Source organism: Steroidobacter cummioxidans (assembly GCF_003104955.1).
Window position 1 is genome coordinate 1 of sequence record NZ_LSRW01000102.1, and the last position, 52,359, is coordinate 52,359.

Annotated in this window: 45 protein-coding genes and 2 pseudogenes; 12 read left to right on the plus strand and 35 right to left on the minus strand. The window is 61.5% G+C overall.

Annotation, left to right across the window (positions count from 1 at the left end):
* From D0550_RS34760 to D0550_RS32210, 6 genes and pseudogenes are all read right to left on the minus strand, one after another.
* On the minus strand, positions 1–297 hold a 297-nt coding region (locus D0550_RS34760; protein WP_153067450.1), incomplete at its 3' end, for a TonB-dependent receptor.
* A gap of 1,297 nt (positions 298–1,594) precedes the next feature.
* A pseudogene (locus tag D0550_RS37025) lies at positions 1,595–2,131 on the minus strand (TonB-dependent receptor plug domain-containing protein); the annotation flags it as partial.
* 126 nt (positions 2,132–2,257) lie between these two features.
* The gene (locus D0550_RS37320) at positions 2,258–3,610 is read right to left on the minus strand and encodes a hypothetical protein (protein WP_170134697.1); all 1,353 of its coding nucleotides are present in this window, start codon (positions 3,608–3,610) and stop codon (positions 2,258–2,260) included.
* Positions 3,607–4,953, minus strand: coding sequence for a DUF1552 domain-containing protein (locus tag D0550_RS32200; RefSeq protein WP_116813287.1), 1,347 nt, complete (start codon positions 4,951–4,953; stop codon positions 3,607–3,609). The genes D0550_RS37320 and D0550_RS32200 overlap by 4 nt, the downstream gene beginning before the upstream one ends.
* A gap of 14 nt (positions 4,954–4,967) precedes the next feature.
* Positions 4,968–6,629: a DUF1592 domain-containing protein gene (locus tag D0550_RS32205; protein WP_116813288.1), complete on the minus strand. Its 1,662-nt coding sequence runs from the start codon at positions 6,627–6,629 to the stop codon at positions 4,968–4,970.
* Positions 6,630–6,637: 8 nt separating this feature from the next.
* Positions 6,638–7,771 carry a hypothetical protein gene (locus D0550_RS32210; protein WP_116813289.1) on the minus strand — a complete coding sequence of 378 codons (1,134 nt, stop codon included), beginning with the start codon at positions 7,769–7,771 and terminating at the stop codon, positions 6,638–6,640.
* A gap of 276 nt (positions 7,772–8,047) precedes the next feature.
* Here D0550_RS32210 and D0550_RS32215 point away from each other — a divergent pair, with 276 nt between their 5' ends.
* Positions 8,048–8,449, plus strand: coding sequence for a CHRD domain-containing protein (locus tag D0550_RS32215; RefSeq protein WP_116813290.1), 402 nt, complete (start codon positions 8,048–8,050; stop codon positions 8,447–8,449).
* Positions 8,450–8,512: 63 nt separating this feature from the next.
* On the opposite strand, the gene D0550_RS32220 is transcribed toward D0550_RS32215, so the two are convergent.
* From D0550_RS32220 to D0550_RS32240, 5 genes are all read right to left on the minus strand, one after another.
* Positions 8,513–10,351, minus strand: a complete 1,839-nt coding sequence (locus D0550_RS32220) for an amidohydrolase (RefSeq protein ID WP_116813291.1) — start codon at positions 10,349–10,351, stop codon at positions 8,513–8,515.
* Positions 10,352–10,368: 17 nt separating this feature from the next.
* Positions 10,369–12,084 carry an amidohydrolase gene (locus tag D0550_RS32225; protein ID WP_116813292.1) on the minus strand — a complete coding sequence of 572 codons (1,716 nt, stop codon included), beginning with the start codon at positions 12,082–12,084 and terminating at the stop codon, positions 10,369–10,371.
* Complete coding sequence (locus tag D0550_RS32230) at positions 12,081–13,487, minus strand: amino acid permease (RefSeq protein ID WP_116813293.1); 1,407 nt, start codon at positions 13,485–13,487, stop codon at positions 12,081–12,083. Before D0550_RS32230 ends, D0550_RS32225 begins: the two co-directional genes overlap by 4 nt.
* Before the next feature lie 8 nt (positions 13,488–13,495).
* Complete coding sequence (gabT, locus tag D0550_RS32235; protein ID WP_116813294.1) at positions 13,496–14,809, minus strand: 4-aminobutyrate--2-oxoglutarate transaminase; 1,314 nt, start codon at positions 14,807–14,809, stop codon at positions 13,496–13,498.
* Positions 14,810–15,468: 659 nt separating this feature from the next.
* Complete coding sequence (locus D0550_RS32240) at positions 15,469–16,317, minus strand: NAD-dependent epimerase/dehydratase family protein (protein ID WP_116813325.1); 849 nt, start codon at positions 16,315–16,317, stop codon at positions 15,469–15,471.
* 85 nt (positions 16,318–16,402) lie between these two features.
* On the opposite strand from D0550_RS32240, the gene D0550_RS32245 reads away from it, so the two are divergent.
* Both D0550_RS32245 and D0550_RS32250 read left to right on the plus strand, forming a co-directional pair.
* Positions 16,403–17,170, plus strand: coding sequence for a helix-turn-helix domain-containing protein (locus D0550_RS32245; protein ID WP_116813295.1), 768 nt, complete (start codon positions 16,403–16,405; stop codon positions 17,168–17,170).
* A 252-nt stretch (positions 17,171–17,422) separates the two neighbouring features.
* Entirely contained in the window at positions 17,423–18,427 is a 1,005-nt protein-coding gene (locus D0550_RS32250; RefSeq protein ID WP_116813296.1) for an AraC family transcriptional regulator, read from the plus strand.
* A 91-nt stretch (positions 18,428–18,518) separates the two neighbouring features.
* Here the strand turns inward: D0550_RS32250 and D0550_RS32255 are convergent, their stop codons facing one another.
* The 3 genes from D0550_RS32255 to D0550_RS32265 form a co-directional block, all read right to left on the minus strand.
* On the minus strand, positions 18,519–19,349 hold the full coding sequence (locus D0550_RS32255) for an oxidoreductase (protein ID WP_116813297.1): 831 nt from the start codon (positions 19,347–19,349) through the stop codon (positions 18,519–18,521).
* Positions 19,350–19,502: 153 nt separating this feature from the next.
* Positions 19,503–20,924 (minus strand): Gfo/Idh/MocA family oxidoreductase, encoded by a 1,422-nt coding sequence (locus D0550_RS32260; protein WP_206606677.1) that lies wholly within the window; start codon positions 20,922–20,924, stop codon positions 19,503–19,505.
* Complete coding sequence (locus D0550_RS32265) at positions 20,921–21,730, minus strand: 3-keto-disaccharide hydrolase (RefSeq protein ID WP_116813326.1); 810 nt, start codon at positions 21,728–21,730, stop codon at positions 20,921–20,923. The genes D0550_RS32260 and D0550_RS32265 overlap by 4 nt, the downstream gene beginning before the upstream one ends.
* 786 nt (positions 21,731–22,516) lie before the next feature.
* Between D0550_RS32265 and D0550_RS32275 the strand changes: the two genes are divergently transcribed.
* The 3 genes from D0550_RS32275 to D0550_RS32285 are packed head-to-tail and all read left to right on the plus strand — an operon-like array spanning position 22,517 to position 24,526.
* Entirely contained in the window at positions 22,517–23,290 is a 774-nt protein-coding gene (locus tag D0550_RS32275) for an SDR family oxidoreductase (protein WP_116813300.1), read from the plus strand.
* Between the two features lie 37 nt (positions 23,291–23,327).
* Complete coding sequence (locus tag D0550_RS32280) at positions 23,328–23,576, plus strand: hypothetical protein (RefSeq protein WP_116813301.1); 249 nt, start codon at positions 23,328–23,330, stop codon at positions 23,574–23,576.
* 44 nt (positions 23,577–23,620) lie between these two features.
* The gene (locus D0550_RS32285; RefSeq protein WP_116813302.1) at positions 23,621–24,526 is read left to right on the plus strand and encodes a LysR family transcriptional regulator; all 906 of its coding nucleotides are present in this window, start codon (positions 23,621–23,623) and stop codon (positions 24,524–24,526) included.
* Positions 24,527–24,591: 65 nt separating this feature from the next.
* On the opposite strand, the gene D0550_RS32290 is transcribed toward D0550_RS32285, so the two are convergent.
* Both D0550_RS32290 and D0550_RS32295 read right to left on the minus strand, forming a co-directional pair.
* Positions 24,592–24,993 (minus strand): RidA family protein, encoded by a 402-nt coding sequence (locus D0550_RS32290; RefSeq protein ID WP_116813303.1) that lies wholly within the window; start codon positions 24,991–24,993, stop codon positions 24,592–24,594.
* Positions 24,994–25,045: 52 nt separating this feature from the next.
* The gene (locus D0550_RS32295) at positions 25,046–25,786 is read right to left on the minus strand and encodes an SDR family NAD(P)-dependent oxidoreductase (protein WP_116813304.1); all 741 of its coding nucleotides are present in this window, start codon (positions 25,784–25,786) and stop codon (positions 25,046–25,048) included.
* A 263-nt stretch (positions 25,787–26,049) separates the two neighbouring features.
* Here D0550_RS32295 and D0550_RS32300 point away from each other — a divergent pair.
* Both D0550_RS32300 and D0550_RS32305 read left to right on the plus strand, forming a co-directional pair.
* Positions 26,050–26,486: pseudogene (locus tag D0550_RS32300) on the plus strand (NAD-binding protein); the annotation flags it as partial.
* Between the two features lie 130 nt (positions 26,487–26,616).
* On the plus strand, positions 26,617–27,513 hold the full coding sequence (locus tag D0550_RS32305) for a LysR family transcriptional regulator (RefSeq protein ID WP_116813327.1): 897 nt from the start codon (positions 26,617–26,619) through the stop codon (positions 27,511–27,513).
* Positions 27,514–27,542: 29 nt separating this feature from the next.
* Here D0550_RS32305 and D0550_RS35775 read toward each other — a convergent pair whose 3' ends face one another.
* The 7 genes from D0550_RS35775 to D0550_RS32340 form a co-directional block, all read right to left on the minus strand.
* On the minus strand, positions 27,543–28,343 hold the full coding sequence (locus D0550_RS35775; RefSeq protein ID WP_206606679.1) for a nuclear transport factor 2 family protein: 801 nt from the start codon (positions 28,341–28,343) through the stop codon (positions 27,543–27,545).
* A gap of 128 nt (positions 28,344–28,471) precedes the next feature.
* On the minus strand, positions 28,472–28,918 hold the full coding sequence (locus D0550_RS32320) for an OsmC family protein (RefSeq protein ID WP_116813305.1): 447 nt from the start codon (positions 28,916–28,918) through the stop codon (positions 28,472–28,474).
* Complete coding sequence (locus D0550_RS36620) at positions 28,918–29,040, minus strand: hypothetical protein (protein WP_275129307.1); 123 nt, start codon at positions 29,038–29,040, stop codon at positions 28,918–28,920. Before D0550_RS36620 ends, D0550_RS32320 begins: the two co-directional genes overlap by 1 nt.
* 18 nt (positions 29,041–29,058) lie before the next feature.
* Complete coding sequence (locus D0550_RS32325) at positions 29,059–29,889, minus strand: alpha/beta fold hydrolase (protein ID WP_116813306.1); 831 nt, start codon at positions 29,887–29,889, stop codon at positions 29,059–29,061.
* Between the two features lie 92 nt (positions 29,890–29,981).
* Positions 29,982–30,629, minus strand: a complete 648-nt coding sequence (locus tag D0550_RS32330; protein ID WP_116813307.1) for a hydrolase — start codon at positions 30,627–30,629, stop codon at positions 29,982–29,984.
* A gap of 109 nt (positions 30,630–30,738) precedes the next feature.
* Entirely contained in the window at positions 30,739–31,641 is a 903-nt protein-coding gene (locus D0550_RS32335) for a pirin family protein (RefSeq protein ID WP_116813308.1), read from the minus strand.
* 64 nt (positions 31,642–31,705) lie between these two features.
* Positions 31,706–32,353, minus strand: a complete 648-nt coding sequence (locus D0550_RS32340; RefSeq protein ID WP_241520987.1) for a hydrolase — start codon at positions 32,351–32,353, stop codon at positions 31,706–31,708.
* A gap of 422 nt (positions 32,354–32,775) precedes the next feature.
* Between D0550_RS32340 and D0550_RS32345 the strand changes: the two genes are divergently transcribed.
* The 3 genes from D0550_RS32345 to D0550_RS32355 all read left to right on the plus strand — a co-directional run bounded on the left by D0550_RS32345 (position 32,776) and on the right by D0550_RS32355 (position 37,003).
* The gene (locus D0550_RS32345; protein WP_116813329.1) at positions 32,776–34,557 is read left to right on the plus strand and encodes an amidohydrolase; all 1,782 of its coding nucleotides are present in this window, start codon (positions 32,776–32,778) and stop codon (positions 34,555–34,557) included.
* A 25-nt stretch (positions 34,558–34,582) separates the two neighbouring features.
* A complete protein-coding gene (locus D0550_RS32350) occupies positions 34,583–35,962 on the plus strand; it encodes an alginate export family protein (protein WP_161966191.1) in 1,380 nt (459 codons plus the stop codon).
* 66 nt (positions 35,963–36,028) lie between these two features.
* On the plus strand, positions 36,029–37,003 hold the full coding sequence (locus D0550_RS32355) for a helix-turn-helix domain-containing protein (protein ID WP_206606681.1): 975 nt from the start codon (positions 36,029–36,031) through the stop codon (positions 37,001–37,003).
* A gap of 25 nt (positions 37,004–37,028) precedes the next feature.
* On the opposite strand, the gene D0550_RS32360 is transcribed toward D0550_RS32355, so the two are convergent.
* Complete coding sequence (locus D0550_RS32360) at positions 37,029–37,286, minus strand: hypothetical protein (RefSeq protein WP_116813311.1); 258 nt, start codon at positions 37,284–37,286, stop codon at positions 37,029–37,031.
* A 199-nt stretch (positions 37,287–37,485) separates the two neighbouring features.
* Here D0550_RS32360 and D0550_RS32365 point away from each other — a divergent pair, with 199 nt between their 5' ends.
* Positions 37,486–38,358 carry a helix-turn-helix domain-containing protein gene (locus D0550_RS32365; protein WP_116813312.1) on the plus strand — a complete coding sequence of 291 codons (873 nt, stop codon included), beginning with the start codon at positions 37,486–37,488 and terminating at the stop codon, positions 38,356–38,358.
* A 270-nt stretch (positions 38,359–38,628) separates the two neighbouring features.
* Here the strand turns inward: D0550_RS32365 and D0550_RS32375 are convergent, their stop codons facing one another.
* From D0550_RS32375 to D0550_RS32425, 11 genes are all read right to left on the minus strand, one after another.
* A complete protein-coding gene (locus tag D0550_RS32375) occupies positions 38,629–40,617 on the minus strand; it encodes a S9 family peptidase (RefSeq protein ID WP_116813314.1) in 1,989 nt (662 codons plus the stop codon).
* A gap of 17 nt (positions 40,618–40,634) precedes the next feature.
* Positions 40,635–41,198: an RNA polymerase sigma factor gene (locus D0550_RS32380; protein ID WP_161966192.1), complete on the minus strand. Its 564-nt coding sequence runs from the start codon at positions 41,196–41,198 to the stop codon at positions 40,635–40,637.
* Between the two features lie 136 nt (positions 41,199–41,334).
* Entirely contained in the window at positions 41,335–42,696 is a 1,362-nt protein-coding gene (locus tag D0550_RS32385; RefSeq protein ID WP_116813316.1) for a sodium-dependent transporter, read from the minus strand.
* A 27-nt stretch (positions 42,697–42,723) separates the two neighbouring features.
* Entirely contained in the window at positions 42,724–43,590 is an 867-nt protein-coding gene (gene purU / locus D0550_RS32390; RefSeq protein ID WP_116813317.1) for a formyltetrahydrofolate deformylase, read from the minus strand.
* A complete protein-coding gene (locus tag D0550_RS32395) occupies positions 43,583–44,077 on the minus strand; it encodes a sarcosine oxidase subunit gamma family protein (protein ID WP_116813318.1) in 495 nt (164 codons plus the stop codon). Before D0550_RS32395 ends, purU begins: the two co-directional genes overlap by 8 nt.
* Complete coding sequence (locus D0550_RS32400) at positions 44,070–47,045, minus strand: sarcosine oxidase subunit alpha family protein (protein ID WP_116813319.1); 2,976 nt, start codon at positions 47,043–47,045, stop codon at positions 44,070–44,072. The genes D0550_RS32395 and D0550_RS32400 overlap by 8 nt, the downstream gene beginning before the upstream one ends.
* Positions 47,042–47,383, minus strand: coding sequence for a sarcosine oxidase subunit delta (locus tag D0550_RS32405; protein WP_116813320.1), 342 nt, complete (start codon positions 47,381–47,383; stop codon positions 47,042–47,044). The genes D0550_RS32400 and D0550_RS32405 overlap by 4 nt, the downstream gene beginning before the upstream one ends.
* A complete protein-coding gene (locus tag D0550_RS32410; protein ID WP_116813321.1) occupies positions 47,383–48,627 on the minus strand; it encodes a sarcosine oxidase subunit beta family protein in 1,245 nt (414 codons plus the stop codon). Before D0550_RS32410 ends, D0550_RS32405 begins: the two co-directional genes overlap by 1 nt.
* Before the next feature lie 94 nt (positions 48,628–48,721).
* A complete protein-coding gene (locus D0550_RS32415) occupies positions 48,722–49,732 on the minus strand; it encodes an alpha/beta hydrolase (protein WP_153067452.1) in 1,011 nt (336 codons plus the stop codon).
* Between the two features lie 46 nt (positions 49,733–49,778).
* Positions 49,779–51,392, minus strand: a complete 1,614-nt coding sequence (locus D0550_RS32420) for a CocE/NonD family hydrolase (RefSeq protein WP_161966193.1) — start codon at positions 51,390–51,392, stop codon at positions 49,779–49,781.
* A gap of 164 nt (positions 51,393–51,556) precedes the next feature.
* A partial coding sequence (locus tag D0550_RS32425) for a DUF885 domain-containing protein (RefSeq protein WP_153067453.1) occupies positions 51,557–52,359 on the minus strand: 803 nt, incomplete at its 5' end.

The following is a 52,359-nucleotide window of genomic DNA, read 5'->3' on the forward strand; positions in this document are numbered from 1 at the left end:
CACCACGCCCACGGTCATGCTGTCCGCCTTCTCCGGCGTCAGGCTCAGGTTGCCCCGCTGCGTGCGGCCGTGAGTCGGCGTGGTGTTGGTCACCGGATCGAACGTCGACGTGAGACCGATGTTCAACTCCTGGAACAACTCGTTGATGTTCGGAGCACGGATGTCACGCGAAATGGTGCCGCGGAATTTCACATCCTGAATCGGCGCATACGTCATGCCGACCTTCCAAGTCTCGACGCTGCCCGAGATCTCGTAGTCGGTGGCAACGAAAAAAACGCGGCGGACAAAAAAATCCAAAGCTGTCGAACGAAAACCGCATGTTGCTGGCCAGCGGCACCAGCGTTTCGATGGCCGCCTCCACGACGTGAAAGCCGGCGTCCAGCGGAATCAGATTGCCCGAGCGCCAGCCGCCGACCTGCGACACCGGATCGGAAGTCACGGTGGCATCTTCCTGGCGATACTCGGCACTCAACGCCACCGACACCGGACCTGCCCAGTTCGAGAACGGTTCACCCGTGATCGCCGCGGCGTACACCGTTTGCTTGGTCGTTTGATTCGCGTGCGCCGTGCCGAACAGATAAGCGTGCGCTTCAGCGCTGTTCACGCCGATGCCCATCGGATTCCACGGCACACAGCCGTTGCCCGGATCGGTCAGCGTCGAGCGGCAGACGGGATTGCCCGTCACCGGATCCCGAACGGCGTCGAGGGCCAACGCATACTTGGCGTTGTCCTCGACGTTGTAGGTGTTGTGCGAGCTCGAGGTCTCGCCCACCTGGGCGTAGGCGTTCCACGACCAGGAAGTGCTCAGCATATCGAGCTTGCCTTCCGCGCCCAGGACGAAGCGATTCGCGGCACGCGTCGTGCCGACGGGAATATCGCCCATGTCCGCGTTCATGGTGCCGATGCGGATCGTGGCCAGTCCCAACGAGGTCATCTGCGCCTGCACCGAGGCAGGTATGAAGGGATTGCCGGATCGCACCGTCGGACCCGCGCCGACTTGATAGTGCGGGAACGCGATGCCCCAGGTCTCGGACACACCACGCGACACCTGCGCAAAGATATTCAGGTTATCGGTGACGTCGAAGGAAACGCGGCTGAAAATGTTCTGTCGTTTCTCCGAGGGCGCCAGGCTGTACGAGTCGTAGGTGAGCGTATCGCGATAGTCGCCGCCGGACATGAAGTTGTCGCGCGGCACGTTGATGCCATAGTTGAATTGATAAGGCACGCCGCCCTGGCCGAAGGCCGTGCCGCGCAACGGCCCGGACGTGATGATGCCGCCCGGCGTCGCACCGGACAGGAACACATTGTCGGCGAGCAGGAACTCGGGCTGGCCGTTGGTGCCGTTGTAAGCAGGATTGACGTAGTAGTTGTGCGCGGTTTTGGCCCAGCCGCGCTTGCCGACGCCGTGCACGCCGTCGTCGTCCATCATCTCGCCGCTCAACAACACGTGGCCGCGGCCACCCGCGAACGGGAAACCGGCGGCCAGCTCGACTCGCCAGTTACGGCCGTCGTCAAAGTTGGTCGAGGCCGCCGAAGCTTCGCCCTTGATGCCGGTGTACTTACGGTCGAGCACGAAGTTCACGACACCGGCCACGGCGTCCGATCCGTACACCGCCGATGCGCCGCCGGTCACCGTCTCGACGCGCGCAATCAGCTGCTGCGGGAAATTGTTGGTATCGACGATGCCCGTGGCCGTCGCAGGCACCGAGCGCTGTCCGTCCAGCAACACCAGCGTGCGGTTGCCACCGAGATTTCTAAGCGCCACACCGGCGATGCCGGCGGTGTTCGAACTGGGCGTTCTGGCGCCGCCCGCGACCGTCAAGCTGCCACCGAAAGCCGGCATGGTATTGAGCGTCTGGGTGACGCTGGCGTCTGCGGCCATGTTGAGAGAGTCCGCATCCACCACCGCCAGTGGCGTCGGCGCCTCGTAGCCGTCGACTCGAACGATGCGTGAACCGGTGACTACCAGTTCTTCAGGTCGTCCCGAGTCCTGCGTCGCGCCCGCGGCCGGAGCGCCTTCGGCTTGCGCCATCAATTCGCCGCTCGCTTCCTGGGCGTGCACGCTCCACTGTTGGGTTGTCAACGCCAACGCCACGGCCAACTTCAGCTTGTACGATGCCTTGAGACTCATTGGATTCCCCTATCTGGTTTGCCTCGATTGCCGTCGCCGGAATTTTCGGCGCGCAGCAACCCAGTCCCGGAGCGTTGCGGCTCCGGAGTTGTTAGATGCCCTGTTCGAGACGATTGGTCGGTGCGGCTAGTTGACTAGCGCCGCCGAGCGCCAGAAGAAACTCGATCCGGCCCGGTCCCCTCCTTCGGAGTCGCCGCCGGTGGTGAGCGATAGATCGACCTTGCCATCCACGTCGCCATAGACCACCACATAGCGATTGTTGCCTTCCAAATCCCCGGCCTTCTTGTCGCCCGCGAAGGTATACAGAGGTGCTCCCTTGTAAGCCCACTGCCGCGCTCCGTTGTCCGCGCGGGTTTCTATCTCCCAGAATCCTGACGGCTTGGCGTTCGCGTCGGCGACAAATGGCTGCCACGTTTCCAGGCACTCATCGACGCAACCGCGCGTGCCGACGTGCTTCGCGTCCGCATATGGATAGCTGTAACCGTCGCGACTGAGGCGACCGCCGTATTGCAGCCGATACCCGAGCTGCGTGTAGAGCGTGCGGCCCTCCTTCGTCATCATGATCGGACCGCGAGCGGTGACGAATCGAATGTCGACGGACGGCGGCATGTAGTTGGCGTACGCCAGTGCCGCATGTACGTCCTTGCCGCCCGCCAATCCATTCAGATCGGTCGGCGAGTAGTCGCCGCGATAGGTGTAGAGCAAATATCCCTTGTATGCCCACTGCCTGCGCCCATCGGCGCGACGTGTGACCAATTGGAAGTCGCCCATGGGCACCGCGAGACCCGGTGCGTCGACCGGCGACCACGAACTCGTGTCTTCCGCTTTCGGTGGCTTGCCCATCGCGTAGATGACCATGCCTGTGTTCGAAACCACGAACACATAGCCGTTGGCGACAGAATGACTACGCAATGTGATGCCCGCCGGAATCGCCATGCTCTTGTCCGGTGCGAAGGCCGCGCGCTGCCAATCGGAGTCGGGCGAATAAAGAGTGCTACCCGGATCGAACAGCGCTGGATCTCGCGCACGGCTGCCCCCGAGCGGCGAGCCGTCCGATTTGGTGTCCGGCGGATTCTCTCCAGAAAAGCGATGCAACGGCTTGCCTTGGTAGGCCCACTGCTTCGTTCCGTCATCGCGTGTAACGATCGACCAATCTCCCGAGGGAGCCGCCGAAGCAGCCGCGAGGAGCGGCGGAAACCTGGTCGCGCACTCGCCCGTACAGGAGGATTTGCCGCTGGCTTCGTCCGCCTTGTACGTGTAGAGCGGCTTGCCGGTATCGTCGCCGAGACGTTGCCACAGGAACTGGCCGCTCGAGCTCACCACGTCGATGATCGTCAAATCGGCCGGCACCGAGGGCGGCGGCGCCCAGGCTTCCATCGGACGACTGTCGAGCGCGTCGCGCGACATCAGGAAATAAGCGGCGGCAGCGGCAACCACGACGCCCGCTCCCACCAGCACCACCGACTTCGTATTGGTCACGCGAACACCTCGGAGATCGGGCTGGTCACCCGATTCGAACCCACACCCCAGCTGCTGGTCTGCACGCCCATCGCCTGCTGAATCGTCAGGCCGACGCGCGTCACCTGATCGCCGGGTCGACCGATGTGCATGCCGGTCTTGATGCGTCCACCGCCGTTGCCGAAGGTGAGGATGGGATAGTTGCGAACCGAGTGCAGACGCGGCGCGCCGTGGTCGGTGAACGCGAACACCACCATGCTATCGAGCAACGTGCGATCCCCTTCTTTGATGCCGTCCAGCTTGGTGACGAACTGCGCCAGCGCGCTCATGTACTGATCGGTGAACCAGCGGCACACCGGCTGGTAGCCCAACTTCGTATCGATCTGCTCCTCGTGCGTATGCGTGTGATGCGCGGTCGCATCGCCACCCTTACGCAGTCCGGACTGCGGACGTGAGATCGCGAGGTTGGTCACGTTCGTCTGCCCGCACGCCAGCGCATGCGCAAGCAGCCCGCCGAACAGATTGGCGCGCTCGATGGCATCCGTTGCGAGCGTCACCGCGGGCTCGTGGTCCGTCGGCAGCGGCTTCGGAATGGAGCAGGACGGCAACGGCTCGGGCTTCTGCAGCTGAATCTGCAGCTTCTGTTCCAGCTCGCGCAGCGAAGTGAAATAGTTGTCGAGCTTGTCGCGATCGGCCGCGCCCAGCCGTTTCATCAACGACTGCCGCTCCTCGGCGATGCCGGAGAGCACGCTCTTCTTCAGCATTACATCCGGATCGGGTGTGAACTCGGCTGCGTTGGGATCTTTGAACTCCGCGCCGAAGATGCGGCCGTACAATGCCACCGGCGAAATCTCCGCTGGTTGCACGCCACTGTCGGCACGCGCACTCCAGCAATCGCGCGGGCTGCCGGCACAGGCGACTTCGATCGAGCGGAAGCGTGAACCGCTGCCGATGACCTGGCTGATCAGCGCATCGATGCTGCCGAGATACTCTCGCGAGTTCGCGACCTTGCCGGTCATCAAGCCCTGCAGGCCGGTGAAATGCACGTTGTTCGACTGACCGTCGAGAAACACCTGGCCGCCGGTGAAGAAGTTGAGTTTCTTCTGCAGCGGCTTCAACGGCGCCATCTGCGGCGGCAACGTGTAGTTGGTGCCGCTCACCTTCGGCGTCCAATCGTCCTCGCCGAGCCCCAACGGCCAATACCAGGTGGCGAAGCGGGCCGGCAGCGCAGAGCCGGTGGACGCGAACGCGGTGCCGTTGGTGTTCAGCACGCAATCGAGAATCGGCAGCCCTACGGTGACTGCGCTGCCTGCCAACATGCCGCGAAGGAGACGGCGACGAGTGATCTGGCGACCGGACTTCATGGTGCGTCTGCTCCTTAACGTGTTGCTGTGACGAGTTGAGCGGCAGAGGGCGGGACTCGGAACAACGCATCGCTGAGCGCCACTTCACGCAGCAGCTCGACGAAGTTGTATTTCTGCTTGCCGAACTCGGCCTGGATGCGCTTCAACTCCGCATCACCTCGGCCAGGCGTCCGGCCCGAGGCATAAGCGACAGCTCGGGTCGCGACGCAGGTGGTCAGCGCCGGATCGCCATGCAGGGCTTTGGTAAGACCGACGGGTCCATCGAACTTCGTGCCGTTCAGCTCGCCACTGGTATCGATGCGCGCGCCATTCTCGGTCGTGCGATAGCCAGCGGCGGTGTCGAAATTTTCCAACGCGAGGCCGATGGGATCGGTGATCTTGTGACATCCCGAACACGCCGCATCGGTGGCATGTGCGCCGAGACGTTCACGAGCGGTCTTGTGGACGGGATGATTCGTGTCCTGGACGACGGCGAAACTCACATCCGCCGGCGGCGACGGTACCGCCTGACACAGCAGATATTCACGCAACGCCTTGCCACGATCGGTCGGCGATGAGCGGCCCGAAGGCGAATGAAGAGCAACGAAGCTGGCGTGCGAAAGGATGCCGGCGCGCGGATCGTCGGCACCATACTTGTAAGGAATCCAGCGCTCGGGCTGGCCGTTGTCCGTGGTGTCGACGATAGGCACGCCGTACAGCGCGGCGAGCGAGCGGGTGAGGAACGTATCGGGCGTGGTGTACAAATCCCGATAATCGCCCTGACGCACGATCAGCAGATCGACGATGGTTCGCAAAGTCTGCTCCTGCGCCTGATCGACCACCTTCGGGGTAAAGCGTGGATAGAACGTTGGATCCTTGGCCAGCGTTTCGAACTCGCTGAAGCCGAGCATGTCGGCAAAGAACGCCCGCACACCGGACTCCAGACTGGGCGATGCCAGCATCCGGTCCACCTGGCGCTTCAAGCCTTTCTTGGTATGGATCTCGCCATTCTCGGCGGCGCTCAGCAGTGCATCGTCCGGCGGCGCATTCCACAGGAAGAAGCTCAGCACGGACGCCTTGGAATAACCGTCCAGTCGCAGCTTGCCCTGCTCGTCCGGATCGGGCTCGAAGGTTTTGTAGACGTACAGAAAGTTCGGCGACAGCAACATGTTGCTCAGTGCCGCGGCGATGCCGGTGTAGAAATCGTTCTTGGCCTTGGCCACTTCGCCGGCGATCCGGATCGACAGCGAAATCTCCTCTTCGGCCAGCGCACGGCGATAGAGCAATCGACCGGCGGTGCTCAGGAACTGCCGAGCGCACGCATCGTCGTTCGTCGTCGCCGACTGCGGCTTGCAAGGAATGAGCGTGTCGCGATGCCGTTGATCGACCACTTGCGCCGCCACGTTCTCGGCCAGCTCGTCGTAGCGCTCGAAACCGGAGGAGGAGATGCTGGCGGTGCGCGCACCGATGGTGAGCAAACCATCCTGTCGATACTCGGGATCGAAACGTCCCGTGATCGCGATGGACGGTCCGAACACTTCGACCATGGTTTGACGATACTGACTCGGCCCGAGCCGCCATGACAAAGGAGCCGCCGACGATGCAGGTGTCGAGGATGCCGCCAGCGCATCCATCGATACCAGGCTCGCGGTCAACAGCGACGCTGCCGCCGCCGCGCAACTGAATCTCACTTTCATAAGCCCCTTCAACCTTCGGAATCCGCTGCTGCCGCGACCTGAGCCGGCGCGGCGGCGGGTAACACTGCGTTGGCCACGACCTTGCCGTCGATGGTGGTGAGGAAAGCGGGCACCGCTTCCATGCGCCAGGTGGAGGAAATCTCCTCGTTCTGGCCCGTCTTCGGATCGGGGCTGGCGTCGGCCATCTTTTTCACCGCGTGATAGATGCCGAGCGAATCGCCGCCGTGACCGGGACGCGACGTGATCATGTAAGAGAAACGTTCGCGGCTGAAATAACCGCCCCAGTATCCGACCAGTTGCCCGTCGGGCTTCACCGTGATTCGCATGTGCGCGTTACGCAGCGCCATCTCGGGATAGAACGGCATCTCCGCCTGCAGATAGATATCCTGCGGCTCGATGGTGATGACGCCGCCCTTCAGCTCGCCTTTCAAGACATTGTGAGATTTCTCGGAAGGCTCGATCACGTAGCTGGCGCTGCTCATGATGTTGCCGGCGGCGTCACGCTCCAGATGCTGGGTGACGCGATCGAGCGTGAGCGTGACTTTGCCGTCCTTGCTGAAGTCCTCGGCGGTGATCCGCATCGACCAGCCCGGCGATGTTTCCACCATCGCGTTCCAGGAAACCTCTTCCGGGAACGGCATCGCCGGCGGTTCGGCACGGAACGATGCCGTGCAACCGATGGCGCGCCACAGTTGGTTGTCGACCTTGCCGCCGGTGTCCGGATCGATGAACTTGGCGGCCTCGTTCGTGCCGCCCAGATCGAAACCGTAGGCGTACTTGCCCGAGACGGTTTCGATGTCCGGATCGGGGACTGCGTCGGGATAGTTGTAGATGCTGACGTTCTTGCCGTTGACGACGGCGCGCTTGGCCAGCTTGTCCCGCAGCGGTCCCGCGACCTCGCCGCCTTCGGCGAGCTTGGCGGCCTGCGCTCTCGAGTAACCGATGCTGATCAGATCGCGGATCATCCACTCGGCACCGCCGCCATTCTTGTTCTGCGGGCAGCTGTTCTTGAAATCGGTGACGTGTGTGGCGGTGCCAAACCAGCTGATGACGTAGCCACGTGTCTCAGCGTGAGCTGGTGTGGCACCGGCGGCTAGAGCGACTAACGGCGCGCTCGTGACAAGCGCTCTGATGTTCTTCATCGACCCCCCGAAACTGTCGGCCCGGAAATCGTGGCGTTTCGCCTACGTTGCCGTTGAGCAGCACCTTACTCGGGGGGGCGCCGCCTTGAGGAGATGTATAACGAGACGAGTTCGGTGTCTTCCAGACACCAGAACCGCCCCGGGCACGGAAACCTTGCGCCGTGTCCATGAATTTACTCATGCGGGCCGGCCCGGCCTCGGGCACAGTAAAGCCGTCCGACGTCCGCGCCCGTTTCATAACAGTAGATTCAATAACAACCGCCAGGAGACTCGACGATGAAAGCATTGTCTGCGCTGATAACGATGACATTGGCGCTCGGCGCCCACGCGGCGTTGGCCGCCGACCTGAAGCTGACCGGCGCGGAAGAAGTGCCCGCCGTCACCACCTCCGCCACCGGCACCGGCAGCATCAAAGTCAATGCCGACAAGACCGTGAGCGGCAGCGTGAAGACCACGGGGATCAAGGGAATCGCCGCGCACATCCACGCCGCCCCGGCGGGCAAGAACGGGCCGCCCATCATCACGCTGGTGCAATCTTCCGAGGGCGTCTGGGATGTGCCGGAAGGCTCGAAGCTGACCGATGAGCAGTTCGCGAGCTACAAGGCCGGCGGGCTGTACGTGAACGTGCACAGTGCCGAGCACAAGCCGGGAGAGATTCGGGCTCAGTTGAAGCCGTAATCGGCTCTTGCACGCTGCGCGGCCCGGCGCGCAGCGTGCATTCGAAAGGAAACAATTACAGCGTCACCAGACGCCGCCATCCTCGCCGGAATAGTGACAATGCACTTCGGTGACGGTCACAGTACAGCCCGGATCGAGCAAAGCATGCGTCGGCTTGGGCCGCGCCGAGCCGTCATCTCGCCACACCACCCGGCCGCCGATGATGTTGGTCTTGACCAGCAGCGAACGGATGTCTTCCGGATCGATTTTGAAGATGTCGCGATCCAGGACGATCATGTCCGCCAGCTTGCCCGGTTCAAGCGTGCCGCGATCGTTCTCGTCGAAAGTCATATAGGCTGTGCCGACCGTCGCCGCGTGCAAAGCCTCTTCTAACGTGAGACGTTCTTCCGCGCCGTAGACCTTGCCATCGACACCGCGACGAGTGATCGCGGCGTACAGTGAAACGATCGGTCCATCGGGCAGGCTGTCGGTGCCGAAGGAAATGGGAATGCCCAACGCCTTGAGCGATCGCAACGGGTTGTTGGTCGGCAACTTCTGTGGCGACAACGCCATGGCGTAGAACGACGCCAGCGTGTGCGTGAAATTCGGCTGCATCGCCGCCTGAAACTGATTGTCCTTGATCTTCCGCAGGATCTCCTCCGGCGGCTTGACCGAGATGTGATGCAGATAGTGGCGTGCGTTGGGGCGTGGATTCTCCTTCACGATGCGTTCCATGACGTTCACGGTGCGAATGATTCCCTGATCGCCGATGGCGTGAATTCCAAGTTGCCAGCCGAGATCGTGAGCGCGTTTGGCCACACGATACAGCGCATCTTCCGGAATCCGCTCCACGCCGCGATAGCCAGGTCGCGTTCGATACTCGTCCACCAGCCACGCGGCCTGACCGCCCATGCCGCCGTCCACGCTCATCTTGATGGCGCCGAGCTTGATGCGATCGTTGCCGAAGCGCGTTCGGAACGATAGAGATTCGATCTCCTCGATACTCTTCTGAGCGCCCTTCGCGGGATCGTCGTAACTGTCGAAGCCCGGGCTGAGACGAATCTGAATGGTCGCGCGCGGCAACGTCTCGCCTTCCTCTTCGTACAGCTTCTGCATCAGACGAAGATCGTCACCAGGACGCATGCCCGGCACATTCAAACTCGTCACGCCGAGCGCCAACTGATCGCGCAGACGCTTGCGCAGATTCTGCATCCCCTCTTCATCCGATAGCTTGGGCTCTGGCACGTGACGCATCACCATGCGCCGCGCCGAAGACTCCCGCAGAACGCCGGTTGGTTCGCCTTTGTCGTTCCGCTCGATCACGCCGCCGCCCGGCTGCGGTGTGTCTCGCGATATGCCGGCGATCTGCAGGGCTTTCGTATTCGTCAACGTGATATGCGCGCCGCGCGTCAGCGCCACCGGATGATTCGGCGTAACGCCATCCAGATCCCAACGCGTCGGCAACGCCGATTCAGGGAAGGGCTCGACGGCGCCCGTCCCGTGCGGCACAGTGGCGACGATCCACTCGGCGCTCGGCCGACGCGCCGCGTAGTCCTTCAACCGCTGTTGCAGGTCCTTCAAGCCGGTCACGGTGCTCAGGTCCAACGATTCCTTGGGCTGCGCGCCGCGATCGGCATTGACGTGAACATGATTGTCGTAGAGGCCAGGCAACACCGCCTGGCCTCCCAGATCTTCATACTTCGTCGTGCCGACCGCGAGTGCTCGCATCTGCGCCGTGGAGCCGGTAGCGAGCACTCTGCCGTCCTTCACGGCGACGGCTTCGACGAACTTCCCAGGTATGCCGACGTAGATCCTGCCGTTCTGAAAGACCGTGTCGGGCTCGCCCAGTCGCTCCGCCGCTGCCGGCTCGCTCGTGGCAATGCCAGCCAACGCCAGCGTGATGACCGCTCCACTAGCAAACATTTTCACCGGACGACTCCTCAAGTAGCCGACCGCTCGTAGACCACCTTGCCGCCGACCACCGTCAGGTCGACCTTCACATCGAGCAGCCGGTCCGCCGGAATCTTCAGCGGATCGGAATCGAGCACGATCATGTCGGCGAGCTTGCCCTTCTCCAGCGTGCCCTTGGTCTTCTCCTCGAACGTCAGATACGGACCGTTCGCGGTGTACATGCGTAGCGCTTCCTGGATGGAAACGGCCTCTTCAGGACCGTAGACCTTGCCACTCATGCCTTTGCGGGTGACGGCCGTGTAGAGGCCGACCATCGGGCCGATGGGCAGATTGTCCGAGCCTAACGCCACGAACAGACCGAACTTCTTGGCCGGCGTGGCGATCGAGTTCGTGTGCTGCACGCGCCAGTCGTCGAGCGTCTGCACGTAACGATCTTCCAGGTTGTAAGTGAAGTTCGGCTGCTGCGCGATCATGATCTTGTCTTCGGCCATGGTCTTCATGGTCGCGTCGGGCGGCATCACGGTGAAGTGATCGAGGAACCAGCGGTGATCCTTGTTCGCGCCGACGATGGAGCGAAGCGCCGACGAATATGCGTTGACTGTCTGCACGATCGCCGCATCGCCGATGGCATGCAGGCCCATCTGCCAGCCGCGCTTCGCGCTGTTGTCGACGATCTCTTTCAGCTCCGCATCGCTGAAACGACCCTTGCCCCGGAAGCCAGGCATGCCCTTGTAGTCGGCCAGCGTCCACGCGGTCGGGCCGGTGAAGCCGCCGTCGACGGCCGTTTCCCCGATGGGCCCGATGCGCACTCGGTCGTCGCCATAGCCCGTCTTGTGCGGATACGCGTTGATCCGATCCTTGCCGGGATAGCTGATATACAGCGCGAGCCGTGGCAAATCGGTGCCCTGCTTGTCGTAGATGGCCTTCGCACGCTTGTAAGTAACACGCGCGCTGGGCTTGTCCGTCCCGCCCTTGCCCACCGGCTCATCATCGATGGTGCCGCCCGCGTCCATGACGCTGGTGATGCCGAGGGCCAGCAACGACTTCAAGCTGGCGACATAACTGTCGCTCAGGTCTTCCCATTGATTCGCCGGAGCATGCTTCAAGTACATGTCGTTGCTCTCTCGGACTACGCCATTGAGCTGACCCTTGGCGTCCTTTTCGATCAGGCCGCTCGGCGGATCCGGAGTCTCGGGCGTGAGGCCGGCGATTTTGATCGCGGCCGAATTGCCGACGATCGAATGCGAGCCCGCTCGCGTGAGTGCGACCGGATTGTCCGGTGCCGCTGCATCGAGATCGGCACGCGTCGGATTGCGCTTCTCGGCGAAGATCGCTTCGTCCCAGCCATAACCGGTGATCCATTTGCCAGGTCCCAGCTCTTTGGCTTTCTTTCGCACCAGCTCCTGCAGCTCGGTGATGGATTTCACGCCGACGAGATCAACGTCGCGCCGCGCGGACGTGCGGATATGAATGTGCGTATCCGTGAACCCCGGCAACAGCGTGCGCCCCTTCAAGTCGATGCTGCGCTTGGCCGTGTATTTCTTGGCGAGATCATCGCCGCCCACAGCCAGAATCTTGCCGTCCTTCACCGCCACCGCCGAAGCGATCGAGAAATCTCGATCGACGGTGAGTACCTTGCCGCCGAACATCACCAAGTCGGCGCTTTCTTGCGCCACGCCGCTGGCGGCGAACCCCATCCCTCCGGCCAGCACGAGTGCCGGGCGGAACCACTGGCTTGAACTCATTGGATGAACTCCCGTTTGTTGTAAGCGCGGGCCAACTGATTGGCGCTGGAACGATTGCGAAGGTAGTAGGCGAACAACGCGATGCCGGTGCACAACAGGCTCGCGAACAGCTGACTGGCAAGATCCGACGTGAACGCCATGGCGAGCAGCACAGTCACGATAGCCGCGATCACCAACCAGCTCGCCCATGGAAAGAACCACATGCGCACGCTCAACCCCTGCACCTGCTCGGGCGACAGCGCCTTGCGTTGCTGGATCTGCGCCAGCGCGACGATCAGATAAACCACGAGCATGATGGCGCCCGAGGTATTGAGCAGAAACGCAAACAGCACCGATGGCGAGATCACCGCCGTGATCACGGCGCCGTAGCCCAGCGAGCTGCCGAGCAGAATCGCCCTCACCGGCACCTTGCGCGCGTTCAACTTGATGAGCGACTGAGGAGCATCGCCTTTGGCGGCGAGTGTGAACAACACACGGGAAGTGATGTAGACGCCCGAGTTCAGACAGGACAGCACCGCAGTCAACACGATCACGTTCATGATGAGCGCGGCGCCCGGAATGCCGATGCGATCCATCGCCATGACGAACGGCGACACGCCGGGCCGGATCTCATTCCACGGCACGATCATCACGATCAGCAGGATCGAGCCGACGTAGAACAGCAGGATCCGCAGCAGGATGGTGATGGTCAGGCGCGAGATCGTCAGCGCCGACTCATTCGACTCGGCCGCGGCGATGATGGCGATCTCCGCACCCACCAGCGAGAAGATGACCGTAGTGATGGCCGCGAGCACGGCAATCGATCCTTGCGGCAAGAATCCGCCATGCGCCGTCAAGTTGTGCAGACCCCCGCCCCCCGCGGGCGTGAACCCGATGAGATAGCCAGTGCCGACCACCAGGAATGCCACGATCGCAGCGACCTTGATCGAAGCGAACCAGAACTCGAACTCGCCGTAGGTGCGCGTCGACATCAGATTGACGATGGTGAGAATCACCATCAGCGCCAATCCGATCTGCCACTCGGGCAACGGCAGCCATGCGGCGATGATGGCCGCGCCGGCGATGGCTTCGATCGCCACCACCACCACCCAGAAATACCAGTACAACCAGCCGGTGACGAAGCCGGCCCAGTTGCCCAGGCCGAGGCGCGCATATTCAGTGAACGAGCCCTGCCCCGGACTCACCGACGCCATCTCGCCCAGCATGCGCATGACGAGCAGGATCACTGAACCCGCAAGCACATAGCTCAACGTGATGGCTGGCCCCGCAGCGGCGATGGCCGCGCTGCTGCCGACGAACAATCCCGCGCCGATGATCCCGCCGATCGAGATCATGGTCACATGCCTCGACAGCAGACTCTTCGCGAGTTGCGGACCTTCGCGCAAAGCAGCGTCTTTCGTCATCGGGTTGCTCAAGCGGCGCTATTCGGTCGAGCCAGGGCCCGTTCGAGAATGCTCAACCCTTCCTCGAGCACCGCCTCGGTGACCGTCAGCGGCACCAGAATGCGCACCGTCTCGCCATGGGTGCCGCACGTAAGAATGACGAGCCCGTTGGCCAGCGCTCGGGCCGCGACTTCCTTGGCCGCAGTCCCATTCGGCACCAGCGGATCGGCGCTGCTCACCAGATCGAAACCGATCATGGCGCCCAGGCCGCGCAGATTCGACATCGTCAGCACATCGTTACGACGACTGATTTCAGTGAGACGCGAACGCAGGCGTGCGCCGATCACGTCGGCGCGCTCCAGTAGATTCTCGTCTTCGATTACATCCAGAACGGCCAATGCCGCCGCACAGCCGATCGGCGATCCTCCATACGTGCCGCCGAGCGATCCCGGCGAAGCGCGTTCCATGATCTGCGCACGCCCCAGAACCGCGGCTAGCGGAAAGCCGCCGGCCAGCGACTTCGCCAGCGTCACGAGATCCGGCTCGACCCCGGCATGTTCGATAGCAAACATTCGCCCGGTCCGGCCGAAGCCCGACTGGATTTCGTCGGCAATCAGCAGGATCCCGTGCGTGTCGCAGACTTGCCTGAGATGGCGCAGCAATTCAAGCGGCGCGACCTGGAAGCCACCCTCGCCTTGCACGGGCTCGATGATGATGGCCGAAACTTGATCGGGCGCCACATCCGCATAAAACAGCGCATGCAGCGCGTCGATCGACTCGGCCACCGATACGCCGCGATGTTCCATCGGAAACGGAATGCGATACACCTCTCGACCGCTCGATCCCATCCCGCTCTTGTACGGCGCCATCTTTCCCGTCATGGCCAGCGTCAACGACGTTCGACCGTGGAATGCGCCGCTGAAGGCGATGACCGCCGAGCGTCCAGTGGCCAGGCGCGCGATCTTCACGGCGTTCTCGACGGCTTCCGCGCCAGTCGTGAGCAGCAACGTCTGGGCCGGCGACTTGAATGGCGCTATCGCATTGAGCCGTTCCGCCAGCTCGATGTAAGGCTGATAGCCCATGACTTGAAATGCGGTGTGCGTGAAGCGCTCGAGCTGCGCATTCACTGCCGCCATGACTCGCGGATGCCGATGCCCGGTCGCCAGCACGCCGATGCCGCTCGCGAAATCGATGTAGCGCCGGCCTTCGACATCCCATATCTCCGCGTTCGCGGCCCGGTCGGCATAGATGGCGGTGGCACTGGCAACGCCACCAGTCACCGCGACACTGCGGCGCGTATTGAGCGTGGCGTTTGTGGTGCTGACTGGAGAATTCGCGATCATCCGGAGGCGCCGCTCTTCGAGGTTTCGCCCTGGGGGCTTCTGCGTGAACCCTAGACCAGCGCCCGCGTGCGACGGAAGTTGCGCAAACGGATGCTATTGGTGACTGGAACACACCATTGCGAGCGCCAGGTACGGCGCGCCTCGAGCGGCCCGTGAGATTTCCATCGCTCGCAAGTCGGTTGGATCGAGTTGCAGGTTTTCGAACTCCAGTCGAGTTCGAACGTGACATTCGCCCACAGAAGCTGTGCGCAAGCCTGTGGATAAAGGACGGCAGCTCTATTTTTTCCCGAGAAAACCTGCGCGATTCTTCCGTGATAAAGTTTTGTTCACATGCAAAGCTTCACAGGCACTCGCCGCGCGTCGAGTACAAACTCGACTGCCGCATGCGTCGTACCGTGACGCACGTCGATCCGAGCCAGAACCCCCTATCGGCGCCCTCCTGGGGTATGGTCGCGTCCTCGGTTCGATGGAACTCTCACAACGTAAATCCCAGGTTCAAATCCCTTCTTCGGAACATAAGACCAAGCAACACTTCGTCATCAGGATCATTGATGTGTTGGAATAGTCTGCCACCTTCCGACGGAGCCTTCGGTCATCATTGGCAGAATATGCAGGACTCAACTCGTGGCCGAAATAGCACTTTTCTTAGCGGTGCCCCCCTACTCCGGCCAAGCTCGGCCCACGGCATTCGCCAAGATCGCGTCCGCCAACCTTGGGAAAGTCGGTTTGAACTTGAGGTCTTCTCGGATTCGGCGTCCATTGAGGAGCGCGCTGAACGCTGCTGCCCGCTCACCACTGGAGCCATCGGGTGGTGGCTGGCCGACGGCGGCAAACAACGCAGTGAGCTCGGGCGCCTCATCATCCACTACGTTATAAATGCGATGGGATGGCGAGCCTGCGTCGAGCAACCGTGAAACTGCCTGAGCTACGTCCACGTGGTGGCCGATGGACATGCGTTGGCCGGCAGGAAAGCCGCGCATGAACGGGATGACCTCTTCGATGTGTGGATCGCCGTCACCGTAAACGAATGGCAAGCGCAGGATGCGCACATCGAGCCCCTCCATCCCAAGAAGCATTTTCTCTGCCGCGAGCTTGCTCAGAGGATACGCATCGACTGGATTGCAAGCATCGTCCTCATCAGCGAGACGGCCACCATTGTCACCGTACGTCAGCCCGGTGCTCAAGAAAACAAAACGCCCAACGTTTGCATGGCGCGCGGCGCTAGCGAGATGCTGCGCTCCGCGCTCGTTGACGGCATGCGCCTGCTGCGGTGTCGCGCCCCGGAAGAGAGCAGCACAGTGCACCACTGCGGCGATCCCCTGGACAGCGAGGGCAAGGGATTCAGGGTTCAGAAGGTCACCCTCTACGAATTCTATCTGGTGGCCTAACAAAGCAGCAGCGCGCGAAGAGTCACGCACCAGGGCTCTAATGTCATGCCCCCGTCCCGCAAGGCGCTTGGCGAGCCTGCTGCCAACTTTTCCGGTCGCACCGGTGATGAGGATTTTCATGAAGCCAGTGTAAAGCGCCCTGACTCGGCGGGATTGTAAGAACCGGACCCTTGCGTAGGCGCGCTTGCCTGCCGAAAATCGCCCCATGCTTCAGCGCATCCACACTCCCCCTCAAGCCGGCGCCTGCTCGTTGAATGCGGTGCCTGAAGTCTTTGTGGACGAGTGCAAGTCGGATTTCGTACGAGTCGCGGTTCCTAGCACGGGCACGCATGTGGTCGTCCGATTCGGCGCTCATATATCTGGTGGGTTCGACATCCATGCGCTGGGCCCACGGCACAAGGTTCACCGCAAGTTGATACGCGGTGGACAGAGTACAGTCTTTGCCCGTTTGCCATTAGGTACGTATCAAGCAGTTCTTGGCAGACCCGCCTCGGAGCTCGCGGGCCGCATCGTCGCGCTTCGGGATTTGTGGGACACCGCCGCCACGCAACGTTTGGAAGAACAGCTTGCCGCCGCAAGCGATGCAGGCGCTGCTGCCAAAATACTGAAGGCCGCCATCGCCGAGCGGCTTGAACCGAGAACCTGCTTCGATGCGAACACGCGGCTGGCGCTAAAGGCGGCCCGAGGTCTCGAAAGCGGTAATGTGGCGTCCGTTGCCCAGGACCTGGGGATCAGCGAGCGGCACCTGCGCCGGGTGTTTCGTGAAGTGATCGGCCTGAGCCCTAAGACGCTTTTCAAGCTGATCCGATTCGAGCGTGCTCTCAAAGCAGCAAAAGAATGCGCAGATTTGGGCTGGTCCGATATCGCGGTGAGCGCCGGATACTATGACCAGGCACACCTGATTGCAGACTTCCGCTCCATTGCAGCAGCTACGCCGCGCCGGTTTCTCGCCGAAGTGTGCAGCCAGAGCTGAGTGACCCGAGGCTATACGATTTGAAATCTCGGTCATGTTTTGGGATATCGGCGCCATCGAGGCGCGATCGAAGGTGAGGCCCGTCGTTCACTTGGTGCCGATCTGGAGCTTGCGCCGCTTGCCTCGCGCGCCGCGTGGGGGTGGCACCGATCGCTAGCGATGTGGCACAACTTGCTAGTGACCTGAGATGCCCGCCCACCTACATTGTATCTCAGGGCCGATCTCGCTCGTTGATGCTGCAATCGAAACTCCATGGCACGCAACCGATCTTTCGCGCTCGACATCGGATGGCGAGCTTTGCTCAAGGACCTCGGCATCCGGACGGACCGTGTTCTGCGTCGCGCAGGGCTTCCAGCTGATTTGTTTTCACATCCGGAACAAGGCCTGTCCACCGAAGAGTACTTCAGTTTCTGGCGCAGTCTCGAAGCTGAGTTCGGCGATCCCCTGTTTCCCCTACGCATTGTCCAGACGGTCTCGACCGAGTCGTTCGATCCTCCCCTTTTTGCCGCGCTTTGTAGCGCCAATCTGATGCAAGCCGCGCAGCGGCTCGACAAGTACAAACAACTGATGGCGCCGATGAAGCTGGAAATGGAAGTGAGCAAACGCGGCGAACTCACTCTGTCCCCCCGGTGGATCTTCGCCGACGGCAATGTTCCCCACTCGCTGGAGGTCGCGGAGCTCGCGTTTCTCGTGCGCCTGGCACGAATGGGCACGCGTGAGCCCCTCCGCGCACTGCGTGTATTGCTGCCTGTGATTCCAGAACCTGTGTATGCGCGGAAGTACGAGGAGCACTTTGGCGTGAGCGTGCGGCGTGGCGTCCATCCATCGGTGACTTTCTCTGCCGCCGATGCGCAACGGCCGTTCCTGACCAGCAACGATGCCATGTGGCAGGCGTTCGAGCCGGAACTCGGCCGGCGCTTGAGCGATTTGGAAGCCACCGCGACCACCGCCGAACGTGTCCGTGCCCTGCTCCTCGAACTACTGCCGAGCAATGCTGCGACCATCGAGGTCGTTGCTGAGCGGCTAGCCATGAGCAAGCGGACCTTGCAGCGCCGCCTGGAAGATGAAGGTGAGAACTTCCGGACACTGATTAACAGCACTCGCGAAAGCCTGGCGAAGCACTACCTGATGCAAACCCGCATGTCGGGCGGCGAAATCGCCTTTTTGCTCGGATTCGAAGACCCGAATTCTTTCTACCGTGCGTTCCATGAGTGGACAGGGCAGACGCCAGAGGCTGTGCGCCGTGCCACGACTTGATCCAATGGAATCCGGCGCGTGAGCCACAGAAAAAGCCTTCCTCGCAGACGTCCGGGTCTCGTCGGTGGACTGAAACCAGCCGCGAGCGCGGTTACCCCATTTGGCTCATGACCACGCGATCGAACACGCGGTCGCCAAACCACTTGCGGATGAGGATCATCGGCTTCGCGTAGGCGCCCGCGACATATCGCGTGCTCGGCTTGCTGGTCTTGACCGCCTTAGAAACGATCTCAGCGATAACGCTCGGAGACGTGCCTCGTCCATGCCCGTAGGCATCTTGCGTGGACTTGGCGACGGCCTGCGTCAGCGTCGAGTAGGCGGCATTGCCGGAGCGAGCAAGCAGCCGTTTAGAGACTACGTCGCCAAATTCCGTCTCTATCAGACCCGGCTCGACGATCACTACACGGATTCCGAAGGCGGCGAGTTCCAGCCGGAGGCAATCCGACCAGCCTTCGAGTGCGTGTTTGGTCGCGTGATACCAAGCTCCGAGCGGCGTGTAGACCTTCCCGCCCATCGAGGTGATGTTGACGATCGTTCCCGAGCGTCGCTCGCGCATCGCGGGCAGGAGTAGCTGCGTGAGGCGCGCCGCACCGAAAACGTTCACCTCGAACTGGTAGCGCGCTTCGTCGATCGTGACGTCCTCGACTGCCCCGTACAGTCCGAAGCCCGCGTTGTTGACGAGCACGTCCACTCCGCCGGCTTCGGACAAGATGAGGTCTGCAACCGCCTGGACCTGATTCTCCTGCGAGATGTCCATCTTCAAGGTGCGCGCCCCGAGATTGGCGAGGCCGGCCATCCTCTCTACATTGCGCGCGGCCACGTAGACCCGAAAGCCATCGGCGATCAGCCGGTTGGCGATCTCGTTGCCCATGCCCGAGGAGGCGCCAGTCACGAGCGCCGTCTTCTTTCGATCATCAATCATATGCCACCCCTTTTGGAGAGATGGCCGGACTGTAGGAGCATCAAAGCGTTCAGGCACTGGGCAAACGCGCCAATGAACTCGCCGGATGCGCCAGGCGACCTGGGACGACGCCGAGTGCGGACGTAGTTCACATACGTAGGTTCTAAGGGGCGCTCACAGTTTGTAGTACTGTTCCCAGCCCTTGCGCGGCGGTGCCCCCGCGAGCAACTCGTTCGCCACTTTGTGATTGGCAATTTTCCGGGTCGTGGAATCGAACGCCAGCGTCGTATTCAGGCGCTGCGCGATCACGCCCAGGGCCATCACTTGGCACAGCGGACCGGCGACCGCGAAGGATGAGCGACAGCGTTCCTCACCCTGGCAAGCCAATAGAAAATTCTCGAAATGATTCGAAGTACTGCTCGGCACCATCGGCAGCTTTCCCGCGAGGTCGAGGGCCTTGGATTCCGGAATGATCTTCAAGGTCGAGCCATGCGTGCCGCCCTGGAATGTCAACCCATCGGCATAGATGACCTTGCCCGGCGGCAACACTTTCGCATCTGCCGAACCTCTTGAAGGCGGAGGAATGTTCGGATCAGCCACTGGAGCCGCAAACTCCGGCGGCAACGGCGGCAAGTTCCTTTGTCCGTCGTACCAGGTCAACTCCACCGGCGGCCGCGAACCGCGTGCTGGAAAGCGGAATGCCAGCGTCGATGCCTGCGGGAAAATGTACGGGCTGTGCCCATCGATCACGACGGGCACCACTTCGTTGGGTAGGCCAAGCTCGAGGAATTCATGCGCGGTATCGAAAATATGCGCGCCCCAATCGCCCAGCGCGCCATTGCCGAAATCGAACCAGGAGCGCCACTCGCCATTGACGTAGCCCACGTTGTAGTCGTGCTCGGCCGCCGTGGCCAGCCAGCTTTCCCAATCAAGGGAGGGTGGAACCGCTTGTTTCGGCAGTCGCCCGGATACCTTCATCCCGTGCCAGCGCCGGGAATTGTTCATGAACGCCGTGATCCGGGTGACATTGCGAATGATGCCGGCGTCCACCCAGGCTTTGAACTGATGATAGTTCGCGTCGGAGTGCCCCTGGTTGCCCATTTGCGCGGCGACTTTGTATTTATGCTCAGCCTGCATCATCAATTCGATCTGCCGGAAGCTCTGCCCCATCGGCTTCTCGCAGTACACGTGCTTGCCCTGCGACATTGCGAGCATGGCGATTGGAAAATGCGAGAAATCCGGTGTAGAGACCACGACGGCATCGATCCGCCGACCCATCTTATCGAACATGCGCCGAAAATCCTGGAAGCGCGCTGCGCCAGGAAACAAACCGAGAACTTCCTTTGTATGCGGCGCGCCCATGTCCGTGTCACACAGCGCCACAACGTTCGCAAGCCCAGTCGCTTGCATCGACTTGATGACCTGCTCGCCGCGGTTGCCTATGCCACAATACGCCACGTTGACCAAGCCATTCGCCGCTTGGGCCTTCAAGAATCCCGGCGCGAGCGTCGAGACCGCACCCAGCGTAGCAACGCTGGTAAGAAACGAACGTCTGGAGGGAGAGCTGGACGAATACATGCGTGTCTTACTGCTCATGTTCCTGCTTCGACCTTGGAGAGTTCGCGGAGCTTCAGATTACGGAACGCCACTTCGTCCCCATGATCCTGCAACAGGATGTGACCGTCTTCCCATTCGCCAAACCCGGGAATGTCCTTGAATTTGCTGGCTGCCACCGCAGCACGAAATGCGGGCGAGCCGCGGTCGAACTCTACCGTCTTCTGGCCGTTGAGCCAGAATGTCACGTGCTTTCCCAGCGCGACGATGCGCGCATGATTCCATTCGCCTGCGGGCTGGACGCTTTTGGTCTGCGGCGCAGCCATCACGTCATAGAACGACCCGAGCGTGCGATTGCCATCCCGCCCCTGCCTCGCATCCGGATGAAGTGAGTCGTCGAGAATCTGAAACTCCATGCCAATGGCGGAGCCGGTCCCGGTCGGTTTGCCGGTGATGCGATCGACGGGAGAGATGTTCGGCTGGACGAAAATTTTCAGGCCGCTATTGGCGCCAGGCGCAAACTTGAACTCGACGGACAACTCGAAGTCCGCATAGCGTTTGCGCGTGATGATGTCACCGCCACCGCGAGATTCTTCACCGCTGCCGGCTCGCACGCTGAGCACGCCGTCACGCATCGGCCAACCTTCCTTGGGGAATTCATCCGACTTGACGCTGCGCCAGCCCGCGGAAGTCGCTCCATCCCAAAGCAGTTGCCAACCCTCCGCCCGTTCCCGCTCGGTCAGCCGGTTGGCTTCGGCCGCGGCTTGGCCTGTGCTGGCCGTGGCGATTGCGAGTCCCAACAAGCCTGCGAACGCGCGCCTGCGCGGGGTACGTGTCAGTGTCCTCATCGATCGCTCCGGAAGTGCCATCTAGCGCCTTGATGGCAGGATTTACATTTCATTTGGATTTCCCACAGTATCGAAAACAGAATGATCGAGGCCCCATTGCATGCATACTCGATGCGCCCCGGCAAATCGCCTGCACCGGGCGCCGGGTTAAAACATCGCAAGTTGCTCGCCTTGAAAGGTGCCAGTTCGCCAGTCGTAGGCCAGCTCGAACGGGCCTGCGAGCGCAGACCACCGCTGGCCGTCGATGCTGTAGGAACTCAGTGCCTGATTGGTTTTGAAGTCCAGGTCGGCTCGCAGATAAATGTCCTGAGTTTCGATGGGCTCGGAGGCGACCGCACTTGCGTTTTCGGACCTGACGCCGTGTCCTCTTTTGGCGTTTCGGTCATACCATGCGGCCTGACCAATTGATCGTATATGGCTAGACCATATCCCAATAACGACCTGGATCTCAAGAAAATTATGGGCGTTATCTTCACACTGAAGTGATCGCCAGCCCCATCGCAGGACAAATAATAGAGCGGGCCGAGACATGGGAGATCTAGCAGGGCTGCGATTCGGTCTGACCAGCATGGACTTATTGGCCCGACCAGTTGTTACTGGATCCTCGCATCACGGAATCACAGTGGAGCTATGTGTGACACGTTCTCTGTGCAGGCCAAAATTGGAATCGACGCACCGGCAAGATTGTTCTCGAATTCTGGATGATCCATCCAGTGCTGCACGGCTGATCGGCCGGCATGTGCTGCCTAAACTATCTGCCTTTCCGAGGCCGATCAGGAGCGTGTCATGGCGGATCATTCCCTCAAGGGCAAAGTCGTCCTCATCGCAGGCGGCGCGAAGAATCTAGGTGGGCTGATCGCCCGAGATCTTGCGCAGCACGGTGCCAAGGCCGTTGTCATTCACTACAACAGCGACAGCAGCAAGCAGGACGCGGACGCCACAGTGGCCGCGATCGAGGCGGCGGGCGCGCAGGCGCTGGCGTTACAAGCCAATCTCACCCGTGCCGTGGACATGGAAGAATTGTTCATGGATTCGATGGCGCAGGTAGGCCAGCCCGATATCGCCATCAACACCGTCGGCAAGGTGCTGAAGAAACCGCTGACCGAGATCACCGAAGCCGAGTACGACGAGATGTCTGCGGTGAATGCCAAATCGGCCTTCTTATTCCTGCAGGAAGCCGGGCGGCACGTTCGTGACAACGGTAAGGTCCTCACGCTCGTCACTTCCCTGCTGGGTGCATTCACGCCCTTCTACTCCTCCTATGCCGGCACCAAGGCACCCGTGGAGCATTTCACTCGTGCGGCCGCGAAGGAGTTTGGCGCACGTGGCATCTCGGTGAATGCCGTTGGTCCCGGCCCGATGGACACGCCGTTCTTCTATCCGGCGGAGCAGGCCGAGGCCGTCGCATATCACAAGAGCGCCGCGGCATTGTCACCGTTCTCCAAGACCGGACTGACCGACATCCAGGACGTGGTACCTTTCATCCGACACTTGGTCAGCGATGGCTGGTGGATTACCGGCCAGACTATTCTGATCAATGGTGGTTACACTACGAAGTGAGCTCGTCGCGGCAGCGTGGTTCCCTCGGAGAAGCGTCTTGCGTACTTTGATCATCATCCTCGCGGGCCTGGCGATTGCCGCTGTACTGTTGCGCTTCACACCTGCCCCGCACCGTCTGCTCGCGGCGGGTGCGTTTACCGCCGCCTGGTTGGTCGTGACCATTCTGAATCTTCGCACCGGCCTGTCGCATGGCTACAGCCTGGCCGAGGAACTGCCCATTCACGCGGTACTGTTCAGTGTCCCCGTGGTAGCCGGCTGGGGATGGATTTGGTGGGCCGGGCGCTAACGGCCCGCGATCCAGCGCGCAGCTGAGCCGAGGTCAATCGCGGGATGGACAAACTCCATCAATACCGCATCTTCCTGCAAGTCGCCGAGATGGGCAGCTTCATCAAAGCCGCACATGCGCTGGATGTGCCCCGGGCCTCGGTATCGGCTGCCGTCCAACAGCTGGAGTCGATGGTCGGCGCGCGCTTGCTCCATCGCACGACCCGCCAGGTTCGGCTGACCGCCGACGGTGCGCAACTGGTCGAGCGCGTGCGTAGCTTGCTTGCCGATGCAGATGATATCGAGCAACTGTTCCAGACCCGCCAACGGCAGGTGATGGGACGGCTGGTGGTCGATGCGCCTAGTCGTATCGCTCGTCGCTTGATCGCGCCGGGCTTGCCCGCGCTGTTGCGCCGCTATCCAAGGTTGCAATTCATGCTCGGCTCGACCGACCGCGCCATCGACCTCGTGCAGGAGGGGGTGGATTGCGCGATTCGAGTCGGCAGCCTCAGCGATAGCCGCATCGTCGCGCGGCCGCTCGGACGGCTCGCTTTGATCAATTGCGCAAGCCCGGCCTATCTACATGAACGCGGCGTACCCAGGCATCCGAGCGACCTGCCGGGCAATCACTGGGCCGTCGGTTATGCGTCGGCCAGCAACGGCCGTGAAGTCGCTTGGGAGTATCAGCAGGATGGAACGGAGCTGGAAATCCCGGTACCCAGCCGTGTGATCGTCAACAACGCCGAAAGCTACATCGCCTGCTGCCGCGCCGGGCTCGGCCTGATCCAGGTTCCCCGCTTCGATGTGCAGTACTTGTTGGACTCTGGCGAGCTCGTCGAAGTAATGCCCACGCATCGGGCCACGCCCATGGAGATCTCACTACTGTATTCACATCGCCGTCAGCGCTCCCGCCGGCTGGCGGTGTTTGTTGAGTGGTTCGAAGGACTGATTCGGCCACACCTGGATCAATGAGCGTCGCTCACTAGAACAACCCATTCTGTGATCTTGAGTGCAGCGAGTCCCTTGCGTGCGGTCCCTCAACGAATGATTGCGGTGACACGAATTTCGAAGCGCATCGCCGGCAGGCCCAATGCTTCAACACCCAACTGCGTCCAGATCGGCGCGTGGTTGGGCATGTAGTGGCGGTACAGCTTGACGATCGTGTCGTTGACGATCGGCGGAAAGCCGCCGACATGGTATGTATTGACGTGAATGACGTGATCCCAGGTCGCCCCGGCTTTCGCCAGAACGAGCTCGATATTGCGGAAGGCGGTGGCAATCTCCTCCTCGATCGCCTCGGGGATTTGCAGGTCATCGTTCCAGCCGCCCTGACCGGATGTCTCCACCCGGTTCCCGATCTTGACGGCGCTCGAGAAATGCAGCGTTTGCCGGAAAATCTCGCCAACCCCGGGCGTGACGATCAGTTCGGGTTTTTCCATTGCGTTTCTCCAAGACAAAAATTCCACGTTGCCGGGCGAACATCGAGTTCGCTCAGGCGATCGCGCCCCCGTCGACGGTCAAGGTGGCGCCCGTGATCACGCTCGCGGCGGGACTAGCAAGAAAGACCACGGCGTTCGCAATCTCGCGTGGCTCGGCGTAGCGTCCCAAGGACGTCAGGCTTCGCTGGAAATCGGCAGCCTCGCCATCCGCCGGATTTGCATCCGTATTGGTCGCGCCGGGTTGCAGAAGATTTACGGTGATGCCCCTCGGGCCGAGTTCGCGCGAAAGGCCGCGGGTGAAGGAAGTAAGTGCCGCCTTAGACATTGCATAAAGAGTTATGCCCGGGAACGGGACCCGCTCGCCCAGGGCCGAACCGATCGTGATGATGCGCCCCTCTTTCGCGAGATGTGGGATGACTGCCTTGGCAAACAGCACTGGGGCTCGCACATTGACGTCCATCACGGCCTGATAGTCGTGCACGTCAAGATCCGCGATCATTCCGGTATGACCGATCGCTGCGCTGTTGACGAGGATATCGAGTCCGCCGAGCGTCGAGACGGCTTCGCTCACGGAGCGCGAAATAGCCTGCGGCTCGGCGCTGTCGGCTTGGATGGCAACTGCGCGACGCCCCGCTTTCTCGATTGACTTGGCCACCGCTTCAGCTTTCTCGGCGGAGTGCTGGTAAGTGAGCGCGACGTCAGCCCCGTTCTCTGCCAGTGCCAGCGCGATCGCGGCTCCGATGCCCCGCGACCCGCCGGTTACCAATGCACGCTTCCCATTCAGATCGATCATATATCTGTCCTTTCCACCGGTCCTTTCCGCAATGTTTGATTCAATACCTACGTGGTTCGCGTAGAGAATGGCCGCGACCGACCGAGCAGCGAATTTATTGTCCGCATTCAGTCTTTCCTAGTGTCGAAAACTGCCAAACTGTGTTGCGAAGGGAGGAACGCCGCACGAGCCGTGTCGCAAAAGTTGGTACGTTTGATGCGTATCGAAGCGCTACAGTGACGTCCGTATCCCGGTCGCTCGTCGAGAAAGCTCTCAGGCAACTCTCGAGCGGTGTGATCGATGCGCGGGAGAATGCGTTGTTCGCCACCGTCATCATCCTGTCCATGGCAATGACCCCGCTGCTCATGATCGCGGCCGACCGGCTGCTGCGTACCGAAGCGTCCAAGGAGGGTATCGACGCCGCGCGTGATTTGCAGGGACGGATACTCGTCATTGGCTTTGGCCGCTTCGGACAGATCAGCTCGCAGGTTCTGCTGTCCAGAGGCGTCAAGCTGTCCGTCATCGACAATGACCCCGAGCGCATTCGTGATGCCGGACGATATGGCTTCAAAGTCCAATCGAAGAGGCAGCCCAGGACATCCGCCAGCGGGATACCGAGCGCCTGTCCGGGCAAGTCCAGGGAGACTTCATGTCGGGGCGGGATCGGTTGGTTTTACAACCGGTCTCGGAGCCGCTCACCGGTCCTTCAGTACTGAAATAACCTAGGATCCAACGAAAGCAACCTTCCAGTGCTGCGCTGAAAGTGCAGTATGCATCTGCTGTTCCTGTATCCGATGCAATGCGGTAGTACCATTGCATGCAGCGCTATGCTGCGAAATCAGGAACGCTGGATGGACATCGAAGAGCTACAGACATTCGTAGAAGTTGCTGACGCGGGAGGAGTCTCGCCTGCCGCGCTTCGCCTCGGCGTGTCCAAGTCGATCGTCAGTCGTCGGCTCGCCCGGCTCGAAGCGGAACTCGGCATCCAGTTGCTTGCACGATCCACCCGAGGGGCTGCTCTCACGGAGGCCGGAACCACGTTTCGCGACTATGCAGCCCGGGCCTGCGCGGAGATCGACGCAGCGAAGGAGACGATCCTGCCCGCTGGTGACCTGCGCGGCCGCTTGCGAATCGCCGCGCCGCTTTCATTCGGTCCGACCCACTTTGCTCCCGTGCTCGCGGAACTGGCACGACGCCACCCGCAGCTCCACGTTCACACCTCCTACAGCGATCGCTTCGTCGATCTCATCGCCGAGGGGTTCGATTGTGCAATCCGGGTGGGCACGCTTCCCGACTCGAGCCTGATCGCAAGGCGTGTCGGACCGCTGTTCGGGAAGTTCGTCGCGAGCCCGGACTACATAAGGACGCATGGGTCTCCGGAAACACCGGAGGAACTGCTCGCCCACCAGGCCCTCATGCAGGGAACGGAAGCCTGGCAACTCTTGGATGGCGACAAAGTCATCACTGTTCGTCCACAGGGACGATTCAAAGCTGACAGCGGCGTAGCGCTCGCCGTCGCCGCGGCAGCCGGGCTGGGTATCGCGGCGCTCCCCAATTATCTGATCGATGAATACCTGGCGTCCGGTGCGCTCGTCCCGGTCATGACACGCTACCCACCGCCGCCGGCGGGCATATACGTCACCCGCCCGCCCGGTCAGCATCAGACACGAAAGGTACGGGTCCTGACCGAACTGCTGGTCGCATGTTTCGAACAGAACTCGAACCCCGCGGGGACGCCCCCTGTCTGAGTGGTGCTTGAGATCACACGCGAGCGTTACTAATTAGGCGAATCGATGAAGACGGTCAGCTCTTGAATGCGGCCGTCCTCAAAGCGAGCAATATCCATCCCTGTGGCAGCAACCGGGCCCTTCACTGGACCGCAGCGCCATTGGACATGCCCGATTCCGTGGTGGCCCATAGCGGGGCGAACCGCGGTGAATACAAAGTCGGGTGGTAGCGTTCGAAGAAGCGCTGTGACAGCGTCGCAGACCGCCACGTGCCCCATAGCTGTTGCATGCGGTTCATTGAGTACTGCATCTTCGGCGTACAGTTCGCGAATCGCGTCCATGCGACGCGCCACGTCACGCTCGCCGAAGACTCGTGCGAGGTTGGCGTGCAGTAACGTGGCATAGTCCACGTCCGCCATCACATCGTTGATCGCGTCGCGATTCGTCGCGGATTGAACGGTGCCTTCATCCGGCGCGAACATGGAGCTGCCGGACTTGCTGCCCTGGGTTGGCACCTCGTCCTGCATAACATCCCAGTGCTCGGCCAGTCGTCCGTCCTTCACCCGGAAGATGTCCACAACGACCTGTGGCTTCGGCGCCCAACCACGGATGCGTCCGTGGATGGCCACATACTCACCTTCTGCAATAATCATCCCCGGCTCATAGAAGACCGTCGACGGCAACTTCGCGACCAGCTTGGCCAGTGCCTCCCGGCCCTGAGGTATTCCCGGGTTGTGCTGGATGTACTCCGACGCGTATAGCCGCCCAACGGCAAGCGGGTCCCTGCGTTGAAACAGCGCGGTCATGGCTTCAAGCACCAGCGCTCTGTTGCGTTCCGCTTTTGTGCTCATTGCGTCGCCTCATGGTGAGCTTTCCGCCACGCTGCCATGGAGCCGCGGGTTTGCCTTCTTTCCAAGCTCGACGGGTTACCAGACATACAGCATGTTCTTCGGCAACGACTCTCGTCTTCCGATACCAGTTAATCGGTGACCTGATCCGGTGGTGTTCCCAACTTTGCCTTGATCAAAGGAGAGCCCTCCAGAACGCGTTGGACGGGGCACCTGGCGGCAACATCAAGCAAGCGTTTACGCTGCTCATCGGTAAGCTGAGGACCGCGAATGGCTATGGTCTTCTCGAATACGTCGCGAGGGGTTGAAGCACCCGCGAGTAGCTCCTTCCCGTAGTCGACCGACACCGCCACATGTTCGACGGGCCAGCCCTGTTGGCGCGCGTACCAGCGCACAGTCATGGCGGTGCATTCCGCCAGCGCAGCCGAGAGGAGCTCAAAAGGGCTGGGACCCAATCCACCGCCGCCTGCATCCACAGGTTCGTCACCTGCAAGCACATGGCTGCCCATCTCGATGCGGACGGCAAAAGGACTCTTAGCGGTCTCCGAAACCGTTACATGGATGCGAGGCGGCGCCATTACGATCTCCGTTGGATGATGAAGGGACCCACCATGCGTTGCTTTGCCAACAGCAGCACGCGGCCGACCTCAAAGCTAGCGCCGAGGTCGCGACGCCGTTGTTCGATGATCACTGCAATCATTCATCGCTCCTGATTGCTTCAGCCCGCAATGAACGCCAGCAGATCGGCGTTGATGAGCTCGGGATGGGTGGCAAACAGTCCGTGTGACAGGCCCGGATAGGTCTTCAGTGTTCCGTTCGGCAGCAGCTCGATCGCCTTGCGCGCCGACGCCTCGATCGGCACCACCTGATCGTCCTCGCCATGCATCAGTAGGACTGGCACAGATACGGCCCGCAGGTCTGCGGTGAAGTCCGTCTCCGAAAAAGCGGCGATGCAGTCATAGTGCGCCTTGGCACCGCCCATCATGCCCTGCCGCCACCAATTGCGAATCAAGCCCTCGCTGACTTCGGCGCCCTCACGATTGAATCCGTAGAACGGCCCGGTAGGAATCTCGAGGAAGAACTGCGCGCGATTGCGCAGGAGCGCCTGGCGAAATCCGTCGAACACGTCCATCGGCAGGCCGCCGGGATATTCCGGTGTCGCCAGCATGATTGGCGGCACTGCGCCGATCAGCACGGCCTTGGACACGCGTCCAGGCTTGCTCCGGGCGACGTAACGGATCACCTCGCCACCGCCAGTCGAGTGTCCGACATGAATAGCGTTTTTCAGATTCAGCTCGTCAGCCAGCTCCGCGACATCGGCGGCATAGGTATCCATCTCATTGCCGGTGTCGGTCTGGTCGGAGCGGCCGTGGCCGCGCCGGTCATGCGCGACGACGCGATAGCCCTTGTCGAGGAAGAACAGCATCTGGTTGTCCCAATCGTCCGCGCTCAACGGCCAGCCGTGATGGAACATGATGGGCTGTGCCTCTTTGCTCCCCCAGTCCTTGTAGAAGATGCGGGTGCCGTCGCGCGTTGTGAACATCGCCATGTCGTTTGTTTCCTGTGCCTGGTCTATCGGATTGGGGCGTCGACAGGCGGCGACCATTTTCGGCCGCCGCCATCGTCAGAAGGGTCAGCCGGTCACAACACCTTGGCCGCTTTCTCGACTGCCTTCTCGACGTTGAAGCCGTCGAAGTTATCGAACACACCCATAAACCCGGGAACGGTCGCTGCGCGCGCCCAGTCGCGCTGGAGCTCGCAATACATCTGCACGCGGCTGATGAGCTTGGCACCGGCCTGCTCCATGCGGCGTAGTGCCGCCTCGTGCGCGGCGAGCGAAGTACCGCCAACCGCGTCGACCGGCACATAGACCTCATACCCTTCCTGGATCGCGTCGAGCGCTGGGAAGGTCAGGCACGCCTCGGTCCATAGCGCCGTCATGATGAGCTTCTTGCGACCGATCGCTTTGACCGCCTGCTTGAACTGAGCGTCCTCCCAACTGTTGATGGAGGTCCGATCGTAGGTCGGCAGATGGCCGAGCACGTCCTGCAGTTGCTGGATCGGCGGCTTGTTGCGGCCGGTCGCGACGTTGACCGTCGAGTGGACGATCGGAAGGTTGTAGTTGACCGCCGCCTTGGCGACGCTCGTGATGTTGAAAACCAGCTCATCGCGCGGCATCGAGCGAATCGAGGACACCTGAATCGGTTGGTAGTCGATGATGATGAACGCCGAATTCTCCGGCGAGAGGAGTTGATCGGTGTGCGGGTTGCGGATTGCTTCACTAGTCATTGACAGTTTCTTTCCTGGTTGGGATTGATCGCGCTTGAAGAGGACTCAAAGTCCTCGAGCATGTGGAAGAGTGAGCGCGCAGCAACAGGTCGCTGCTGCGTCAGTTCGCTTACTCACGGAAGATTGGGATCGTGCCGCCCGTCCTGCGTCGGTCGCCAGCAGCGACAAGGAGCCGCCTGAGACGTTCGATGTTGGCCTCACCCTTCGCTAGGGCATCTGCCGATGTGTGAACCGAATAGTCTCCCAAATGCAAGTCATAAGGATGCGGCTCGGCGGCCCCAATCACGAAAACCGCGTCGGCATCCGAGCCGGCTTCCAGGGTGACGGATTGCTCTGACTGCTCGAAGATGACCATCTCGCCGGCCTCGGCCGGGGTCTCTCCAACCAAACGACCGCTCGCGACCGCAAGCCACGCGACTGTTTGCTTTGTGGGAGGAACGAACGTCCATTTGGTGCCTGCGGCAAGCTTGAGCAGCAGGTAAGTGATGCCGTCAGGAGAACGTGCAGGGCTGCGCACGCCCAGATAGCTGCCGAGGATGACATGCGCGGGACCGGTTGTCGGCACATGCTGGGCTTCAACATACTGGCTCTCAACGGCCGCGTGCTCGAGTTCGGGCCGCAAGGCTATCCAAAGCTGGAAGCCCTTTGCCCTTCGAGAGTTGCCGCCGGACAACTCTTTGCCGTGCCAGACACCACTGCTAGCGCGCATCCATTCGAAGCCACCGAAGCCAATGTGCCCGGTGCCATCCGTTGCATCGTCAAAGCGCAGATCCCCCTCGGTGATGACAGTGATCGTGGCAAGACCTGAGTGTGGATGAATGGAGAATCCCGCTCGCGGGTCGTGGAGATCGAGTTCAAAGAAGTCGAGAAACACGTACGGCTTGAGCATCTGGCCAAGATCTGAGGGACTCATCAGCCGTGTGATAGGGCCCGAAGTCGAACCGCGCGTCCTGAATGTCACCCGGCGCAGGCCTACGGCGGTCGCAACCCGCAATTCGCTGATTGAATTCATAGGGGCTCCCAATGAGATAGCAACGCATCGGGGCGACCGAAAAGGCCGCCCCGCCCGTTTACATCTACTTAGCGGACTTGGCTGTCGTTTCGAGCAACTGCAGTTCCCAGGCCAGCGCAATGCCGCTTGCACCAGCATGCTCAAGAACGACTTTCGACAGAGCGTTGGCGCTGTCCACTCGTGCCCAATCGCGCTGCCATTCGGAGATCACTGCCATCCAGGTGATTGGCACGGCGCCCGCTTGCACCATGCGTCGCACCGCCATGTCGTGCGCTTCTGGCGTCACACCGCCGGACGCATCGGTCACGACAAACACGTCGTAACCTTCGCCAAGCGCTTGGATTGCAGGCATCGCGAGACAGATTTCGGTCCACAGCGCCGCAAGGATCAGTTGCTTGCGGCCGCTCTTCTTGACGATGTCCGTGACATTCGGGTCCTGCCAGGTGTTGATGAATGTGCGGTTGATCGGCTTTTGATCTGGAAAGACATCCTGCAGCCCCTTGATCAAGTAGCCACCGCGCTCTTCGATGACCGTGGTGAGGATGGTCGGCACGTTGAACGTCTTTGCCCCCTTGGCCAAGCCGATGACGTTGTTGGCAATCAACGTGGGCTCGTGGCTGTGCAGGTTGGCGAACTGGTACGGCTGATGATCGATCAGGACGACGATGCTGTCTTCGGGGCGAAGCAATGCGGGAAGGCCGGACTTGGGCACGGAACGACTCCTGGGAAAATGTGGGCGCTCACGCGCCGTGGGACATTCGTTGGGGGAGATGTTCCCAAGGCAGCCTGCGTCGGTCACTGTCCGATCTTGCGAATGACAGTACGAATTGGTCATCGAGTGTTGGCGCTTGCATTGATCAGAAACGTCGCCATCAGGAGCACGCGGACCACACGTCCCCGAACGCGACGTACACGCCGGGTTGAGGCGCCGATCTCGAACGCTCAGCTCATGAGCGAAACGTACTGCCGCCAGCAAGAACAGTCAGTGACTGTGCCGGACCCGAGTAGGCAACATTTCCCATTCAACGCACACCGCAGCGCAGTTCGACTCGCTGATCGAGTTCGGCGCAGCGTGTGTTCTTTCAAATCCATCGAATGGGAATTGCAGTGAAGTTGCTATTACTGATCGGATTCATGGTGGCGAATGGCTTGACCAACGTCCATGCGCAAGCCAAGCAGGAGACGCCAGGCGCTGACCTGATCGTGCACAACGCCAAGATCTACACCGGCAATCCCGCACAACCCGAGGCGTCCGCGCTGGCCGTCAAAAGCGGTCGCATCTACTCGGTCGGCACGGATGCCGAAGTGCTGGCTTTGCAGAACGCCAACACCCGGGTCATCGATTCGCGCGGCCGACGGCTCATTCCGGGCATCATCGATGCGCACACCCACGTGCTCAACGAGGGCGGATACAACTACACCCTGCGATGGGACGGCGTGCCAACGCTGCGTCGAGCCTTGGCGATGCTGAGTGAGCAAGCCAAACGAACACCGGAAGGCCACTGGGTGAAGGTGATTGGCGGCTGGTCTCCCTACCAGTTCGAGGAGAACCGCTTCCCCACCATGGACGAACTGCGCCGGGCCGTTCCCTATCGTCCGCTCTTCGTGCAGTACGCCTACAACCGCGCCTTCATGAACCAGCAGGCGATGGATGCTCTCGGCGTGGGCACCGACAGGTTTCCCAACTTGCCGGGCACCGAGTTGGAGAAGGACGCACAGGGCAAGTACACCGGCGTGGTCCATGGCTACACGTTCATGTTCATCGCCATCGAGACCATGGTCCCGCAGCTCTCTTTCGATGAGGAGGTGAGCTCGCTGATCCAGACGATCCACAGCCTCAATCGCTTCGGGATCACGTCCATCGTCGATGCGGGCACGGGCTTCCGCGGGTATCCCAAAGCGCTGCCAACTGTGGACGCCCTTGCCCGTGACAACCGCCTCAACATCCGCATGCCCTTCGTGGACATCCAGTTTGGAGACGACGCTGCCTTCAACATGGTGGACGCGCAGCTCACGGCGATCACGAAGACTGCGCCGATCAGTCCCGGGCACAACCTGCACCCGCAGCTGGCGCACGGTCACGTCTACCGCGGCGCCGGCGAGTTGCTGTCGGCGGATGTTCACGATCACGAGAACTTCGACCGTCCGGCGGTCATCATCGAGCCGGACAAGATGCGGGAACTGGTGGAGCGGGACGTCTCCAAGCTGGTGCAGCGGCGAATTCCTTTCCGCGAGCACATCAGCTACGACGAGAACATCACGCCTTTTCTCGATGCGCTCGTGAAGCTGAACGAGAAGATGCCGCTCGACGGCCTGCGGTGGAGCCTCGAACACGCCGAGACCATCAGTCCCGCGAACATCGCCAAGGTGAAAGCGCTGGGCGGCGGCATCGCCCTGGACACCAAGATGGCATTGCACGGTGACGGCTTCATCAAGACCTACGGCCGCGACAAGGCGTTGCAGACCCCGCGCCTGCGCCAGCTCGTTGATAGTGGCATTCCCCTGGCCATGACCACCGACGCCTTCCGGGCAGCCTCGTTCAATCCGTGGGTCGGCATCAGCTGGATGGTGTCGGGCAAGTCGGTCTCCGGAACCGAAGTGCTGGCCAAGGACAACCGTCTGTCACGCATCGAAGCGCTGGGACTGTTCACTCGCACTCCGGCGTGGTTCATGGATGCCGAATCTGAGATGGGCATGATCGCCCCCGGCCACCTCGCCGACTTCGCGCTGCTGGACAGGGACTACTTCGAGGTGGCGGAGTCCCAGATCAAATCCATTGCCTCGGTCTTGACCGTTATGGATGGCCGGGTGGTGTACGGCGCGCAGGACTACCAATCGCTTTCGCCGGCATTGCCCGAGATCTTGCCGACCTGGTCGCCGATCAAACACTTCGGTGGCTACCACCAAACTCCGTGAGGTCACCCGGACCGGACAATCCAGAGTGTCGACAGGCGAAGTGAGCGTGCGCGCGGCGTGGCTCGGCATCTCCTTGCTGCTCGGGGCCGATGCCGCGCTGGCGCAGTTCCGTCCGTTGCGGTTCGACGACGATTTCAGTGCCCAGCGCCAGTCCTGCGTCGAAGACAACAACCGCATCGCATGCTGGAAGGACCATCCGATCGCAGATCATGTGCGCATGAGTATCGGCGGCGACCTGCGCTGGCGCTACGAGCACGCCGGCAATCCGCGCTATGGGCTGGAACGCCAGGACAGATGGGGTGTGTTGATGCAGCGGGGTTCCGTCTTCGCGGATCTGCGCCTGGGCGAGCACTGGCGCGGCTTCGCTCAGCTGGCCAGTTCGTACACCGAGGGCCGCGCCGCAGGCCCGTCCCCAGTGGACGAGAACCAACTCGATCCCACCAACCTGTTCGTTGAGTGGCGATCAGCGGGGGATGGCGAAGGCAGCATCGGAATGCGCATCGGCATTCAGGAGCTGCAGTTCGGATCGGGGCGCGCTATCGACGCCCGCGAGGGCCCGAACGTACGGCGCAGCTTCGACGCCGTCCGCGCCTATGCGATCAGTGGCCCCTGGCGTGTCGATGCCTTCGCAGCGGCCCCGCGGCAGCACCGTCAGGGTAGCTTCGATGACGCTCGCTCGCAGACGCAGGCGCTGCGTGGCATCTACGCGACCCGCACCGGAGGCGTCACCTCCTTGGACGTCTACGCGCTACATTACGAAGACACCGTTGCCCGCTACGTTCAGGGCGTAGCGCACGAACGCCGCTGGTCTCTTGGTACCCGCGTGTTCGGCGGCCGCAAACCCTGGGACTGGAATTGGGAATTCGCCGTGCAGGGCGGGCGGTTCGGCGACGCCGAGATCCGCGCCTGGTCGCTCGCCACTGACACCGGCTACACCTTCGATGGAGCGGCCGGCCAACCGAGGGTGGCGCTGCTTTTCGCCATAGCCAGCGGCGATAAAGATCCTGACGACGACCGCCTCGGTACCCTCAATGCTCTCTACCCGCGCGGCAATTATTTCGGCGACGAAGCGACGCTCGGGCCACGCAACTTCTTCAACATCAACCCGGCGCTGACCCTGCGGCTCGCACCCCGGGTCCAGCTGAACGCCAGCCTCGATTTCTTCTGGCGTCATAGCACCCGCGACGGCGTGTATGCGCCCAACGGCATGCTGATCCAGGCCGCTGGTGATAGTCGTGCCCGCTATGTGGCGACCATCGCATCGCTCGGCACCACTTGGACGCTGGCACCGGGCTGGTCCTCGACTGCGGTCGTCGCCTACGCGCAGCCTGGCGCGTTCCTGCGCGAGACTGGCGCCAACGATGCGCTGAGCTTCATTAGCCTCAGTTTGCAGTACCGGTTCTGAACAAGTCGGGGCCGCCCTGCTGAACCCTGGCTGGACTCCACCAGCGTTCCCACCTTTGCGACACAGATGCACGAATTTCGGACCTACCGCATCGAAAAAAAGATGCAAAGATGCGCGACAAACAAGATGCGCCTCGAGGGGCGAGTCGCAAGCGATCCCATTCGTATGTCGAACGCATTTGAACTTCCTGAGAACGTGGCCATGCGGACGACCTCCAGTCGTTGCTGGAACGGCGTGAACGTCGATCTGCATGAGCACACGTGCACGGGCAGATTCTTGTTTCAGATAGATAGCCGTGAAGAGTCAACTCGACTCAGCGCTCATTTCGAAGAGGTCGGACGAGACCATGCTGAGCCCAGGTCGGCACCCAACACTCCCAATCCAAATGCCTACAAGCCTCGGTGGTTGTATTTCGCGCCGGCAAAGATGCAGTTGTGGGGGTATTCGGCAGATACTCGTTATATCAAGTGCGCGACGATCAGCTTCGACTCAAACATACTTCAGGAGCGTCTGGGAATTTCTGAATCACTGGGACCGATTGACGTTCCTCGGCTCCGCTTCTCAGATGACCGGTTGTGGACGTTGATCAGGTTGCTTGCAGACGCGATCAACGACTCTGACCCAACCACTCAGCTGTACGGTGACTCGCTCACCGCTGCGATTGCGGCAAAGCTCTTCGAACGACCCAAAGAGAACAAAGGGAGCGCGTGTGGGCTTTCAGCAATCCAGCTCAAAGATGCGATGAGCTATCTCGAGGCGAAGATGCCTGCGAGGGTGGAGCTGGCAACCCTCGCGCAACTGGCTGGTTTGTCGCAGTCCCACTATAGCCGCGCCTTCAAGGCATCGACTGGGCTGGCGCCGTATCAGTGGCAGTTGCAGGCTCGTGTCGAGCGAGCCAAGAACCTGCTGTTGAACACCAGTCACTGTCTAGAGGATGTTGCCGTAGCCACCGGCTTTGTAGACGCGGTGCACTTTGGTCGGACCTTCCGCAAGATGATTGGCGCTACCCCAGCTGCGTGGCGAATGGAGCGGCGCACTTAGGGATCCGTCGACCCACTATCGGGCGCTACGCGCGTAGGGCTGCTGCCGCCGAGATCGCCGCTTCCGCAATGCGTGACCTTGCGTTCGCCAGCGCAAGTTCGCGAGCCTCGGGTCCGTGGCCAATTCCTTCGGCATGGATGAAGGCGACGTCTGTGATTCCGATAAAGGCAAGGACAGCATCGGGATTGACCTCCGACAGGCGCTGCACAGCGTCCTCAACCAGAATACGCGATATCGATGCCTCGCCTGAGACACTACTGTTGATGACGAGGATATGACTCACGAGCGTTCCACTTCGGCAAGGCGGAGCATGCTATCGATCCGAACTGCCCTCCAGTAGTCCCAGAACATGACAAGCTGAGTCGCAGAAATCGGAACGCCCGATCGCTCTTCTTCATCCTTACTGCTCGCCACCACGGACGCTTGAATGCGCCATACGCAGCCTGTGTACACCTAACTAATCGCAGACCATACTGCCGCGTATGAATGCACAGATCTGTAAGTCGCTACCGGAGAACATGCTCGATGCATCGAGCTCCCACCGGGAGTGGAACGGCTTGGCCCTCGATGTCACCAAATTTCGTTGTGCCGGCCGTGTGATTCACAAGTTGAGCCATGACGGAGATCCGAAGCTCAGCGTTGTCCTTGAGGAGATTGGCGATGTCGAACCGCGGCTGCGCGAAGACCAGCCCTGCCCTGTCGGCTATATCCCCAAACACATGGTGTACATCCCACCCGGTATGGAGGTGTGGGGCTTTGGCGCCGATGTACGCTATGTGAAGGACGCGATGTTGACGTTCGATATCGCAGAGTTGAGCGAGCGAATGGCGACGAATTTCGACGCCTCGATTGTCTCTACACCCAGGTTGCGATTCGCCGAGGACAACCTATGGACCCTGGTCAAGTTGCTTGCGGAAACGGTCGATGATCCAGACCCCTCGGTGCAACTTTATGGCGATGGACTGGCAACAGCGATAGCGGCAAGGCTCTTCTCGCGCCCCATGGAAGAAGCCAGTCGCGCAAAGCCCCTGGCCCCATGGCAGCTCCGGCGTGTATTTGAGTATCTGGATGCGCAACTGCCTCGCCCTGTCGCATTGGCCGACCTGGCAGTGCTCTCGGGGCTCTCGCAATGGCACTTCAGCCGCGCGTTCAAAGCCTCGACAGGCGTAGCGCCGTACCGCTGGCAATTAGAGAAACGCATTCGATGCGCACAGCATCTGTTGCTCGATACTGGCGCATCGCTGGAGACGGTCGCGGAAGCGACCGGATTTGCCGACGCGGTGCATATGGGACGAACTTTTCGGAAGATCGTCGGCGCGACGCCAGCAGCGTGGCGGAATGCTCACAAAGTTTAGCCACATGAGGTAGCAATTCCCGACTGGGCATCGCGATCCTGCAGCAGGTATTCATATCGCCCCTCGTATCCCACCGCCTCTCGCAGTTGGCCTGCGAACAGGAAGTAGCGCCCGCTGGGCACCGGCACAGTTGTTGGAATCGACATCCGGGACGTTAACACCGCCTTCGGCATCGAGGCTGCCACCCACTCCACAACCATCGAACTACGCGGGAAAGCCAGTCGAGATTAGCCCCCGAGCGGATTCGCGCGCACGATTGAGCAAGGAACGCTAGCGACCGGCGCCGAGATAGTTGAGAAACCAGCCGACGTAGCGTGCGGTCGCATCGAGGACTTCTGGAAACGAACGGATGCCGTGTCCGGCGGTGGGATACGTCACCAGCACCGACTCAACGCCGTGCTCGAGCAGCGAACGATGGAATTCCAGTGCCTGAGTCGGTGGCGTATTTTGATCCAGCCCGCCCGTGAGCTGTAGCGTCGGCGTGCGAGCCCGACGGGCATGCATCACGGGACTGCGGTCGAAATAGTGCCCACCCGGCTGCTCCGGACTGCCCTTCAGAAACATAGTATCGAAGTGTGGGATCTGCGACGTGCGATGTTGGCTGTACCAATTGCTGACACAGCTGATCGGCACCGCCGCCGCGAAGCGAGTGTCCTGCGTGATCAACCACGCGGACATGAAGCCGCCATAACTGATACCCGTCACGCCAAGCCGCTTGGGATCGGCCGTGCCGTTCTCGACGAGCGCATCCAGCCCCGTGAGATAGTCATTCATATCCTCGCCGCCCATGTCGCCCGCGACCAGCCGCGCGAAATCCAGTCCTCGAGCACTGCTGCCTCGCGGATTCGGATAGAACACGGCGATGCCGTGGTCGGTGAGCAGCTTCGCGCCCCGCAAACGCCCCTGCCATCGATTGCGATGACACCACACCGGGCCGCCATGGATATCCATCACCACCGGAACGGGGCCGTCGCTGTCGGGCTTCACCAGCCAGCCGTGAATCTCCCGGCCATCGCGCGCCTGCCAAACGACCGGAGCCATGTGAGCTCGCTCGGGCTCACGATTCTGTCTGGCATCCAGCGACAGAATTGCATGATAGGAACCATCGCGAATCAACACGATCTCCGGCGCCACGCCATAGGCTTCGCCGACCGCGACACAGCCACCACGAGCCAATGGCCAGATCGACGGATACCAATTGCCGAAGGTGCGCTGGATGCTGGCCCATTCCTCCGAGGCGGTGCCGGTCTCGACATCCACCTCGCCGATGACGGTTTCGAAACTACGATGGCCAACGAACGCCAGTTGCCGCTCGGTCCGCCAGGCCACATGCGTGACATCGACGCCCGCGGTGTCGATCCTGCGATCCCGGCCTGTCGCCGCATCGATCAAGCGCAATTCACCGGCGACGATCATGCGATCGCTGCACACAGCTTCGATCAACGCGAGCGTGCGCCCCGAGGGAGAACCGGCCGGCACACCGATTTGAGCTGAAGGCGTGTACAACGTCCGCCACTGCCCACCGCGCAGATCGAATGCTGCGAGCTGCGCCTGATACCACGATCCTTCGCTGTGTGAACGGGAAGTCACGGCCGCGATCCGCTCGTTGCCCAGCCACGTGGCTTCCCAACAGTTGATGCCCTTGGCGGGCAACTCCGTCAGCTGAGCATTTTCGACGCGGAACACAAGCACGCGACGCCAAAGGTTCGCAGCGTCACCGGTATCGACCGACGGAAGCCAGTTGGGCAACTGCGCTTCAGTCGTGTCATTCAGAGTCGTGCTGCCGCCTTGACAACCCGCCAGGTCGGCGCCGAATCCGGCAACGAGCAACAGAATGTCCCGGCCATCGGGCGACCATTGCAACGACTCGACGACGCCATCAACCGCCGGCGCCGCCCGTGCTTCGCCACCATCGCCGTTGGCGAGATAGAGCTGAAAATTGCCCGCCTGGGCACGATCGGAAACGAACGCGAGCCGCGAGCCATCGGGCGACCAACGCGGCAGACGATCGCTGCCCTCTCCCACGGCGACGCAGACAAGCTCGCAGGACGCGAGATTCAATAAACAAATCCGCGTGACGGGCGCGCAGGTCAAATCCCGATGCAACGTGCCAGTGAACGCGACCCGCTGCCCATCGGGCGACGCGACGAGGTCGGCGGCGTCGACGATCTGGTCTCGTCCGACCGCATTGATGTCACGGAAGTAGTCGCAAACTTTTCCGTACAGCTGTGTTTGCCGAATGTCTCGACCCGTGACCATCGTCCCTCGCGATTCGCTCAGCGCTGCATGTACTCGACACCTGCGTTGCGCAGGGCCAGATTCGCCTGACTCACATGCTTTTCAACCATGCTGACTGAAATGCCCATGCGTGCGGCGATCTGCGAGTGCGGGCAGGCTTCCAAACGATACAACACGAATGCCTCGCGCGTTGCCGGCCGCAGCCGGGCCAGCGTTTCGGCGACGATCCCAAGCATTTGCAGCGACTGCACCACGCTCGAGGGCTCGCCTTCACCCATGTCGGAGAGTTGTATGTCCCCCGCCGGAACGGCCTGACGCATCATGCGGGTATACGTGCGGCGGCTGCGGTCCTTAACCATATTGCAGGCCATCTTGAAGGCGAAAGCCTTGAGGCTGCGAATCTCGCTACGGGCGCCCATGCGCCACAGTCGCAGAAAAATCTCCTGAACCAGATCCTCGGCGTCGTCCTGCGAGCGTGTCTGCTGCGTCAGGAATGCCCGCAACGGCCCATCCAGTCCACGAAACACATCGATCATTCGCTGGCCGGCGAGGGTTGCCGATGCGTCGTGCAGGCCGCGCATACTCTCGACTGCTACTGCCATACCGCCCCACTTCTGTTCTGGTCCAGACAATCGCCCCTGACCATACATCTCTGTATGGTTTATCGAGCATACACCAGCTCTCCCGCTTCCGTACAGAAGTGTTTGGTCGTAGCTATGCCGCGCCCGGAAAAGCGGGTCAGAGGGCGGCGATCAGCACCGCGCCGATGGCGAGTGGGCAGATGTACCGAAGCAGGATCCGGCACCAGCGCTGCAAGACCCGAGCGTCGACCGACAGCTCTTCGTGGGCGAGCGACGCCGGCAAGCGCCAGGCGACGAGCGCGCAAATGAGTAGCGCGCCGATGGGTAACAGGATGTTGGATGAAACAAAGTCCACGATATCGAACACGGTCTTGCGCTCGAAGATCGGGCTCCACGCGAGCGGATGCCAATCCTTCCAGACATTGAACGACAGCACACTCCCTAGCGACAGCGCCCAAATGACCACCAGAGTGATCAGCACCGCTATCGGGCGGGAACAGCCGCGACGCTGCTGGAGCCACGCGACCAGGGGCTCCATGCCCGCGATGGTCGGCGTGAGCGCGGCGAGCACCAACAGCAGAAAAAACAAGGTGCCGATCGCGCGGCCCGCCGGCATCTCCACGAACGCCGTGGGCAGAACGTTGAACACCAGGTCCGGACCTTGCGCCGGATTCAAGTCGTATTGGAAGACCAGCGGAAAAACCATCGCGGTCGCCAGCACCGACACGATCACGATCGATGCGCTGATCAATAGAGCCGAGCGCACCAACGACACTTCGCCCGGCACATACGCGCCATACGCCAGCATGATCGCCATGCCCACGCCGGTGGCGTAGAACGCCTGTCCGGTCGCGGCGAGCAGCAGATCGGCCGAGAGCTTGCTCAGATCGGGTTGAAACGCGAATGCCAATCCGCGCACCGCATCTCCCTGGATCAACGCATAGGCCACCAGCACCGACAACAGAATCAGCAGCCCGGGAGCGCGAATCTTATTGGCAATCTCGATGCCGCGATTCAAACCACGCGCGGAGATGGCACCCACAATGAACAGAAACACGACGTGCCAGAACCCGACCTGCCACGGGCTCGCCAGAAACCCCGCAAAGTGTTCCGCGATGGCCGGTCGCGACAAACCCATGATCTGCCCGGACGCGCACTTCCAGGTGTAGGCGAGCACCCATCCGGCAATCACGGTGTAGTTGGACATGATGAGCACGCAGGCGACGGTGCCCAGCACACCGATCCAATTCCAGGATCGTGAGTAGCCAAACGCCGCTGCGACGTGGCCCGCCGCCTCCGGCGGACTGCACCGGGATCTGCGTCCGATGATGAATTCCGCAACCAGTAGCGGCGTTGCGATGGCCACGCAAGCTAGGATGAACACGAGAAGAAAGGTGCTGCCACCATTCGTCCCCGCCAGATACGGGAATCGCCAGATGCTGCCAAGGCCGACGGCCGCGCCCACCGCAGCGAGGTTGAAGGCAACCCAGGAAGACCAGCGCCCGGTCGCGGCTCTCATCGAATTCCCTCGTTCATCCGCTGCGGATCAGGAACGCAACACGACAGTACGGTTGCCGGTGACGAAGATGCGATGCTCGGCATGCCAGCGCACAGCGTTGTTCAACACGATGGCTTCGATGTCATGACCGATCTCGACCAGGTCATCGGGCCGCTGGGTGTGATCCACGCGCTGCACGTTCTGCTCGATGATCGGTCCCTCATCCAGATCCGCGGTCGCATAGTGCGCGGTAGCGCCGATGATCTTCACGCCGCGTTCGTAAGCCTGATGATAAGGTCGGGCGCCCTTGAAGCCCGGCAGGAACGAATGATGGATATTGATGCACCGGCCGGCGAGCTTACGGCAGGTTTCATCCGACAGGATTTGCATATATCGGGCGAGCACCAGCAACTCGGCGCCGCTGGTTTCGAAGAGACTGAGAATGCGCGCTTCCTGCTCCTGCTTTTTGCCGGGCTGGATGGGGTAGTGATGAAATGGCAGCCCATACCACTGCGTGAGCCGAGCGTGCGTGTCGTGATTGGAGACGACGCCGACGATATCGATAGGTAGCGTTCCGATACTCCACCGATGCAACAGGCTGTTCAGACAATGACCCTGCTTCGACACCGCCAGCAGCACCTTGCAACGTCGTTCCGCTTCGTACAGTCCCCAGTCCATCCCGAAGTGCTCGGCAGTGGCGGCAAACTGCTGGCGGAGCGTTCCCAACGAGGGCAGCGCGTCGCCTTTGAACATGGTTCGCATGAAAGAACGTTTTGAGAAGTCATCGACGAAATGCGCCGCTTCGATGATCGAACCCGAGCGCTCGGCAATGAAGGAGGAGATCGCGGCGACGACGCCCGTGCGATCAGGACAGGAAATGGTCAGCGTGAACTGCGGCATGAGAAGGTCAACCATGGGCCAATAGGGGATCGCGCAGCGCGTGGTCCAGCCACTGCCGCAGGTAGTCTCGAAGGCTACGGTCGTAATAGATGTCGAACGAGGTCTCGTGGTGACGATGCGCCACCACGGCAACGGCCGCGAACCTGGTGCGGATGCACTTCGCCGACCAGTCGACACCCGCTCCCATCGACAGCAGTGCCGGTGTACTCGCGCCCTGGACCGTGGCGCAGTTGAGTGCAGCGGAAACATCTACCGCATGGTGTGTCACATCGGCAAACTGATTGGCGCACATTGCCACGAGCTTTTCCGAGGAAAGCTGGTCGCTCACCAACAACCACTGATCCGGGCCCAGCGACAGGACGGTCACCTCTGCCGACGTCTTTGCCTCCAACGTGCCCGGCAGTCCGAGCCGCGCAGCTTCGCTCGCCGCGGACATGCCCAGGCGCAAGCGAACTTTGGCCCGCCGCGGATGCGCGTCCAGATCGATCCGTTGCTCAGCCATTCATGCGCGCTCCGGAGGAATCGAAGAATGCAGGTTTCACCACACGAGCCTGTAGCGTGCATCCCTCATCGAAGATCGTGACGACTTCATCGATGCGCGCCTGACCACGCTCGAGCAATGCCAGTCCGATGGAACGACCCAGGGTCGGGCTGAACGCTGCCGAGGTGACGAATCCTTCGCTGCGCTTCTGAGGCGAATCCCCGGTGACGATGTGCGCACCAGCCGCGAACGAGGCCCCTGCCGTCATCGGCTCCAACCCCACGATCTGCCGTCGCGGCGCTGCTCGATCATTGGCGCGAGATAACGACCGACGGCCGACGAAATCTCCCACCTTCTTCTCGATCATCGGACCGAAGCCCAGATCCATGGGGTTGGTAGTGCCATCGGTATCCGCGCCCACGTGCAGAAACCCTTTCTCCAGTCGTAGCACCAGCCACGCTTCGATCCCGATGGGCGCAATGCCGAGCTTCGCGCCCTGCTGCATCAGTTCCTCCCAGAACGCTTCGGCCTCGTTGGCAGGAACGCTGATCTCGTAGCTCAACTCGCCCGTGAAACTCACCCGTTGCACGCGGGCTCGTGTGCCCGCGATCCGTCCTTCTCGAAAGTTCATGTGCGGAAATTCGGACGCGGAGAAATCGATGTCGCTCGGCAATTGCTGCAAGAGTGCGCGCGCCGAAGCGCCCGCCAAAGTGAGCACGGCCCACTGCGTCGTCACCGGCAATAGCACCAGATCGAGATCCGGCCATTCGCATTGATGCCATTCATCGAGCCAGGTCGCAATTCGTTCGGCATTCGCGCCCGTGGTACTCACCAAGTAATGCTCCGGCGCCAGGCAGGCAAAGACACCGTCATCGATCACGATGCCGTTTTCGTTGAGCATCAGCCCGTATCGCACTTTCCCCGGCTGCAAAGAAGTCACATTGTTCACGTAGATGCGATGGAGGAAGCGGGCCGCGTCGCGCCCACGCACCTCGATCTTCCCTAACGGCGATCCCTCGAACAGTCCGAGCGCGCTGCGCACCGCTCGTACCTCACGATTGATCGCCGCTTCGCGACTCTCACCGCTACGCGGATAACAGGCCGGCCGCTTCCATCCGCCATAGTCATCGAGCTGTGCTCCGTGCGCGACATGCCAACGATGCGCGGGCATGTGACGCGCCGGAGCATACAGATCACCCGTGGTATCGCCACCGATCGCTCCGAAGGTCACCGGCATGAACTGCGGCCGGTAGGTCGTGGTACCCAACGTGTCGATCGCGCGCCCGGTCAGCTCCGAAAGCACCGCCAGTGCATTGAGATTGCTGGTCTTGCCCTGATCGACCGCCATGCCGTTGGTCGTGTAACGCTTCAGATGCTCGACCGCGACGAAGTTCTCGCGAGCAGCCAACTCGATGTCTGCGGTCGTGACATCGTGGAGCAGATCCACCCATTGCCGTGCGCCACCTATCTGCGGCGCGCGACGAATGGGACAAATGCCATGGGTATGCGATCGATAGTCACGCATGGCACCAGGAAGGCCCGATGAGTTGTCGCGAAGTGCGGCCGCGGCTTCGCGCCCCGCCCGAGCGCCACTGGCCATCGCAGCCGGCACTGCGAACTCAGCGTTCGCTGCGCCGACGATGCGCACACGCTGGCGACAGGTCTCGGGGACGAGGCAAGCAAGCGAGGAGTCATAGCGCACCTTGCCGCCAGCCTGCGAATACAGATGGATGGTCGGGTTCCATCCGGAGGACACAGCGAGCGCGTCGCACGGAATCCAGACGCGCCTCTCGCCAAGACTGCGGCCGTCGCCGGAGACTTCATCGACCGCAACCGCCCGCAAACGCTTCGTCCCGCGCGTGTCGATCACCATGGACGAACGCAGCACCTTGATGCCGCGGCGTTGGGCGTCCTCCTCCATGCTCGCACTGGCGCTATGGCGAACGTCGACGATTGCAGCGATCGCGACGCCGGCGTCGTGCAGATCGAAGGCCGTGCGATACGCATCGTCATTGTTGGTTGCAATCGCCGCACGGCGGCCGGCGGCCACGCCGTAGCGATTGAGATAGGCCCGCATCGCGCCCGCGAGCATGATCCCGGGGCGATCGTTGTGAGCAAACATGAGTGGCTGCTCGATGGCGCCCGTGGCAAGCACGACCTCGCGTGCGCGTAGGATCCAGAATCGCTGCACGGGCCCGGCCGGATGTTCGTTATCCGACAGGTCCAGCGCGGTGAGCACGTTGTGATCGTAGTAGCCCGCGACAAGAGTGCGCCGAAAAACTCTTACTTGGGGCGAGCGCGTCAGTTCACTCACCGTCTCATCGATCCAGAGCCGGATGTCATCGTCGATCGAGGCCCGTTCCAGAAGCGCTCGTCCGCCGAGTTCTCCGTCCTGCTCGATCAAGGCGACTCGCGCACCGGCGCGGCTCGCCTCCAACGCCGCCGCAAGTCCGGCAACACCCGCGCCGACCACGAGCACGTCACAACGCAGGTGATGCCGAAAGAATGCTGTCTTGTCGTCGCCGGCCGGCAGGGTTCCAAGGCCCGCCATACGGCGCACCGCATTCTCGTAGGTATGCCAGCCAGGCCACTTGAATGTCTTGTTGTAGAACCCGGCGGGCAGCAATGCGTGCACACGATCGAAGACTCGCGCGAGGTCGAAGTCGACGCTGGGAAAGCAATTCTCGGTAGTGACGATGAGACCATCCACCAGCGGCTGCAGAGTCGCACGCACCAGCGGAACAGCCGAGCCGTTGGTCTCGACCCGCAACAGCGCATTGGGTTCTTCGAAACCCGCGGAGAAAATGCCCCGAGGACGGTGATATTTGAAACTGCGCGCGACGACGCTGACGCCGTTCGCCAGTAGCGCCGAGGCCAGCGAATCGCCAGCATACCCGGTGAGAACACGGCCGTTGAACGTGAATGACAGCGTGCGCGATCGATCGAGCCGACCGCCTCGGTCCAACCGATAAGCACCCGGCCGACTCATGACAGACTCCCTTCCCTTGCACGCACCAGGCGTATCGGCGCCTCGCAAGTTTTCGCTGGCTCGCCATCGGTAAGCTGGGGCTTCGCGGCGCCCATGACGTACACCGCGAGAATCTCGTGGGTCACGGTATCGCGTGCCACGTTGAACCAGCGACCACAGCTGTAAGAATGTAGCCACCGCTCGAAAGCGATGCCTTTGGGATTGATGCGATTGAAGAGATAATCCGCCCAGACCGAATCGTTGGCGTCCAACAGCGGACGAGTCACGTGCGACTCGCCGCCGAAGCGATATTCCTCTTCATCGCGCATGCCGCAGTAAGGACACGGAATCTGCAACATCAGTGAGACACTCCGGCAGCCGCACCTTCATCGATCAATGCGCCGCTCACAAAGCGGTCCAGACCGAACTTCGCAATCAACGGATGCGCCTTCGCGTTCGCGACGGTGTACGCCATCGTGTCGCCGCCGGCGGGAATCGCTTTGTATCCTCCGGTGCCCCAGCCGCAGTTGAGATACAGACCCGCTATCGGTGCGGGCCCCATGATCGGCGTGGTGTCGGGCGTGATGTCGACGATGCCCGCCCACTGACGCATCAGGCGCAGTTGCCGGAAGGCCGGGAACAATTCAAGCAACGCCGTGACATTTTGTTGGCATGCCGGCAAGCCGCCGCGTTGCGCATAGCTGGTATAGATATCGGCTCCGCCGCCCAGCACCAGCTCGCCGCGATCGGATTGGCTTACATACATGTGCACGGTCGGGGACAACACCACCGTATCGAGGCAAGGTTTGATCGGCTCACTTACCATCGCCTGCAACGCCATGCTGTTGATGGGTAAGCGCAGTCCGAACTTGCCTGCGAGTACGGTGGAGTGCCCCGCCACCGACAGCACCACGCTGCCGGCGTCGATCTGACCGTGCGAGGTATCGACTCCCACGACGCGGTCGCTCTGCTGACGAAATCCCGTGACCTCACATTGTTGAATGATGTCGACACCGAGTGCGTTGGCGCCGCGTGCATAGCCCCACGCAACGGCATCGTGTCTGGAGATACCGCCGCGCCGCTGAATGAAGCCACCATGCACCGGAAAGCGTCCGTCCATGTTCAGCAAGGGCACGAGCTTCCTGATCTGCTCGGGCGTCATCAGCTCCGAGTCGATGCCATTGACTTGAATGGCGTTGGCCCAGCGCCGCAAGCTCTCGAGTTCGTGATGACTATGCGCCAGTGTCAGAATGCCGCGCTGACTCAGCATCACATTGAAGTTGAGCTCGCGACTCAAGCCCTCGTAGAGCTTGAGCGAATGTTCGTAGAACGCCGCGCTCTCCGGCCAGAAATAGTTCGAGCGCGAAACCTGTGTATTGCGCCCGGTGTTGCCGCCGCCAAGCCAGCCCTTCTCGAGCACCGCGACATTGCGGATGCCGTATTTTTTAGCGAGGTAGTACGCCGTCGCCAGGCCGTGGCCGCCGGCCCCAACGATGACGACATCATAGGACTTGCGTGGCGTGGGACTGCGCCACGCCTGACTCCAGCGCCGGTGCCGCCCGAACGCGCCAGAGAGCAAGGAGAGAAACGAATAGTGATGCATCGCCAAAGAGCTGGTTCGAAAACGGTCCCGCTCTAAGACGCAGCACCGGGCAGAACCCACAACACGCTTCTCGTCCCCGCCGCCGGCTCTGCGTTCACGGCGCCAACGCGAAACGTAGGCCGCGACTGATCGCCGCAGGCAGCACGCTCAAATGCGTTTCACGTTCGAAAATGACTGCCTCGACCTCGGAACCGGCCGGGGCCTTCAGGGCCTTGAGACGGTCGGCCAGGGCACGCGCGTTGGTGATCATGCCAAACGCCGTCAACATCGCCTGCATCTGCTCGCGCGTCACGCCCGGATACAACTTAACGTGCTCGGCCAGCTTCTCCTCGTATTCGCCGGCTGTAAGCAGCACGCGGAGCGGAACCTTGCCCGCCGCCACCGGCGCTGTGAGCCTGGCTTCCTGCTTCAGGATCGCGCCATTGCTCCAGTTGATCGAGGGGCTGTTGACCAGATAGGTCCGGTAGGCCTCCGGATGGTTGAACAGGACGTACAACGCGAACAGACCGCCAAAGGAATGGCCCAACAGAGATGCATCGCTGTGGTTGGTCGGGTAGGCAGCCTCGATCCGGGGCCGCAACTCCTCGATCATGAAGCGGTGGAAGCTCTCGGCCTCACCGTAAGTCGCGCCCTTGGTGAGTGGCGAAGCCTCGAGGGATGCAAGGGTCGCGGAATCGGGTGGGAACGGCAGCAGGTCAGCGCAGCGCGTGCGCGACGCTGTCTGCCAATCCTTGCCGTAACCGATGCCGACGACATACGCAGGCCGCGCCTCCCGGCCGATACTTTGCATCATCAGCGCGTCCGCGGCGGTGTTGAAGTTGAAATCGCCGTCGGTGAGATAAAGCACCGGATAGCCTTCCTTGGGTGGTGCCTCCGCCTCGGCCGTCATGGGCTTTGCGACATAGATGCGATAGGTCCGGCCGGTGAACTTGGACGTCATGTCCCAGGTCTCGGCGTTGGGGAGCACCACGGGGGAACGGGCCGGCGTCGCGGCATGCGCGAGCCCCGCGTTGAAGCCGCCAGCACTCAACGCGGCCGTCAGGCCAACGCTCCCCGTCAAAAAATTTCGTCGTCCAATCATTCCCCGCCCCTTGTTACTGTCCAACCCAAACTCTCCACGGCGCCAATGCGATCTGAAAACGGGTGCTGGCCTACTCGTCGGATGCCGCCGGCCGGCACGGCTGCATCGGCAGCGAGCCGCATTCCGGAGCAGGAGCCCGGGCGTGCTCGCCGGGCACCACCGGCAGACTCAACATCGAACGATACTGAACGGAATGATGGACCTTGTTCACCGCCGGCCCGCCCGATGGCACGCTGCCCATCACCGGGGATGGAATATTGTTGGGCGCGAGAATCGACAGCTGTAGTCGATGGCCTTTGCGCACCACATGCCCAATGGCTCCCAGTGACAATTTGATCTCGTAGATCTTCCCGGGAACCAGCTTTTCGTAACGCCGGAACGAGTGGGCAATGTAGTCGCTCGTAGTGCGGTTCGGATCGATGGCACGTAGCGACGCACGCAGATACGCTCGTTGCAGGAACAACGTGTTGCCGCCCGAATCGATGTCCTTCAATGTGAACAGAAAATCCGTCTCGCTCCGATCCGAGCTGAAGTGGAACGTGAGAATCGGCGTGCCCAGTAGCGCCAGGTCCTCACTCATAACGGGCGTCTGGTAACTGAGCGAGCCCAGCGATAGCGGCGCGAGCGCAAACTGTTCGTTGCTCCCAACCAGCTCCGTGCCCATGGGATAAACATAGGTGCGAATACCTTCCTGTGCGCTTGCAGGCCCCGCCTCCCGGGTCAACTCGCCCGCGGCGGTCAGATAGAATGGCTGGCGTTGCATCCCGGGGACCGGCCAGCCGGCGTAGCTGGTCGACCAGCCCGAGGATCCGGCGCCCCCATGTTCCCAGTTGACCAGCACGGGCAACTCGTTTTCGACGCCGTTGCGTTCTCCTTTGACCCAACGGTCGAACCAACGAATGAGCCGCGGCGTCGAGGATGCATCGCCGTGGCCGCCGTTTTGTATAACGAGCCACTTGTGATCGCTCTTCAACAGTTCGAACAATCGCAGGGCGCCATCCGGCATGTCCCAGGGATCCTGCCACGTCTGCTGGATCAACGTCGGCACTTGAACCTTGTGCACGGAATTTTCCAGTGCACGCTGCTCCCACCATTGATCCTGCAAGGGGTGCGCGAGGACATCGTTATAGAAGTTGGTTTCGACCGGACGCCTGGCGCGGATCGAAGCGCATTCTGTATCGCCGCCTTGCATGCGGGCATCCACGCCTATGCGTGCCGCATTCGGTTGTAGATCGAAAGTCCAGGACGCCGCATGTCCCAGATGAATCATCCCGCCGGCCGTCGCGCCCTCTTCCCGATACAAACTGGCAGCAATGGCCGTCGGAGCGATGGCTTTCAAGTGCGCGGGACGTAGAGCTGCCACGGCGAGCTGACTCATGCCTCCGTTGGAACCACCGAACATGCCGACATTTCCATCGCTCCAAGGTTGGGCCGCCGCCCACTCCACGACTTCCGCGCCATCTGGCGCTTCCTGCGGATCGAGGAAGCTATAACCATCGCCTTCGGAACATCCGGTGCCTCGCGCGTTGACGCCGAGCACGGCATATCCTGCTTCCAGGAACTCCTTGGATTTTTTGAAGGACAGGCCACTGGCATCGTATTCGTTGTAGATGAACAGCGTCGGATAACGTCCTTCTTTGCCGGGCCGCCAGACGACATACGCCAATCGGGTGTCGTCTTTCAAGGAGACGTATCCGAACTCTCGGTAGACGTCCGCCTCGCCAAGCTGCCGTGCTCCAGGCTCGGCAACAGCACACACGCCAAATATAAACAGGCACCACGCTGCGAGTAGCGCGCACGCTCGCGGAGGAAACACAACTGCTCGGACCGAGAAAGACGTCTGCTCGCTCATCGTGCCGCCTGGCGGGCCTTTTGTTGTTCGATCCACTGGTCGATACGCTGATCGAGCAGGTCGAGCGGCACCTGGGCACCGCCCAGGATGGTGTCGTGGAAGCCGCGAATATCGAATCTGCTGCCGAGCCGGGCTTGCGCCCGCCGGCGCAGTTCTTCGATCTTGATCATGCCGATTTTGTAACCCGTCGCCTGGCCCGGCATGACGATGTAACGCTGCACCTCGGCGCGGATCTGGCCCTCGGCGGCCGGTGAGTTCTCCATGAAATACCTGACTGCCTGCTCCTCGGTCCAGCCCTTGGAGTGCAGACCGGTGTCGATCACCAGACGAATCGCACGCCAGATCTCGGTGCTCAGGCGGCCGAAGTCTGAATAGTCATCCTGGTACGCACCCATTTCCTTCGCCAGCTTCTCGGCGTACAGGCCCCAGCCTTCCTGATAGGCGTTGAAGTACAGATATCTGCGGAACTTCGGCAGACCAGGCAACTCCTGCGCGATCGCGTAGTTCATATGATGGCCCGGTAGCGCTTCGTGATAGGCGATCACTTCCAGCTGCGGGATCGGCATCGCACGCATGTCCGACAGATGTGCGTAGTAGACGCCCGGTCGCGCCCCATCCGCCGAGGACATGAAATAGTGCTGAGGCGCTCCGTCGAGCTCGCGATAAGGTTCGACGCGCTTAACGATCACATCGGCCTTGGGCAGAATGCCGAAGTACTTGGGCAACTGCTGTTTCATGAACGCAATGTGCGCGGTGGCGGCATCGATATACGCCTGTCTCTTATACACATCTCCGAGCC

Bases quoted from the DNA above. Each gene is read 5' to 3' on its own strand.
- D0550_RS32200 (WP_116813287.1), bottom strand. From the start codon at position 4,953: ATGAAGTCCGGTCGCCAGATCACTCGTCGCCGTCTCCTTCGCGGCATG.
- D0550_RS32205 (WP_116813288.1), bottom strand. From the start codon at position 6,629: ATGAAAGTGAGATTCAGTTGCGCGGCGGCGGCAGCGTCGCTGTTGACC.
- D0550_RS32210 (WP_116813289.1), bottom strand. From the start codon at position 7,771: ATGAAGAACATCAGAGCGCTTGTCACGAGCGCGCCGTTAGTCGCTCTA.
- D0550_RS32215 (WP_116813290.1), top strand. From the start codon at position 8,048: ATGAAAGCATTGTCTGCGCTGATAACGATGACATTGGCGCTCGGCGCC.
- D0550_RS32220 (WP_116813291.1), bottom strand. From the start codon at position 10,351: ATGTTTGCTAGTGGAGCGGTCATCACGCTGGCGTTGGCTGGCATTGCC.
- D0550_RS32225 (WP_116813292.1), bottom strand. From the start codon at position 12,084: ATGAGTTCAAGCCAGTGGTTCCGCCCGGCACTCGTGCTGGCCGGAGGG.
- D0550_RS32230 (WP_116813293.1), bottom strand. From the start codon at position 13,487: ATGACGAAAGACGCTGCTTTGCGCGAAGGTCCGCAACTCGCGAAGAGT.
- gabT (WP_116813294.1), bottom strand. From the start codon at position 14,809: ATGATCGCGAATTCTCCAGTCAGCACCACAAACGCCACGCTCAATACG.
- D0550_RS32240 (WP_116813325.1), bottom strand. From the start codon at position 16,317: ATGAAAATCCTCATCACCGGTGCGACCGGAAAAGTTGGCAGCAGGCTC.
- D0550_RS32245 (WP_116813295.1), top strand. From the start codon at position 16,403: ATGCTTCAGCGCATCCACACTCCCCCTCAAGCCGGCGCCTGCTCGTTG.
- D0550_RS32250 (WP_116813296.1), top strand. From the start codon at position 17,423: ATGGCACGCAACCGATCTTTCGCGCTCGACATCGGATGGCGAGCTTTG.
- D0550_RS32255 (WP_116813297.1), bottom strand. From the start codon at position 19,349: ATGATTGATGATCGAAAGAAGACGGCGCTCGTGACTGGCGCCTCCTCG.
- D0550_RS32260 (WP_206606677.1), bottom strand. From the start codon at position 20,924: ATGAGCAGTAAGACACGCATGTATTCGTCCAGCTCTCCCTCCAGACGT.
- D0550_RS32265 (WP_116813326.1), bottom strand. From the start codon at position 21,730: ATGAGGACACTGACACGTACCCCGCGCAGGCGCGCGTTCGCAGGCTTG.
- D0550_RS32275 (WP_116813300.1), top strand. From the start codon at position 22,517: ATGGCGGATCATTCCCTCAAGGGCAAAGTCGTCCTCATCGCAGGCGGC.
- D0550_RS32285 (WP_116813302.1), top strand. From the start codon at position 23,621: ATGGACAAACTCCATCAATACCGCATCTTCCTGCAAGTCGCCGAGATG.
- D0550_RS32290 (WP_116813303.1), bottom strand. From the start codon at position 24,993: ATGGAAAAACCCGAACTGATCGTCACGCCCGGGGTTGGCGAGATTTTC.
- D0550_RS32295 (WP_116813304.1), bottom strand. From the start codon at position 25,786: ATGATCGATCTGAATGGGAAGCGTGCATTGGTAACCGGCGGGTCGCGG.
- D0550_RS32305 (WP_116813327.1), top strand. From the start codon at position 26,617: ATGGACATCGAAGAGCTACAGACATTCGTAGAAGTTGCTGACGCGGGA.
- D0550_RS35775 (WP_206606679.1), bottom strand. From the start codon at position 28,343: ATGAGCACAAAAGCGGAACGCAACAGAGCGCTGGTGCTTGAAGCCATG.
- D0550_RS32320 (WP_116813305.1), bottom strand. From the start codon at position 28,918: ATGGCGCCGCCTCGCATCCATGTAACGGTTTCGGAGACCGCTAAGAGT.
- D0550_RS36620 (WP_275129307.1), bottom strand. From the start codon at position 29,040: ATGATTGCAGTGATCATCGAACAACGGCGTCGCGACCTCGGCGCTAGC.
- D0550_RS32325 (WP_116813306.1), bottom strand. From the start codon at position 29,889: ATGGCGATGTTCACAACGCGCGACGGCACCCGCATCTTCTACAAGGAC.
- D0550_RS32330 (WP_116813307.1), bottom strand. From the start codon at position 30,629: ATGACTAGTGAAGCAATCCGCAACCCGCACACCGATCAACTCCTCTCG.
- D0550_RS32335 (WP_116813308.1), bottom strand. From the start codon at position 31,641: ATGAATTCAATCAGCGAATTGCGGGTTGCGACCGCCGTAGGCCTGCGC.
- D0550_RS32345 (WP_116813329.1), top strand. From the start codon at position 32,776: ATGGTGGCGAATGGCTTGACCAACGTCCATGCGCAAGCCAAGCAGGAG.
- D0550_RS32355 (WP_206606681.1), top strand. From the start codon at position 36,029: ATGCACGAATTTCGGACCTACCGCATCGAAAAAAAGATGCAAAGATGC.
- D0550_RS32365 (WP_116813312.1), top strand. From the start codon at position 37,486: ATGAATGCACAGATCTGTAAGTCGCTACCGGAGAACATGCTCGATGCA.
- D0550_RS32375 (WP_116813314.1), bottom strand. From the start codon at position 40,617: ATGGTCACGGGTCGAGACATTCGGCAAACACAGCTGTACGGAAAAGTT.
- D0550_RS32380 (WP_161966192.1), bottom strand. From the start codon at position 41,198: ATGGCAGTAGCAGTCGAGAGTATGCGCGGCCTGCACGACGCATCGGCA.
- D0550_RS32385 (WP_116813316.1), bottom strand. From the start codon at position 42,696: ATGAGAGCCGCGACCGGGCGCTGGTCTTCCTGGGTTGCCTTCAACCTC.
- purU (WP_116813317.1), bottom strand. From the start codon at position 43,590: ATGGTTGACCTTCTCATGCCGCAGTTCACGCTGACCATTTCCTGTCCT.
- D0550_RS32395 (WP_116813318.1), bottom strand. From the start codon at position 44,077: ATGGCTGAGCAACGGATCGATCTGGACGCGCATCCGCGGCGGGCCAAA.
- D0550_RS32400 (WP_116813319.1), bottom strand. From the start codon at position 47,045: ATGAGTCGGCCGGGTGCTTATCGGTTGGACCGAGGCGGTCGGCTCGAT.
- D0550_RS32405 (WP_116813320.1), bottom strand. From the start codon at position 47,383: ATGTTGCAGATTCCGTGTCCTTACTGCGGCATGCGCGATGAAGAGGAA.
- D0550_RS32410 (WP_116813321.1), bottom strand. From the start codon at position 48,627: ATGCATCACTATTCGTTTCTCTCCTTGCTCTCTGGCGCGTTCGGGCGG.